The 41,908-nt window shown below is 27.3% G+C and carries 41 protein-coding genes and 1 riboswitch (1 of these 42 running past the window's edge); of the genes, 2 read left to right on the forward strand and 39 right to left on the reverse strand.

Annotated features, from left to right (window positions below):
* From CLTHE_RS00325 to CLTHE_RS00395, 15 genes are all read right to left on the reverse strand, one after another.
* Window positions 1-186: the 5' end (the start) of a thiamine diphosphokinase gene (locus CLTHE_RS00325; protein ID WP_080021497.1), read on the reverse strand. 456 nt of this gene lie to the left of the window's left edge; only the first 186 of its 642 coding nucleotides appear in the window; it begins with the start codon at window positions 184-186; the stop codon falls past the left edge of the window.
* Window positions 186-836 (reverse strand): ribulose-phosphate 3-epimerase, encoded by a 651-nt coding sequence (gene rpe / locus CLTHE_RS00330; protein ID WP_080021498.1) that lies wholly within the window; start codon window positions 834-836, stop codon window positions 186-188. Before rpe ends, CLTHE_RS00325 begins: the two co-directional genes overlap by 1 nt.
* A complete protein-coding gene (rsgA, locus tag CLTHE_RS00335) occupies window positions 836-1,702 on the reverse strand; it encodes a ribosome small subunit-dependent GTPase A (protein ID WP_080021499.1) in 867 nt (288 codons plus the stop codon). Before rsgA ends, rpe begins: the two co-directional genes overlap by 1 nt.
* A 135-nt stretch (window positions 1,703-1,837) precedes the next feature.
* Window positions 1,838-3,925 carry a Stk1 family PASTA domain-containing Ser/Thr kinase gene (gene pknB / locus CLTHE_RS00340; RefSeq protein ID WP_080021500.1) on the reverse strand — a complete coding sequence of 696 codons (2,088 nt, stop codon included), beginning with the start codon at window positions 3,923-3,925 and terminating at the stop codon, window positions 1,838-1,840.
* 1 nt (window position 3,926) lies between these two features.
* Complete coding sequence (locus CLTHE_RS00345) at window positions 3,927-4,637, reverse strand: Stp1/IreP family PP2C-type Ser/Thr phosphatase (protein ID WP_080021501.1); 711 nt, start codon at window positions 4,635-4,637, stop codon at window positions 3,927-3,929.
* Between the two features lie 11 nt (window positions 4,638-4,648).
* Complete coding sequence (gene rlmN / locus CLTHE_RS00350; RefSeq protein ID WP_080021502.1) at window positions 4,649-5,680, reverse strand: dual-specificity RNA methyltransferase RlmN; 1,032 nt, start codon at window positions 5,678-5,680, stop codon at window positions 4,649-4,651.
* A gap of 10 nt (window positions 5,681-5,690) precedes the next feature.
* Window positions 5,691-7,010, reverse strand: a complete 1,320-nt coding sequence (gene rsmB / locus CLTHE_RS00355) for a 16S rRNA (cytosine(967)-C(5))-methyltransferase RsmB (protein ID WP_080021503.1) — start codon at window positions 7,008-7,010, stop codon at window positions 5,691-5,693.
* A gap of 21 nt (window positions 7,011-7,031) precedes the next feature.
* A complete protein-coding gene (gene fmt / locus CLTHE_RS00360; RefSeq protein WP_080021504.1) occupies window positions 7,032-7,961 on the reverse strand; it encodes a methionyl-tRNA formyltransferase in 930 nt (309 codons plus the stop codon).
* Window positions 7,962-7,973: 12 nt separating this feature from the next.
* On the reverse strand, window positions 7,974-8,417 hold the full coding sequence (gene def / locus CLTHE_RS00365; protein ID WP_080021505.1) for a peptide deformylase: 444 nt from the start codon (window positions 8,415-8,417) through the stop codon (window positions 7,974-7,976).
* Window positions 8,418-8,428: 11 nt separating this feature from the next.
* Entirely contained in the window at window positions 8,429-10,618 is a 2,190-nt protein-coding gene (gene priA, locus CLTHE_RS00370; RefSeq protein WP_080021506.1) for a primosomal protein N', read from the reverse strand.
* 71 nt (window positions 10,619-10,689) lie between these two features.
* Window positions 10,690-11,874 (reverse strand): bifunctional phosphopantothenoylcysteine decarboxylase/phosphopantothenate--cysteine ligase CoaBC, encoded by a 1,185-nt coding sequence (coaBC, locus tag CLTHE_RS00375; protein ID WP_080021507.1) that lies wholly within the window; start codon window positions 11,872-11,874, stop codon window positions 10,690-10,692.
* 6 nt (window positions 11,875-11,880) lie between these two features.
* Window positions 11,881-12,093, reverse strand: coding sequence for a DNA-directed RNA polymerase subunit omega (rpoZ, locus tag CLTHE_RS00380; RefSeq protein WP_002597469.1), 213 nt, complete (start codon window positions 12,091-12,093; stop codon window positions 11,881-11,883).
* Window positions 12,074-12,703, reverse strand: a complete 630-nt coding sequence (gene gmk, locus CLTHE_RS00385; RefSeq protein WP_002597468.1) for a guanylate kinase — start codon at window positions 12,701-12,703, stop codon at window positions 12,074-12,076. The genes rpoZ and gmk overlap by 20 nt, the downstream gene beginning before the upstream one ends.
* Entirely contained in the window at window positions 12,703-12,972 is a 270-nt protein-coding gene (gene remA / locus CLTHE_RS00390; protein WP_002597467.1) for an extracellular matrix/biofilm regulator RemA, read from the reverse strand. Before remA ends, gmk begins: the two co-directional genes overlap by 1 nt.
* 13 nt (window positions 12,973-12,985) lie before the next feature.
* Window positions 12,986-13,867: a YicC/YloC family endoribonuclease gene (locus CLTHE_RS00395; RefSeq protein ID WP_080021508.1), complete on the reverse strand. Its 882-nt coding sequence runs from the start codon at window positions 13,865-13,867 to the stop codon at window positions 12,986-12,988.
* Between the two features lie 284 nt (window positions 13,868-14,151).
* Between CLTHE_RS00395 and CLTHE_RS00400 the strand changes: the two genes are divergently transcribed.
* Window positions 14,152-14,658 carry a 2'-5' RNA ligase family protein gene (locus CLTHE_RS00400; protein WP_207651181.1) on the forward strand — a complete coding sequence of 169 codons (507 nt, stop codon included), beginning with the start codon at window positions 14,152-14,154 and terminating at the stop codon, window positions 14,656-14,658.
* Between the two features lie 70 nt (window positions 14,659-14,728).
* Here the strand turns inward: CLTHE_RS00400 and CLTHE_RS00405 are convergent, their stop codons facing one another.
* From CLTHE_RS00405 to CLTHE_RS00505, 21 genes are all read right to left on the reverse strand, one after another.
* Window positions 14,729-16,090: an NCS2 family permease gene (locus CLTHE_RS00405; protein WP_080021510.1), complete on the reverse strand. Its 1,362-nt coding sequence runs from the start codon at window positions 16,088-16,090 to the stop codon at window positions 14,729-14,731.
* 68 nt (window positions 16,091-16,158) lie between these two features.
* Window positions 16,159-16,256: riboswitch (purine riboswitch) on the reverse strand.
* Window positions 16,257-16,350: 94 nt separating this feature from the next.
* Window positions 16,351-17,346, reverse strand: coding sequence for an asparaginase (locus CLTHE_RS00410; protein WP_002597463.1), 996 nt, complete (start codon window positions 17,344-17,346; stop codon window positions 16,351-16,353).
* A 115-nt stretch (window positions 17,347-17,461) separates the two neighbouring features.
* Complete coding sequence (locus CLTHE_RS00415) at window positions 17,462-17,857, reverse strand: PBECR3 domain-containing polyvalent protein (protein ID WP_080021511.1); 396 nt, start codon at window positions 17,855-17,857, stop codon at window positions 17,462-17,464.
* Between the two features lie 159 nt (window positions 17,858-18,016).
* Window positions 18,017-19,495 carry a stage IV sporulation protein A gene (gene spoIVA, locus CLTHE_RS00420; protein WP_002597461.1) on the reverse strand — a complete coding sequence of 493 codons (1,479 nt, stop codon included), beginning with the start codon at window positions 19,493-19,495 and terminating at the stop codon, window positions 18,017-18,019.
* A gap of 294 nt (window positions 19,496-19,789) precedes the next feature.
* On the reverse strand, window positions 19,790-20,782 hold the full coding sequence (locus tag CLTHE_RS00425; RefSeq protein ID WP_080021512.1) for an NAD(P)H-dependent glycerol-3-phosphate dehydrogenase: 993 nt from the start codon (window positions 20,780-20,782) through the stop codon (window positions 19,790-19,792).
* Window positions 20,783-20,784: 2 nt separating this feature from the next.
* Window positions 20,785-22,101, reverse strand: a complete 1,317-nt coding sequence (der, locus tag CLTHE_RS00430; protein ID WP_002597459.1) for a ribosome biogenesis GTPase Der — start codon at window positions 22,099-22,101, stop codon at window positions 20,785-20,787.
* A 3-nt stretch (window positions 22,102-22,104) separates the two neighbouring features.
* Entirely contained in the window at window positions 22,105-23,439 is a 1,335-nt protein-coding gene (locus CLTHE_RS00435; RefSeq protein ID WP_080021513.1) for a DUF512 domain-containing protein, read from the reverse strand.
* A gap of 133 nt (window positions 23,440-23,572) precedes the next feature.
* Window positions 23,573-24,229, reverse strand: coding sequence for a phosphate signaling complex protein PhoU (gene phoU, locus CLTHE_RS00440; protein ID WP_080021514.1), 657 nt, complete (start codon window positions 24,227-24,229; stop codon window positions 23,573-23,575).
* A gap of 11 nt (window positions 24,230-24,240) precedes the next feature.
* A complete protein-coding gene (pstB, locus tag CLTHE_RS00445) occupies window positions 24,241-24,990 on the reverse strand; it encodes a phosphate ABC transporter ATP-binding protein PstB (RefSeq protein ID WP_080021530.1) in 750 nt (249 codons plus the stop codon).
* A gap of 4 nt (window positions 24,991-24,994) precedes the next feature.
* Window positions 24,995-25,879: a phosphate ABC transporter permease PstA gene (gene pstA, locus CLTHE_RS00450; protein WP_080021515.1), complete on the reverse strand. Its 885-nt coding sequence runs from the start codon at window positions 25,877-25,879 to the stop codon at window positions 24,995-24,997.
* Complete coding sequence (gene pstC, locus CLTHE_RS00455) at window positions 25,880-26,770, reverse strand: phosphate ABC transporter permease subunit PstC (protein ID WP_080021516.1); 891 nt, start codon at window positions 26,768-26,770, stop codon at window positions 25,880-25,882. It abuts the gene before it with no gap.
* Window positions 26,771-26,782: 12 nt separating this feature from the next.
* Window positions 26,783-27,667 (reverse strand): phosphate ABC transporter substrate-binding protein, encoded by an 885-nt coding sequence (locus tag CLTHE_RS00460; protein ID WP_080021517.1) that lies wholly within the window; start codon window positions 27,665-27,667, stop codon window positions 26,783-26,785.
* 181 nt (window positions 27,668-27,848) lie between these two features.
* A complete protein-coding gene (locus CLTHE_RS00465) occupies window positions 27,849-29,525 on the reverse strand; it encodes a HAMP domain-containing sensor histidine kinase (RefSeq protein WP_080021518.1) in 1,677 nt (558 codons plus the stop codon).
* A 1-nt stretch (window position 29,526) separates the two neighbouring features.
* Window positions 29,527-30,222, reverse strand: coding sequence for a response regulator transcription factor (locus tag CLTHE_RS00470; protein ID WP_002597451.1), 696 nt, complete (start codon window positions 30,220-30,222; stop codon window positions 29,527-29,529).
* Window positions 30,223-30,236: 14 nt separating this feature from the next.
* Window positions 30,237-30,971, reverse strand: a complete 735-nt coding sequence (gene pgeF / locus CLTHE_RS00475; protein WP_080021519.1) for a peptidoglycan editing factor PgeF — start codon at window positions 30,969-30,971, stop codon at window positions 30,237-30,239.
* A gap of 101 nt (window positions 30,972-31,072) precedes the next feature.
* A complete protein-coding gene (gene nrdR, locus CLTHE_RS00480) occupies window positions 31,073-31,525 on the reverse strand; it encodes a transcriptional regulator NrdR (RefSeq protein ID WP_080021520.1) in 453 nt (150 codons plus the stop codon).
* A gap of 85 nt (window positions 31,526-31,610) precedes the next feature.
* Window positions 31,611-31,889, reverse strand: a complete 279-nt coding sequence (locus CLTHE_RS00485; protein ID WP_080021521.1) for a YlmC/YmxH family sporulation protein — start codon at window positions 31,887-31,889, stop codon at window positions 31,611-31,613.
* Between the two features lie 87 nt (window positions 31,890-31,976).
* Window positions 31,977-32,750 (reverse strand): RNA polymerase sporulation sigma factor SigG, encoded by a 774-nt coding sequence (sigG, locus tag CLTHE_RS00490; protein ID WP_002597447.1) that lies wholly within the window; start codon window positions 32,748-32,750, stop codon window positions 31,977-31,979.
* 81 nt (window positions 32,751-32,831) lie between these two features.
* On the reverse strand, window positions 32,832-33,632 hold the full coding sequence (gene sigE / locus CLTHE_RS00495) for an RNA polymerase sporulation sigma factor SigE (protein WP_207748058.1): 801 nt from the start codon (window positions 33,630-33,632) through the stop codon (window positions 32,832-32,834).
* A gap of 10 nt (window positions 33,633-33,642) precedes the next feature.
* Window positions 33,643-34,446, reverse strand: a complete 804-nt coding sequence (locus CLTHE_RS00500; RefSeq protein ID WP_080021522.1) for a sigma-E processing peptidase SpoIIGA — start codon at window positions 34,444-34,446, stop codon at window positions 33,643-33,645.
* A gap of 318 nt (window positions 34,447-34,764) precedes the next feature.
* Complete coding sequence (locus CLTHE_RS00505) at window positions 34,765-36,897, reverse strand: SH3 domain-containing protein (protein ID WP_080021523.1); 2,133 nt, start codon at window positions 36,895-36,897, stop codon at window positions 34,765-34,767.
* A 176-nt stretch (window positions 36,898-37,073) separates the two neighbouring features.
* Here CLTHE_RS00505 and CLTHE_RS00510 point away from each other — a divergent pair, with 176 nt between their 5' ends.
* Window positions 37,074-37,775 carry a pseudouridine synthase gene (locus tag CLTHE_RS00510; protein ID WP_080021524.1) on the forward strand — a complete coding sequence of 234 codons (702 nt, stop codon included), beginning with the start codon at window positions 37,074-37,076 and terminating at the stop codon, window positions 37,773-37,775.
* Window positions 37,776-37,898: 123 nt separating this feature from the next.
* Here the strand turns inward: CLTHE_RS00510 and ftsZ are convergent, their stop codons facing one another.
* The 3 genes from ftsZ to CLTHE_RS00525 all read right to left on the reverse strand — a co-directional run bounded on the left by ftsZ (window position 37,899) and on the right by CLTHE_RS00525 (window position 41,523).
* On the reverse strand, window positions 37,899-39,035 hold the full coding sequence (ftsZ, locus tag CLTHE_RS00515; RefSeq protein ID WP_080021525.1) for a cell division protein FtsZ: 1,137 nt from the start codon (window positions 39,033-39,035) through the stop codon (window positions 37,899-37,901).
* 13 nt (window positions 39,036-39,048) lie between these two features.
* Window positions 39,049-40,323 carry a cell division FtsA domain-containing protein gene (locus CLTHE_RS00520; RefSeq protein ID WP_080021526.1) on the reverse strand — a complete coding sequence of 425 codons (1,275 nt, stop codon included), beginning with the start codon at window positions 40,321-40,323 and terminating at the stop codon, window positions 39,049-39,051.
* A 147-nt stretch (window positions 40,324-40,470) separates the two neighbouring features.
* Window positions 40,471-41,523 carry a type IV pilus twitching motility protein PilT gene (locus CLTHE_RS00525; protein ID WP_080021527.1) on the reverse strand — a complete coding sequence of 351 codons (1,053 nt, stop codon included), beginning with the start codon at window positions 41,521-41,523 and terminating at the stop codon, window positions 40,471-40,473.
* Window positions 41,524-41,908 lie beyond the last annotated feature (385 nt).

Here is a 41,908-nt window from a genome sequence, read left to right on the forward strand (position 1 = left end):
AAAATATTCAACAACCTTTAAATCTCCTGAATCAAAATCTCCAACTATTAAATTAGGAGTTATATTATATTTATAAAGCACATTACATCCTTTATCAACTCCTATTATAAATGAAACTTTATTTTTATATTCAAGTAAAAGTTCTTTAGATGGTTCTGTTCCCCCTGAAACTATTAATACATCCATTATTTTGTCCTTTCAATTAATCCTTCAATATTTTTTAATATATCTCCGTTATAAACTGCTGAGCCAGCTACTGCTATATCAACTCCAGCTTCATATACATCCTTTATATTTTCTTTATTTATTCCACCATCTATTTCTATTAAAAGATTTGGATTAAATTTATCTTTAAGTTCTTTAACTTCTTTTATTTTATCTATTGAATAATCTATAAAGCTTTGTCCTCCAAAGCCTGGATTAACACTCATTATAAGAACCATATCTAATTTTTTTATAATATTTTTTAATACACTTACAGGAGTTCCAGGATTTAAAACTATTCCTGCTTTAACACCTTTTGACTTTATATATCCTATAGTTCTATCTATATGTCTATCTGCTTCATAATGAACTGTTATTAAATCTGCTCCTGCATTTATGAAATCATCTATAAAATTTCCTGGATTATCTATCATTAAATGTACATCAAACGTTTTATCTGTATATTTTCTTATAGCTTTAATTACTGATGCTCCAAATGTTATATTAGGTACAAAAGACCCATCCATAACATCTATATGAATATACTCTGCTTTTGATTTATCTAAAATACTTATTTCCTCTCCTAATTTTGAAAAATCTGATGATAATATTGATGGTGCTATACTAATCATTATTTATACTTCCTTCCATTTAATATTTCTTCTAATGTCCTTATATAAAATTCATATCTAAATTTATTTATTTTTCCTTCTCCTACAGCTTCTTTAACTGAACATCCAGGCTCTTTATGATGCATACATCCTCTAAATTTACATGAATTATTATATTCCTCAAAGTCTGGAAAATAATTTTTCAAATCTTCTTTTTCTATAAAAGTTATATCTAAAGTTGAGAATCCAGGAGTATCTACTATATATCCATTTTCAACTTCTATAAGCTCACTATGTCTAGTTGTATGTTTTCCACGCCCTAATTTTTCACTAACAGAACCGGTTTCCATATGATCCTTATTTGTAAGTTTATTTATAAGAGTAGATTTTCCAGCTCCAGAAGGGCCACATAAAACCGTTACATTTCCCTTTATTCTTTCTTTTAAGCTTTCTATTCCAATACCAGCTTTTGCATTAATAAATAATACATCATAACCTATTTCATTTATTTTTTCCTTTAATAAATTTCTTTCTTCTTCATCTACAAGGTCAACTTTATTTAAGCAAACTATTGCTTTTATATTATTACTTTCGCAAAGAACTAAAAATCTATTTAAAAGATCAAAATTCAAATCAGGATTTTTTATGGCAAAAACGACGAAAGCTAATGTTACGTTTGCTACTGTAGGTCTTATAAGCTCTGAATGTCTTTCCTCTATTTTTTCTATTCTTCCTTTTCCATTTTCAATATTTATTTCTACATTGTCACCAACCATTGGCTTTAATCCTTTATATCTGAAATTTCCTCTAGCTTTACATTCTATTATTTTATCTTCTGTGCTTATGTAATAAAAGCCTCCAATTCCTTTAAGTATTTTTCCTTTCATAGTACCTCCAAAATATAGTATTCAATTATAATATAACTCTTTTATTTAAATTTTGCTACTTTATATAGTATAAAATAAATTTAAATTATTATAAAACAAAAGTGATTAGCTAAAATTAGCTAATCACTTTCTTATTTATTTTGAAGTTTTATTATCTTTTTTATTTGATGCTACAGCTTTTGCTTGATCTTGTGAATTAGATGATTTATTTGAATCTCCTTTATCAGAGTGATCATCTTTTGATCCTCCTTGATCTGAGTTATTACCTTGATTTGGTTTATTTTGATCTGTATTATTTTGATCTTGGTTACCTTGACTTGGTTTATTTTGATCTGTATTACCTTGACTTGGTTTATTTTGATCTGTATTACCTTGACCTGGTTTATTTTGATCTGTATTACCTTGATTTTGGTCTTGGTTACCTTGGTTTGTTCCAGAGTTATCAGAATTTTGTGGTGGTGTTACTTGTTGTAATTGACCTATTTGAATAGTAACTGATGTGCCTTGATTTACAGTAGCTCCTACACCTGGTGATACGCTTATTACTTTACCAGCTAAACTTGGATCAGTTGTACTTACTGTTTCCACATTAACAGCTAAATTAACATTTGAAAGTGCTGCCTTAGCTTCTGACTCACTCATTCCTGAAACATTAGGAACTGTAGTTTGTTGTATTTGTGGCCCTTTACTAATAACAAGAGTTATTTCTGAAGTTTTTAAAGCTTGAGTTCCTGATTGAGGAGTTACTGCTATAACTTGGCCTGATGATACACTACTACTAAATTGACTAGTATATAATATAGTATTAAATCCTAAACTTTTAAGTTCTTGTGTAGCTTGATCTTTAGTATATCCATTTAAGTCTGGTATAGTTACTTCTTCTTCACCTTTACTTATATCTATAGTAACTGTACTTCCTTCTTTAACTGAAGTACCTGGGCTTGGATTTGAATTTAAAACAGTTCCTTTTGGTTCTGAATTCTTAACTTCTTTTACATCAGGAACTAATTTAGCAGCTTTTAATGCTAATACTGCTTGATCTTGATTCATTCCTATTATATTTGGAACTTGAACTTCTCCAGCATTTGTTGTAGGTTTAGAGTTAACAAACATAAAGAATGAACCTACACCTAATACAATAATTACTACAGCAATTGCTATTCCAATTAAAAGATTTCTATTTGTCTTCTTCTTTTTAATTTTTTTATCATATTCATCATCTTCATATTCATCATCTTCGTCATCATAATAATCTTCAAATCCTTCTTCATCTCCATCAAACTCATCTATATCTGAATCTTCTGGTTCTACAACAGCAGGATTAAGATCTTCATCTTTAATTGGAGTCATTATAATTGTTTCTCCCCCAACTGAAGATTCACTTTTTTCTACTAATCCCATTTCAGAATTTGATTTAATCTTCTTTAAATCTTCTATTAATTCTTTTACATTTGAATATCTGTCATTAACATCCTTTTCCATACATTTTAATATAATTTCACTATATCTATCTGGAATTTTAGGATTAATTATTCTAGGATTAATAGGATTTTCTTGTATGTGTTTAAGTGCTATTGTTACAGGAGATTCCCCATCAAATGGGACATCACCAGTAACCATTTCATACATTACAATTCCAAGAGAATATATGTCACTTCTAAAATCTACCATAGCACCTTTTGCTTGCTCTGGTGAAAAATAATGTGCTGAACCTAATATTGTACTTGTATTTGTTAAAGTTCCTGAATCTGTTGATTTCGCAATTCCAAAATCTGTTACTTTAGCAATTCCTTCTTCTGTTACAAGTATATTTTGTGGTTTTATATCTCTATGAACTATGCCATTTTTATGAGCACATTCTAATGCATTTGCTATTTGTAATGATATAGTTACCGCTCTATCATAATTCAATTTACCATATTCTTCTACAAGTTCTTTTAAAGTTTTTCCATTTACATATTCCATAACAATGTAGTTTTCATTATCATCAGTTCCTACATCTAATACATTTACTATATTACTATCTGATAACTTTGCAACTGCCATTGCTTCATTTTTGAATTTATCTACAATTTCTTTATTATCTGCATATTCTTTTTTAAGAATTTTAACTGCAACAAAGCGATTTAACTTATTACATCTAGCCTTATATACAATTGCCATTCCGCCTTCTCCGACTTTTTCTAGCAATTCATATCTATTGCCTAGTACTTCCCCATTCATATTATATATCTCCTCCAAACAACATCACAGTTATATTATCCTTGCCTCCATGTTCTTTTGCTAAAGAAACTAATTTCTCACAAGGATTTTCTTTTTCTTCCATGAGTATACTGCTTATCTCTTCATTACTAACTTCATTTGTAAGTCCATCAGTACAAAGAAGGTATTTTTGATATTCTTCTTTAGAAAATTTAAAAATATCAACTTCTACATTTAAACCTGTTCCTAGTGCCCTAGTTATTATATTTTTATTAGGATGATTTTTTGCTTGCTCATAAGATATACTTCCTATATCTATTAATTGTTGAACTAATGAATGATCTTTTGTTAATTTAATTATTTCATTATCTTTAACTCCAAAACATGAACTATCTCCAACATTTGCTATTATAATTTGATTTCCTAATCTTAATAATGCTGTTATTGTAGTTCCCATGCCTTCTAGTTCGCTTACTTCTCTAGAATAATTATAGATTTCTTCGTTAGCTTTTTCAATTGCAAATTTCAAACTTTCTTCTAAATGTATGTCTATGGTTTCTCTTATTATTTCTATGACCCTATTTACAGCCATTTTACTGGCAATTTCACCAGCATTATGACCTCCCATTCCATCTGCAACAATATATATACCATAATTTTCAACTTCATAATAACCACAATAGTCTTCGTTTAAACTTCTCTTACAACCCACATCACTCTTATACTCTATCATATTTTTACTCCTTAAGCTTTATTTTTCATATAGCTTCTTCTAAGTTGACCACAAGCTGCATTTATATCGCTTCCCATTTCTCTTCTAACAGTCGCTTCAATTCCTGCAGACTTTAATATTTGGGCAAACTCTTCTATTGTCTTTTCAGAAGATCTTTTAAAAGAATTCTCTTTTATTTCATTTACTGGAATAAGATTAACGTGACAAAGAATTCCTTTTAAAAGCTTTGATAAAGCTTTTGCATCTTCCTTACTGTCATTAATATCTTTAACTAATGAATACTCAAAAGTTACTCTTCTATTGGTTTTTTCTATGTAGTTTCTACATTCCTCTAATATTTCACTTATTGAATATTTATTTGCTATAGGCATTATTTCTCTTCTCTTTTCATCACTAAAAGCGTGTAGTGATATTGCTAGAGTAACATTTAATCCCTCATTTGACAAATCTCTTATTTTAGGAACTAGCCCACATGTAGATAAAGTTATATGTCTTTGCCCAATATTTAATCCATATTCAGCATTAACTTCTCTTAGGAATTTTACTACATTATCGTAATTATCTAGTGGTTCTCCACTTCCCATAAGCACTATATTTGAAATTCTTTCTCCTTCTACTTCTCCAGCTCTTAATACTTGCCCTAATATTTCTCCAGAAGTTAAATTCCTAACTCTTCCCTCAATTGTTGATGCACAGAATTTACATCCCATTCTACATCCAACTTGAGTTGAAACACATATTGTATTTCCATGCTTATATTTCATAATTACTGACTCAATAAGATTTCCATCTTCTAATTTTAAAAGCATTTTCTTAGTACCATCTAGATTAGATGAATATACATCTACAACTTCAGGAATATATACTTTAAAATTAGAATTTAATTTTTCTTTTAGATTTTTAGGTAAATTTTTCATTTCATCAAATGAAAATATACCTTTATAAACCCAAGAGAATATTTGTTTTGCTCTAAAAGAACTTTCTGAATTTTCTTTAAGCCAAACCATTAATTCTTCCATATTATAATCTAATAAATTTTTCATTTTTCCACCTTTATATTTTCTTTAGCTTTGCTATGAAAAATCCATCCATATTTTTGTTTGGTAATATAGTCACCATTCCATCCTCAGTATACTCTATATTTTCCCCTTTTCCAATAAATACAGTATCCAACTTAGCATCTTCATAAGATTTTAAGAACCATCTTATATTTTCTTCATTTTCCTCTCTATTTAATGTACAAGTAGAATATACCATAACTCCACCGCTTTTCAAGTATTGCCATGAATTTTTCATAATTTCTCTTTGAATTTTAATTAAACTTTTCAAATCATCTTTATTTTTATTCCATTTAATTTCAGGTTTTCTTCTTATTATTCCTAAACCTGAACATGGAACATCAATTAAAACTTTATCACCTATATTTATTAATTTTTCATTTAATATAGTTCCATCCATTTGAGAAAGTTCTACATTCTTAACACCAAGTCTATCACAATTTTCTTTTATTAAACTTAGTTTATTTTCATGTAAATCAAAAGCTAATACTTTCCCTGTATTTTCTAATATTTCACCTATATGAGTTGTTTTTCCTCCTGGTGCACTACATATATCAAGTACAGTATCCTCTTTTTCTAAATCTAAAACTGGAGCTACAAGCATTGCACTTTCATCTTGAACTGTACATTTTCCTTCATTAAATAATTCATTAGCTTCTATAGCACTTCCACCTTTTATAACTATTGCATCAGGAGATATAGAACCTTCTTCAACATTATATCCTAATCTTTCTAACTCTTCTAATACAGAATCATAATCACCTTTTAAAGAATTAACTCTAAGAGTTATACTTGGAGTACTATTTAACCCCTTCATTATTTTTATAGCTTTATTTTCTCCATATTGTGAAATAAATAATCTTACAAGCCATGGTTCAAATGAATAATCATAAGCTAATTTATATAGTTTATTAGAAAATTTTATATTTACTTTTCCTTCTTTCTTAAGGTAATTTCTTAATATACCATTTACTAACTTAGAACTTTTTAAAGAAATTTTCTTAGCTTCTTCAACAGCTTCATTACAAGCAGCATAACTTGGAATTTTATCTAAAAATCTTAATTGATATATAGCCGCTCTAAGAATATTTAATATTCTTTTATCCATTATACTTATATCTCTAACAAAAGATCCTATTATAAGATCTAACGTTCTTTTTCGTCTTAATGTTCCATAGACAATTTCAGTAACTAACCCTTTATCTTTGCTATTTAGATTACTTGAATCTAATTCTTTAGATAAGGCTATATTAGAATATGCTCCTTCTAATAAAACTCTATTCAATACCTTTATAGCTATGCTTCTGCTATTCATAAAATACCTCGTCTTTCATCTTTATCCTAAAATTTCACCAATTTCTATGCTATGACCATTTATATACTGTTCAATTGTTAAAGGCTTACCATTTGGGAATTGTATTTTTTTAATTAAAATTTTCCCAATCTTTGCTTTTACAAGTATTCCTTCTTTTGATACTTTTTCTATTTTACCAAAATCCTCATTTTCACCTTCATTTGTAAAAACCTCTGTTTGATAAACTTTCATATTTTCTTCTTTATATTTTGTATGTGCAACAGGCCAAGGGTTTAATCCTCTTACTAAGTTATGAATTTCTAATGCACTTTTATTAAAATCTATTCTTCCAGTTTCTTTATTTAGCATTTTTGCATAGAAAGTTTCATCGCTTTGCTTTTCTGGCTTTATACTTCCATCTTTAAGACCTTCTATTGTCTTAACTAAAAGTTCTGCTCCTCTTTCTTTTAAAATATCATAAAGCTCACCAGCTGTCATGGATTCTGATATTTCTACTTCATCTTTTAAAAGCATATCTCCAGTATCTACCCCTACATCCATAAGCATTGTTGTATTTCCTGATTTCTTTTCTCCATTTATAATAGCCCAATTTATAGGCGCTGCTCCTCTATACATTGGTAAAATTGAACCATGTAAATTTATACAGCCATATTTAGGTATATCAAGAACTTCTTTAGTTAAAATTTGTCCAAAGGCTACAACTACTATAAAATCAGGATTCATTTCCTTAAGTTTTTCAATCATTTCTCTATCATCTTTAAGTTTTACTGGTTGAAAAACTTCTATATTATGTTTTACTGCAACTTCTTTTACTTCAGAAAATCCTAATTTTTTTCCTCTACCTTTTTTCTTATCTGGTTGTGTAAATACTGCACAAACACCATACTCATCTATTAATCTTTCAAGTGAAGGAACTGCAAAATCTGGAGTTCCCATAAAAACTATTTTCAATATTCTTTCCTCCTACTTAACTTTATCTAAGAATATAATTCCGTCTAAGTGGTCATATTCATGGAATATAGCTCTTGCTAATAATTCTTGTGCTTCTAAAACAAATTCTTCTCCATTTTCATTTAATGCCTTTACTTTTACATAATTCGGTCTTTCAACTTCTCCAAATTCACCAGGTGCGCTAAGACATCCTTCTTCTCCTATTTGACTTCCACTTGATTCTAGTATTTCTGGATTTATAAATACTCTTGCTCCCTCTCCATCATATACATCAATAACGAATATTCTTTTAAGTATTCCAACTTGTGGTGCTGCAAGACCAACTCCATCAGCTTCATACATTGTATCAATCATATCTTCTATTAAAGTTATAGTTCTATTATCTATATTTTCAACTATTTTACTTTTTTTTCTTAATACCTCTTCACCTTTTTTTCTTATATTTCTTATTGCCATTTCTATTCCTCCTACAATAAATTGTTTGGATTGATATCTATACTAATTCTTATATCATTATAAACACTCTTATTTAATTTATAAAGATTTTCTTTTAAATTTAGAATTTCTTTGTATCCTATCTTTCCTTTTATTATTATTTGATATCTAAAAAAATCTCTTACTTTCCCAATAATACATTTACTTGGTCCTAGTATATCTATATTTTCTAAATTTTCTTTTTTTATTTCTAAATAAAGTTTTTTCATAAAAACATTTAATTTTTCTTCATCTTTAGATATGCCTTTAATATATACTATTCTACCAAATGGAGGGTAATTCATCAATTTTCTTATAGTGAGTTCTTCCTTAAACATTTTTTTATAATTTCCGTCCTTTGCATATTGTATATATGAATTTTCAGGATTATATGTTTGAACTACTACAACTCCTCTTTCCTCTCCTCTACCTGCTCTTCCAGCAACTTGCGTTATAAGCTGAAAAGTTCTTTCTCCAGCTCTATAATCTGGTATATTTGCTGACATATCTGCAGCCATAATCCCAACTAAATGTACATTTTTAAAATCATGCCCTTTAGTTATCATTTGTGTTCCTATTAATATATCTGCTTCACCTTTTTTAAATGAATTGTATATTTCTTCATAAGAACCTTTATTTTTAGTAGTATCTCTATCCATTCTTAATATTCTTGCCTCTTTAAAATATCTTTTAACCTCGGACTCTACTTTTTCTGTACCAGCTCCAAAGAACTTAACATATTTACTACTACATTTAGGACAAGTTTTTACTTCTTTTTTTACCATTCCACAATAATTACATGTCAAATAGCCTTCTTTATGATATACCATTGATATATCACATTTAGGACATTTAAAAACATATCCACAGCTTCTACATGATATAAATGTTGAATATCCTTTTCTATTTAGAAATAATATTATTTGTTTTTTATTTTCTAATGCAAGTTTAATTTCTTTATATAATTTTCTACTAAACATAGAAAGATTTTTCACTTTTAGTTCTTCTCTCATATCCACTATATTCATTTGAGGAAGTTTTTTTTCATGTACTCTATTTTTTAATTCAACTAATTGCAATTTATCTACTAATGCATCTGCATAAGATTCAATAGAAGGCGTTGCGGATCCTAATATATATTTACAATCATACATATAACTTAAATATTCACAAACTTCTCTTGTCTGATATTTAGGATTTGTTTCTGATTTATATGAACTTTCATGTTCCTCATCTACTATTATTAATCCTAAATTGTTCATTGGAAGAAATAAAGCACTTCTAGCTCCTATTATAAGCTTACACTTTCCATCTCTTACTCTATTCCATTCATCAAATCTTTCACCTTCTGAAAGTCTACTATGATAAAGACCTACTTCTTTACCAAACCTACTTTTAAATCTTTCTATCATTTGCGGAGTTAGAGAAATTTCAGGGACTAGGATTATTGCTTCTTTTCCACTATCTAAAGTTTTTCTAACAAGATTCATATATATTTCTGTTTTTCCTGAACCTGTTACTCCATGAAGTAATATTCCTTTTTTATTTGTATTCTCTATAATATCTAATGCATTTTTTTGTTCTTCTGTTAAAACTTTTTCTTCATCTTTTTCATAAATTCTATCATTATATCTGTAAACTGTTTCTTCTTCTGTTTTTAAAAATCCATTTTTTATAGAATTATTTAATATATAAGTAGAAAATCCTTTATTTTTTATTTCACTTTTAGTTAGTCCTTCATTGTTTTTTATAAATGAATATAATTCTTTATATGATTCTTTTTCTTTAAAAGTACTATCTAATTCTCTTCCTAGTGTTATAACAGTTTTTTTCTTCTCTTTTACTCCTCTTGTTATTCCAGTAGGAACTAAAAGTCTTATTGCATCAATATATTTACAAAGAGTTCTTTCCCTTAAAAAGTCTATAGTTAAAATATCTTCTCTTCTTAAAATTGGCTCTTCATCTAAAATTTTATTTATTGATTTTAATTTATAATTCCCATTAAACTCTGTACTAAGTCCTATTACATAGCCTTGAAGATAGCCTTTTATACTTCCAAAAGATACTCTAACCCTATGTCCAATTTGAATTTTATCAGCCATATCCTCTTTAACTTTATATGTAAATGGTCTATCTATTTCTATTGCTTCACTATTTATTATTATCTCTGCATAAAGCTCCATTGTTCTAAATAAACCACCCTTCTAAAAAATATAATAAGAAAGCGCTAATGAGCGCTTTCTTAAAAATAATATTATTCTAATATATTATCAAATATACTTCTTGCTACATCTCTTTTACTCATAGTATCTAATTCATCTACTTTTCCATTTTTTGAAATAATAAATACTTTATTATTATCTGAACCAAAACCTGTTTCTTTAGATGTTATATCATTAGCTACTATAAAATCAAGATTCTTATTTTTAAGTTTCTTATTAGCGTTTTCTAATAATGAATTACTTTCAGCAGCAAATCCAACTAAGATTTGATTTTTCTTTAATTTTCCTAGCTCTAATAAGATATCATTATCTCTTTCTAGCTCTAGTTTTAAATCATCTCCAGTTTTTTTAATTTTTTCTTTGCTATAGTTTTTAGGCTTATAATCAGCAACTGCTGCTGACTTTATAACTATATCTGAATTTTTATAATGTTTTAAAACTTCTTCTCTCATTTCTGAGTTAGTTTGAACATTTATTAATTCTATTCCCTTAGGACATTCAAGAAAGTCTGCTCCTGATACAAGAGTTACTTCTGCTCCTCTATCCCTAGCTTCAGTTGCAATTGCATATCCCATTTTACCAGTAGATCTATTTGTAATATATCTAACTGGATCTATAGGTGCTTTAGTTGGTCCAGCTGTAACTAAGACTTTCTTACCTAAAAGGTCTTTCTTTGGATATAAATTTTTAAGAACTTCATCAACTATAACTTCTGGCTTAGGTAATTTTCCTTTACCTATATCTCCACAAGCAAGTCTTCCACTATCAGGCTCTATAAATTCATAACCAAGTCTTTTTAATTTTTCTATATTTTCTTGAACTATTGGATTTTCATACATATTAGTATTCATAGCTGGAGAAAATATAACTTTTGCTTTAGTTGCCATTATTGTTGTTGTTAACATATCATCTGCTATTCCATTTGCTACTTTTCCTATTACATTTGCTGTAGCAGGTGCAATTAACATTATATCAGCTTCTTGTGCTAAACTAATATGTTGTATTTCCCAAGCTTTTGGCTCAGCAAACATATCAGTTATAACCATATTTTGACTTATAGATTGAAATGTTAAAGGTGTTACAAATTTAGTTGCAGATTCTGTCATTATAACTTTTGTTTTAATGCCTTTTTTTCTTAAAGCACTTATTACATCTAGTGCTTTATATACTGCAATTCCCCCAGTAACCCCAATTACAACACACTTATCTTCATACATAATATCTTACTTTTCCTCTGGAAGTTCGAAATCAAATTTTCCTTCATTAACTTCATTTATTGCTATAGTTAAAGGCTTAACTGATTTTACATCACTTAATGGCTTACTTCCACCTATTATTTGTCTTGCTCTCTTTGAAGTTACTGTTACTAATGTGTATCTGTCATCTACCTTTTCTAAAAGTTCAACGATTGATGGATTAATCATAGAGTTGCTCATGTATAAAACCCTCCTTAGAATCTAATATTTTATCTTTTATTCTATCTACTCTACATTTTTCAGTTGTTATTATAGCTTCTATTTTTTCAACAGCTAAATCAACTTCGTCATTTACAACTGCATAATTATATTTTGAAATATAATTTATTTCTTTGTAAGCTGACTTAAATCTTGTCATTAATGATTCTGGTGTTTCACTTCCTCTATTAATGATTCTTTGTTTTAATTCTTCCATTGAAGGAGGAAGAATAAATATAAATATACCGTCTTCACAATTTTCTTTAACTTTTAAAGCACCTTGTATATCTATTTCTAATATAACATTTTTTCCATTGTTTAATAATTTTTGTACGTCTGTTTTAGGTGTTCCATAATAGTTACCATAAACTTCTGCATATTCAAGAAATTCATTATTCTTTATTTTTTCTTCAAAAGTCTCTTTAGTTAAGAAATGATAGTTTACACCATCTATTTCTCCGGCTCTTGGACTTCTTGTAGTTGCAGAAACTGAAATATGTAAATCATTACGTTTTTTAAGTAACGCTTTGCATATAGTTCCTTTACCTGCTCCTGAAGGACCAGATATAACTAGTAAAACGCCTTTTTTCATTATTCATCTACCTCATCATCATGATCATCTTTGCTTGATAGTCTATGTGCTACAGTTTCTGGTTGAACTGCAGATAATATTACATGATCACTATCTGTTATTATAACTGCTCTAGTTCTTCTTCCATAAGTTGCATCAATTAGCATTCCTCTATCTCTAGCCTCTTGAATTATTCTTTTTATAGGCGCTGATTCAGGACTTACTATTGCTACTAATCTATTGGCAGAAACTATGTTTCCAAAACCAATATTTATTAATTTTATACCCATTATATTCCTCCTATTATTCAATATTTTGAATTTGTTCTCTTATTTTTTCAATTATATTTTTTATTTCAATAACAATATTTGTTATTTCTATACTACTTGATTTTGAAGCAATTGTATTTGCTTCTCTATTCATTTCTTGAACAATAAAATCTAACTTTCTACCAATAGATTCATTAAGACTTAACGTACTTCTCATTTGTATAAGATGGCTTTTAAGTCTTATTATTTCTTCATCTATAGTTGCTTTATCAGCAAACATAGCAACTTCCATAGCTAATCTAGTTTGATCAACTTCACTTCCATCAGTTAATACTTTTATTCTTTCTTCTAACTTTTGTTTATAAACTTCTGGAATTGTATCAGCTATTTTTTCTATGTCTAATACTGAGTGTTCTATTATATTAAGCTTAGCTAGTATATCTTCTCTTAATTTATTTCCTTCTCTTTCTCTCATTTCTAACATTAAATTTAGAGATTTATCAATGAGAATTTCTATTTCTTTATATGTTTCTTCTAAATCTTCTTCTTTTTCAACTACACTTATTACATCTGGAAATCTACTTAGCTTTGCTACTGTTATATCATTTTCTATCCCTAACATATCAGCCATCTCTTCTAAGCAATTATAATAATTTCTAGCAAGTTCTTTATCTAATTGAACAGCATTATTAGATTTAGAATAACTTTTAAGATTAATGAAAATATCTACTTTTCCCCTATTTAGCTTACTGCTTATCTGATTTCTTATCTTTTCTTCTAAAGGTAACATCCATTTAGGCATTCTTATACTTATATCTAAGTATCTATGATTTACACTTTTCATTTCAACAGAAAATACTTTTTCATTACCTTCTTCACTTCTCGCTCTTCCAAAGCTAGTCATGCTTCTAGTCACTCATACCCCTCCTTTGCTATGAAGTATAAATAAATATTATTTTAGTCTAACAGTAAAGTCAATGGTTTGTTAACAAAAAGTTTACATTTGTTTTTATTTTTTATTTCCTATATAAAATTCATATTTAAATTTATATTTATTTATCAATTTATATTATTACTTTTTTAATTTTTATATTTCAAATATCATATTTGAATTTATTTACATTTTATGTATTATATTGTATAATTATCTCTAACTAAATTTATATAAGGATGTGATTTTATTTGAAAAAACGTTGTATCATGATTTTTCCCAAATTTAATAATTTGGATATAATAAACAAAATAAGAGAAAAATATGACCCACTATCTAATCATGTAGCACCCCATATAACATTAGTTTTTCCCTTTGAAAGTAATATAGAAAAAATTGATTTAGAAAGTCATATTTCTTCTGTTATAAAAGATATCTCTCCTTTTGAAATTATTTTAAAAGGTATTACTCCAGTTAATTGTTTTGGATTATATTTATTTCTTAATATTGAAAAAGGAATAGAAAATATTATAGATTTGCATAAAAGACTTTATACTGGAATATTGAAAGATTATTATCCATCTTGGTTAAGTGAAGGAAATTTTTCGCCTCATATAACTGTAGGTTCTTTTAAAAATAAAGAAGATTATGAGATAGCAATTAATAACACAAAAAATATTAATGATACTTTCAAAACTATAGTTACTGAAATTACTGTTGAAATAATAGATCAAAATGAAGATTCAATTATAGAATCAAATATTTTATTAAAATAACAATAATAATAAAATGGAAAAAAATAAAAATAACTTAAAGAATTATAAATCCTTTAAGTTATTTTATTATTTATAAGAAAAATAATTTAATTATAAATATTATAGCTAGTACAATCATTACTCCTGATATTTTTTTCTTTTCTTCCTTTTTAGCAAAGAAAATATTATAGAATATGTTTATAAATACATATGCTAAAACTCCAATTGTTAAACCATCACCAATACTATACATTAAAGGCATTCCTGCTATTGTTAAGAATGCTGGGAATCCTTCTGTTATTTCATCAAAATCTATATTTTTAGCTGCTCCAAGCATTAAGAATCCAACATATATTAGAGCTGGTGCTGTTGCACACGCTGGAATTGCTACAAATATTGGAGAGAAAAACATTGCTGCTAAGAATAATAATCCTGTTGTAATAGATGTCCAACCTGTTCTTCCACCTGCTGCAACTCCTGTTGAACTTTCAACAAAAGTAGTTACTGTAGAAACTCCCATTAAAGCTCCTGCTGTAGTTCCTATTGCATCAACCATAAGTGCTTTTCCTGCATTTGGTACATTTCCTTCTTCATCTAACATTCCTGCTCTTGATGAAACTCCTACTAATGTTCCTATAGTGTCAAAGAAATCAACAAATAAGAAAGTGAAAACTATTGTTATTATTGGCCATATAGCTTGTGGATTTAAAAGATAATCTAATCTTAATTGTCCTGCTATTGGTGCTATACTTTCGAATTTAATTATTCCTTCTGGTAAATATATTCCAAGACTTGCTGCATATTCTGGATTAAACATTGCATATATCCAAGCTGCAACAGTTGAAGCAACTATTCCTATAAGAATTGCTCCCTTTACATTTCTTTTATCTAAAACTGCTATTATTAATATTCCAAGTAATGCTACTAATACTGTTGGACTTGTAAAATCTCCTATTGATACAAGAGTTGAATCATTTTTTACAACTAATCCACCACCAGTAAGTCCTATAAATGCTATAAATAACCCAATTCCAGCTGTAACTGCAAATTTCATATTCATTGGTATAGCTTTCACTACTGCTTCTCTCATTTTAAAAGCTGACATTAAAATAAATATAATTCCTTCTAAAAATACTGCTGTTAAAGCTACTTGCCATGGTATTTGATCTTTTAATACCACTGTATATGCAAAAAATGCATTTAACCCCATTCCAGATGCTAAAGCAAATGGCAAATTTGCAAATGCTCCCATAAGTATTGTAGCAAATCCAGCTGCAAGACAAGTAGCTGTAACTAATGCACCTTTGTCCATTCCTGTATCACCAAGAATATTCGGATTTACTGCTATAATATACGCCATAGTTAAAAAAGTAGTTATCCCTGCAATAATTTCTTTTCTGAAATCAACATTCTTATTGTCTAAAATTTCAAAAAATGATTTCTTATTATTCATCCCATATTCCTCCCTGAAATAAAATAAGGTTGTTATGACTTTAGAAAACTCATAACAACCTTAGATATATTCTCTAAGCTTAATCTCATAGTTAGATATTATTGGTATCTAGTAGAAACGGCAAACCATATTATTGCCTTATATGAGTTATCCATTTGTTAATATAATATTAACTCAATTTACGAATGATGTCAATCTTTTTAATTAAATTTTACACCTTTATTTCGAATATTAATTTTGAATAACTCATTTTTATTCGTTTATATATTATGTTCATATAACCCATGTTCAAATATATCCATTAATTCATCATTTTTAATTCCTGAATTAATAGCTATTAAAAGTTTTATTCTTGCTTTTTGTCCTGGCATATTATCTCCAAAAATAACCCCCATATTTCTTAAATGTTTTCCTCCACCTTCATATCCGTATGAATCAAACACTCTTCCTTCAAAACATCTTGAAACTATTACAACAGGAATATTTTTATCTAAAGCATTTTTAACTCCACTTACCATTTCAGGAGGTATATTTCCTCTTCCCATAGCTTCTATTACTATTCCTCCTATTCCTTTTTCTAAAGAATAGTCTATATATGAAGAGTCCATTCCTGAAACACATTTTATAAGTGCTACATCTTTTTCTATGCTCTTAGGACAACTTTTAAATCCTTTTTTCCCTTTTCTATAAAAGATAACATTATTGTTATCTACTATTCCTACTGGTCCAAAATTAGGAGTTCTAAAGGCATTTAACGCCATTGAGTTAGCTTTTGTAACTTCTCTTGCATCATTTAATTCCCCATTAAAACAAACTATAACTCCTCTATTTTTAGCTTCATCTGAAATTGCTGTACATATAGAAGTAGCAAGATTAAATGGTCCATCATATCCTAATTCTGAGCAACTTCTCATAGCTCCTGTTACAACAATAGGTTTTTTAGTTTTAACTGCTATATCTAAAAAATATGCTGTTTCTTCTAAAGTATCTGTACCATGAGTTATTACTACTCCATCAATATCTTCTCTATCTACTATATTTTGTGTATATTTTGCTAACTCTAACATTATACTTGGAGTTACATGTGGTGATGGTAAACTTGAAAAACTATAATTTTCAATTTCTGCATGTCCTTCAATACCTGTTACCATTGCCATTATTTCTTCTCCACTAAGACTTGGAACTGCTGCTTTTATTCTTTCATCTACCTTCATAGATATAGTTCCACCATTAAATATAACTGCTACTTTTTTCATTATTATTCCTCCTTATTATCCTTAGTTTCCAATTTTATAAGTTTAGGATTTAAGAAGCATTCTCTCATCTCAAAAATAAACTTTTCTTCGTATATTATATAATTTTTCTTTTTTTTTATCCACTAATTGTTTTTAATACTCCAGTTAATATTTTTGTGTTGAGTTTCTCTTTTATTAATGGATACATAGTTGCCACATACATATATTCATTTTCATAATCAAAATCTAAGATTACCATAACTTGTGCATCTATTTTTTTAACTAACTTTAGGGAAATATTATTTTTATATCTATTTATGCCTATATAGTCAGGATTTTTAATAATTCTTTCTATTATTATCTTTATATTTTCTTTTACATGTTTTGTTAATTGTTTTCCGTGCCTCTTTTTTATATGCCTTACAACACTTTCATCAATATAAACATCACCATTAAAATCCAAATTTAAATCTTTTAATAAATCTTTATTAATTCTTCCAATCTTTTTATATGCATTATACTTCTTTTCCATAAACTTCACCAAGCCTTAGATTTATATTCACATAAAAATAATTTCCCCTAATTTATTATATTAATAAACTTTATAATTGATTATATTATTAAATAATTGACTATATTATTAAAAAAGGTATAAACCTAATTATGGTTTATACCTTTTAAATTTATACTTTTATAGGATTATACAAATTAATCCGCCATTTCCTTCATTAATAATTTTTTGAAGGGTTTTTTGGATCTTAACTTGAACATCTTCTGGCATTTTATAAAGTTTCTTTTGAAGTCCCTCTTTAACTAAAACTTCTAAAGACTTACCTAGCATATTACTTTGCCAAAGTGTTGCTGGATCATTTTCAAATTGTTCTAAAAGAGATTTTACTAAATCTTCTGATTCTTTTTCTGATCCCATTATAGGACTTATTTCAGTTTGAATATTAGCTTTTATAAAGTGTAATGAAGGAGCACTAGCTTTTAATTTTACTCCATATTGTCCACCATGTTTAACTATTTCTGGCTCTTCAAATTTCATTTCTTTAAGTTGTGGAGCAACTAATCCATAGCCTGTCTCATTAACATCCCTTAAAGCATCTTTAACTTTATCATATTCTTTTTTAGCATGATTTAACTCTTTAACCATACTTAAAAGATTTGTTTCAGAATCTATTTCTAATTCACACATTTCACTTAATACTCTATAGAATATTCCTTCTTTAGGCTTCATAACTACATTTGCAGTTCCAACTCCTAAATCTATTTCCTTAATTTTAGCTTCACCTAAATTTTCTTCATTTGATAAAAGATCTAATGAAATTTTTATATCTCTTATTTTTGATATGTTTTTGCTCATTCCCTTTATTATGTTAAAGAAATCTGTTTTTAACCAGTGATCTGATTCTAAATTTTCAAGCCATTCTGGTATATTAATATTTACTTCCTTTACAGGGAATTCTTTAAGTACTTGTTTGAATAATTCTTCTACATCTTCTTCTTTCATATTAGAAATGTCCATAGGTTTTACAGAAACATTATATTTCTTCTCCATTTCTTTTTGCATATCTAGTGTTTCTTGGGAACTTGCTCTAGAGCTATTTAATATTACTACAAAAGGTTTATTTATAGCTTGAAGCTCTGCTATAACTCTTTCTTCTGCTTCTATATAGTCTTCTCTTTCAAGTCCTGTTATACTTCCATCAGTAGTAACTACTAATCCTATAGTTGAATGATCTGTTATGACTTTTCTTGTTCCAATTTCTGCTGCATCTTCAAATGGAATTTCATAATCATACCATGGAGTATTAACCATTTTGGCTTCCTCTCCATCTAAGTATCCTAAAGCTTCTTTTACAATATATCCTACACAGTCAACCATTCTTACTTTGAATTTTACATCATCATCTATACCTATTTCTATTGCTTCATTTGGTACAAACTTTGGCTCTGTTGTGTGTATCATCTTTCCTGATCCACTTTGTGGTAGTTCATCTTTTGCTCTTTCCTTTTTAAATGTGTTGTCTATCTTTGGTATTACCATAAGATCCATAAATTTTTTAATAAAAGTTGATTTTCCAGTTCTAACAGGCCCCACAACTCCTACATATATGTCTCCTTGGGTTCTTTCAGCTATATCTTTATAAATTTTAAAGCTATCCAAGTCCTTACCCTCCTAAGTAATTTTTGACAATATATATATATTCTAAAAGTTTCATTTATATACTAATTTTTATATGTTTAAACGATTATTTTTTAAAATATATATGTTTATACTCTATTAATATGTTCATATATAGAATAAATTCCTATTTTTATATTTTAAATATTAATTTTTTTAATTATGTATTCTTTTCATAAAATAAATAAATGTAATGTTTAAATTAACAAACTAAAAAAATCTTTTTTTATTTAAAAAAAACTATGTAAATTTTACTTTACATAGTTTCCTCTATATTTAATGAACTTCACTTTTCTTTTCTCTTCCCATAAGTTCACAAACTACTTGTTCTGGATTTTTATTTTCAAATAAGATACTATATAATCCTTCTGTTATAGGCATGCTAACATTTATTCTTCTATTTAGTTCATGAAATGCCTTACATGCTTTAACTCCTTCTACTACCATTCCTACTTCTTTTAAAGCTTCATCTAATGATTTACCTTTTCCTATAAGTATTCCTGCTCTTCTGTTTCTTGAATGAAGAGATGTACAAGTAACTATTAAGTCTCCCATACCTGTTAGTCCATAAAAAGTTTCTTCTTTTCCTCCAAGAGCTACTCCAACTCTTGAGATTTCTTTCATTCCTCTTGTCATTAGAGCAGCTTTAGAATTATCTCCGTAACCTACTCCATCTCCAATTCCTGCTGCAAGAGCAATTATATTTTTAACTGCTCCACCTATTTCAACACCTATAATATCATCATTAGTATATATTCTTAAAGAGGATGTCATAAATAATTCTTGAACTTCTTCTGCATATTTCATGTCATTTGAAGTTGATACAAGAGTTGTAGGAAGTTCTATTGCAACTTCCTCTGCATGACTTGGTCCTGATAATATTACTACTGGATTATTTAATTCTTCTTCTATAACTTCTGATAGTCTTTTATTTGTTTCAGGTTCAATACCTTTAGCAATAGATATAACTATTACATTTTTATCAATTTTTCCACTTATGCTTTTTGCTATACTTCTTATAACGTGTGAAGGAACAGCTAATACAAGATATTTTACATCTTTAATTGCTTCTTCAATATTTAAAGTCGCTTTAATATTTTCTGGAATAGAAAGACCTTTTATATATTTATCATTCTTTCTATTTTTATTTATATCCTCACAAACCTCTGAATTTCTGTCATATATTACTACTTCGTTTCCTTTTTTGGCTAGTTGCATTGCAAGGGCAGTACCAAAACTTCCTCCACCTATAAATCCAACTTTACTCATAGTTATAACTTCCTTTCTCTATACTCTATCTGTATACCAGTTCCTTCAAAGTCAAAACTTTCTCTTAATTGATTTTCTAAATATCTTTGATATGAGAAGTGTGATGCACTTGGATCATTAACAAAGAATATAAATTTTGGTGGTTTAGTTGCAACTTGAGTTGCATAGTAAATTTTCATTCTCTTAATTCCAACCACTGGTGGCTCTTTCATTAAGACAGCTCTACTTACTACATCATTTAAAATACCTGTTGATATTCTCTTTGAATAATTATCATAACATTTCTTAGCTACTTCTAAAACTTTGTGACTTCTTTGTCCTGTTAAAGCTGAAATAAATAAATATTCAGCATAGCTTAAGAATTTTAATTTACTTTGAAGATCCTTTTTGTATTTATCAAGAGTTTTATCATCTTTTTCTATAAGATCCCACTTATTAACTACAACCATAATAGCTTTTCTCATTTCATGAGCATAACCTATTATTTTTTCATCTTGTTCTGTTACTCCTTCTTCTGCATCTATCATAAGAATACAAACATCTGCTCTTTCTATAGCTGCATAAGTTCTAACAACACTATATCTTTCTATTTCTTCTTTTACTTTACTTTTTCTTCTTAATCCGGCTGTATCTATTAAAATAAATTTACCGTCTTCTGTTTCTAAATAACTATCTATAGCATCTCTTGTTGTTCCTGGAACATTTGATACTATAACTCTTTCTTCTCCTAGAAGTCTATTTATAAGTGATGATTTACCTACATTTGGTTTACCAATCATAGCTATTCTTATGTAATCATCCTCTTCTTCTTCCATTGCTTCTTTATCAAAGCCCTCTACTACTCTATCAAGCATATCTCCAAGTCCTAATCCTTGAGATGCTGATATAGTTATTGGTTCTCCAATTCCTAAGTTGTAGAACTCCCATGCATTTTCTTCTTCTTTTAATGAATCAACTTTATTTACAACAAGTACTACTGGCTTTTTACTTTTTCTAAGCATTGTAGCAACTTCTTCATCTGCTGCTGTTATTCCTTCTTTACCATCAACAATAAATACTATAACATCTGCAGTTTCTATAGCTATATTTGCTTGTCTTCTCATTTGCTTTACAATAATATCATCTCTTTCAGGCTCTATTCCTCCTGTATCTATCATTGTAAAATTATAATTTAGCCATTCAGCTTGTGCGTAAACTCTATCTCTTGTAACTCCTGGTGTATCTTCAACTATAGAAATTCTTTTTCCAGCTAATCTATTAAATAAAGTAGATTTACCTACATTTGGTCTCCCTACTATAGCAACTATTTGCTTACCCATTTACTATTCCTCCTCATTATGTTTATTTAATAGTGATATTAAATCATCACCACTATAATCACATACTATTACTTTAACATTTAATGCTTCTTCTATATCAGCTATTACTGTATCATCAAGCATAACTGGTACTTCTGAAGTACCTAATTCATATCCTCTTCTAAACATATTGTCTGGCATAATAAGATATTTTGTATCTATATTACCTTTTAACTGTTCTATTATGTCTTTTCCAGTTATAAGCCCAGTAACTGTTATTGTTTCTCCAAAGAAATTATTAATTATTTTTCTTACATCTATTTTTATCTTATTGTTTTTCTCTGTTATTTTATTCATGACAGATTTAACTTCTTCATAAGCTAAAGCTCCTGTTACACTTGTATAACTTCCACCTTTATTTAAATCTAAATCTTTTAGATCTGATGTAATTCTATCTCTAAAATATCTTATAGACCCTACTCCATCTTCGATTTGTGAGTATCCATTATAAAATTCTGCGTCTGGAACATCAACCCCACCTACAACATAAAACTCATCAGAAAGTCTTACAAAAGGCTCTCCAACTTCTTTATAGAATCTTTTTTGCATTTCACCTATAAATTCTATAGTTTTTCTTGATTCTTCTTCTGTAAATGTTCTAACTTTTTTTAAATTTTGTCTAAATTTTGTTATTCCTATAGGAACTATCGCTACATTATTTACATAAGGATATAATTTATATAAGTCTTCAATAGTTCTCTTTAGCTCTTCCCCATCATTAATATCAGGAATACATACAATTTGCGCATGCATTTGTATGCCTTCTTTAGCTAATCTCTCCATCCTTTCATAGACAGCTCCTGCAAATCTATTATTAAGCATTTCACGTCTAAGTTCTGGATTAGTTGTATGTACTGATATATTTATAGGACTTATGTGATATCTTATTATTCTATCAATATCTTCATCTTTCATATTAGTTAAAGTAACAAAGTTACCTTGTAAAAATGAAAGTCTTGAATCATCATCTTTAAAATAAATTGTATCTCTCATTCCTTTTGGATTTTGATCTATAAAACAGAAAATGCATTTATTAGTACAACTTTTAGCTTTATCCATTATTCCACCGCCGAATTCAAGACCAAGCTCTTCACCATAATCCTTTTCTATTTCTACATCCCAAATTTCTCCATCTGGTTTTTCAATTTGAAGTGTTAATTCATCATCAACAGCTAAAAATCTATAATCAATAATATCATCAATTTCTTTGTCATTTATTGAAAGCAAAATATCATTAGGTTCTATTCCAACTTCTTCTGCTATGCTACCAGGAAGTACTTCTTTAATTAAATTTTTCATTTATATCCACTCCCTTATAAACTTAGTGTATCTTTTGTTATATTACATTAATATAAGTATATAGTCAAACAAAAACAATAAAAATAAGACAGGATTACACTTTTATTTTAAATATATCCTGTCTTCATCTTTATTAATCATTTAAATCTACATATTCGCCATTTTTTATAAATATTATACCCTCGCAAATATTTGTAATATGATCCCCTATTCTTTCTAAATATTTTGATACAAACATAAGCTTTGTTCCTAAAGATATTTTACTGTCATCTTTCTTTATAAGTGCTAATACTTTATCAAAAACTTCATTATACATTAAATCTATTTCGTCATCTAATCTACAAATTTTATAAGCAAATTCAAAATCTTTATCAATATAAGCTTTAATTGAAAGTCTTAACATATTTATTATTTTCTCTTCCATAGCCCAAAGCTTTTTAGATTCTTCAATATAACTTTCTCTTTTATTTGAAAGAGCTATTTTACAAATATCTACTGTATGATCTGACATTCTTTCTATGTCAGTAACTATTTTTGTTGCAGTAAAAACTCTTCGCAAATCTTTTGCTAAAGGTTGCTCTGTTGCCATAAACTTAATACATTCTTCTTCTATTTCTTTTTGAAGATTATCTATTTCATCATCATATTCTATTGCTTTTTTAGCAAGATCAAAGTCATTATTTTTTAAAGCCTCCATACTCATTTCAAATTGATTTATAAAATTATTTGACATCTTATAAATTTTTTCATTTATATATTTAATTTTTAAATTTTGCGTCTCTCTTGTCATAATATTACTCCTTAACCAAATCTACCTGTTATATAATCTTCTGTCCTTCTATCTTTTGGCTTATAAAAAATTTCTTCTGTTTTACCAAATTCTATTATTTCACCATTTAAGAAAAAGGCTGTTTTATCTGCTATTCTTCCAGCTTGTTGCATATTATGAGTTACAATTATAACTGTATAATCTTTTTTTAAACGCTCTATTAATTCTTCTACTTTATTTGTAGAAATTGGATCAAGAGCTGATGTAGGCTCATCCATTAAAATTATTTCTGGAGAAACTGCTAAGGTTCTAGCTATGCAAAGCCTTTGTTGTTGCCCTCCTGAAAGTCCCATTGCACTTTTTTTAAGTCTATCTTTTGTCTCATCCCAAAGTGCTGCTCCTTTTAAACTTCTCTCAACTATTTTATCTAATTCTTTTTTATCTTTTATTCCATGAATTCTTGGCCCATAAGCTACATTTTCATAAATTGACATTGGAAATGGATTTGGTTTTTGAAACACCATTCCAATTCTTTTTCTAAGGGCTATTTCATCATATTCATTAAAAATATTTTCTCCTTCAAATAATACTTCACCATTTATTTTTACTCCATCTATTAAATCATTCATTCTATTTATTGTTCTTAAAAAAGTTGATTTTCCACATCCAGATGGCCCAATTAATGCTGTAACTTCATTTTTATTTATTTTAATATTTATATTCCTAAGTGCTTTATTTGTTCCATAATATAAGTCTAAATTTTTCGTTTCTATTATACACATATTTTTATTCTCCATTATATTTTTTCTCTAATCTATTTCCAATTAATTTTGCAATTATATTAAATAAAAGAACTATTATTATAAGAACTGCTGCTGTTCCATTTGCTATCTCTGAAGCATCAGGTACTATCCCTTCTGAGTTTAATTTCCATATATGAACTGCTAAAGTTTCTGCAGGTCTTAAAAGTGAAAAAGCAGAAGTATTATTAGTTAAACTTATTGTATTAAAGTTTAAAGCTCCTGAACTTAATCCTGCAGTATATAAAAATGCTGCTGCTTCTCCAAATATTCTTCCTGCTGAAAGGATTATTCCTGTTAAAATTTCTTTCATTGCTGTTGGAAGTATAACTCTTCTTATTGTTTGCCATCTACTGGCACCAAGTCCTAAAGAAGCTTCTTTTACTTTTTTTGAAGCTGTTCTTATTGCATTTTCAGCTATTCTTGTCATACTTGGTATATTTAATATACTAACGGAAAGTGCTCCAGCTATTATGGAATATCCAAAACCAGCCATATTAACAAAAACTAATAGTCCAAACATACCAATAACTATTGAAGGAAGAGAGGACATTGTTTCTAAAGATAATCTTATAAATCTTAATACTATACCTTCTTTTGCATATTCTGCTAAATAAATTCCTGCTCCTATTCCTATTGGTATTGTTATGATAAGAGATATTAAAAGCATATATAATGAATTAAATATTTGTGGTCCTATTCCACCACCAGCTCTTGTCATACTTGGTTTTCCTGTTAAAAATTTAAAGGAAATCATATGAATACCTTCTTTTAGTATATAAAAAAGAAATAAAGCTAATATTGCTACTACAAATATGCTTATACTATAAAAAAATATAGTAGCTAACTTGTCTACTTTTTTGGCTTTCAATTAAATTCCCCCTTTCTTTTCAACTTTTCTTATTATTAATATAAATATAAATGATACTATTAAAAGTATTAATGCCATTGACCATAAAGCATTATTCCATGCTGTTCCACTAACTGTATTAGCCATATCCATAGTTAATATACTAGTTAATGTTGTTGCTGAATTTGTTAATTTATCTGGTATTCTTATAGCATTTCCTATAACCATTTGAACTGCAAGTGCTTCTCCAAATGCTCTTGCAATTCCAAGAACTACTCCTGTTAAAATTCCGCTTTTAGCTTCTCTAACTATTACATTTTTTATAGTTTGCCATCTAGTCGCTCCTAAACCATATGATCCTTCTATATGTTCTTGTGGAACTGCTTTTATTGCATCTATTGAAAGCGTTGCAATAGTTGGAAGTATCATAATGGAAAGAACTATTATTCCTGCTAAAAGTGAAAAACCTGTCCCTCCAAAGATTTCTTTTATTTTAGGAACTATAACTGATACTCCTACCCATCCATAAACTACTGATGGAATTCCAACTAAAATTTCTAATGAAGGTTTTATTGTCTTTTCTCCTAATTTTTTTGATATTACATTTGAAAAAATCCCTAAAGATATTGCAATAGGTGCGCTGATTATAACTGCACCTATCGAAACAAGAATTGAGCCTAATATGAAAGCTAAAGCTCCAAAACTAGCTTCCCCACCTCCTGGATTCCAATTATTTGTAAACAAAAAATCTAAAACTGAAACTGAATTTTCAGTAAATAATTTTATTCCTTTCATACCAATAAAAAATATTATTGATAAAGTAATTAAAACTATTCCTATTGCACATATTGAAGAAAAACTTTTGCCTATATAATCATTAATAAGCTTTTCTTTGAAGCTTCTTTTTTTCATATTCCTCACCTTTTATTCTTTTATTTCACTACCCTTTATTAAACCTAACTCTTCTATAACTTCTGAATTTTTATCACTTCCAACAAAATCAATAAAATCCTTTGTAAGTCCTGTTGCTTCTCCTTTTGTATACATATGTCCCCATGACCAAAAATCATATTTTCCTTCTTCTATATTTTTAGAAGTTGCTTCTACACCATCTATTGAAACAAGATTTAATATATCCTTAGCTTCATCAGTTCTCATATAAGTTAATGCTACATAACTTATTCCACCTTTATGTTTCTTCATAGTATTTAAAACAGCTCCATTACTATCTTGAGTTGCTCCTAATGAATCATTTTCTAAATCTTTATCTCCATCTAATATTTTTTCTGTAAAAGTTGCTCTAGTTCCTGATGATTCCGGTCTATGAATTAATAATATCTCTTCATCATTTCCTCCAACTTCTTTCCAATTTTTTATTTCTCCTTTAAAAATTTTCTTTATTTGGTCTTTTGTTAAATTTGAAACTCCAGCATCTTTATTTACTACTACTCCAAATCCTTGAGCTATAACTTTATGATCAACTAATTCTTTCGCTTTTTCTTCACCTAATTTATCTTTTGCAAAAACATCTGAATTTCCAATGTTAACTGCTCCTTCTAAAACTTGTGAAAGTCCTGTTCCTGATCCTCCTGCTTGAGCATTTATAACTGCATCTTTATTAACCTCTTTATATTTCTCTATTGAACTCTCCATTAATGGTAACATTGCTGATGAACCACTTATTGTTATTGTTCCTTTTATATCTTCACTATTACTTTCTTCTTCTGTAGCTCCACATCCTGCAAATATTCCACCTGATATACATAATATTCCTGCTAAACAAATTAATTTTAAATTTTTCTTTCTCATTATTCTCTCCCTTTAACTTCGAATATTTTTTATTTATCTTATAGTTATATAATATTTTATAGAGTTTAAATTCTTATTAGAGGTATATTAAATACTTATTATAACTTTGTTAACATTTTTTAACATTAAAATAATGTAAAAATAAAAGCTATAAGAAAATTTTTCTTATAGCTTTTCAATATTATAAATGTTTAACTTTAAATGTAAATTCTGAACCTTTTCCAAATTCAGATTCAACTTTTATATCTCCACCAAAACTTTTAGATATATGCTTTGCAATAGCAAGTCCAAGTCCAGTTCCTCCACCTTTTCTTGACTTATCTACTCGATAAAATCTTTCAAAAATTCTTGGTAAATCTTCTTTTGGAATACCATATCCATTATCTTTTACTCTAAATGTATAATATTCATCATCTGATGAACTTTCTATAAGTACTTCTTTATCATTCTCAGAATACTTTATAGCATTTTCAACTAAATTGATAACTAATTGAAGAAATTTATCGTTGTGTCCTAAAATTTTATCATTATTATTGCTATGATATATTAATTTTATATTTTTTCTTTTAGCATGGTCTTCTAAAATATTTAAAGCATCTTCTATTACTTCCTCTGGATAAAATTCTATTAAATCCTCACTACTTCTACTTTCTAGATTTGAAAGTACAAGAATATCATCAATAAGTCTTCTTAGCCTTTCAGATTCTTTATCTATAATATCTAAGAACTTATCTCTAGTTTCAGTATCTTCTACAAACCTTAAAGTTTCTGCAAATCCTTTTATTGAGGTTAAAGGTGTTTTTAATTCATGAGATACATTTGCAACAAATTGAGTTCTCATATTTTCAAGCCTTTTCATTTCTGTTACATCTTGAATTGATATAACTATACCAATTTTCTCATATCCATTGATAATCCAAGTCTTTTTTACTCTTAATATTCTTCTTACTGGACTTTTTACTTTTATCTCTTTTGCTGTATCATATTCTTCTAAAAGAATCTCATTGTAAAGTTTTTTATACATTACATCTTTTAATTTTAATCCTACAACTTCTTTATTTATTCCTAAAATTTTCTTTGCATATGGATTTAAAAGAATTATAGAATCTTCTTTATCTACAGCTATTACACCACTTTGCATACTTTTAAGTATAGATTCTAATTTATTTTGTTTATCCATTACTTCATTTATCTTACTTTGAAGTTGATCTGCCATATTATTAAAAGACATTCCTAAATATCCTAATTCATCATTAGATGTTATTTCTATTCTCGTTTGCAAATCACCATTTGCTATTTTTGAAGAAACATACTCTAGATTTTTAACAGGATCTATTATTATTCTAACTAATTTTAAAGCAAGAGCTATGGAAAGTATAAATACTACTGCTAAAACTCCTAAATAATAACTTATATTTTTTGAATAAAGAACATCTAAAGTTCCAACAGGAACTCCACTTCGTATAATTGTTCCATCTCCTAATCTTAAAGTTGAAAATATCATATCTTTTTTATAATAAAGACTATATCCTTCAAAATATCCAATATTATCTTTACCTATACTTGTGTATTCTTTACAATTTAAATCTACAGTTTTACCTTCTTGAGTATTATCAAATATAACTTTTCCATCTTTATTTGTTACTGTAACATCTATAATATTTCCATTTATCCTTAGTAAATCTACCGACTCTTTAGACATTTCTTTCCAATTAGCCATTATAGAATTATAATTAATTAAAATGTTTCTTGTATTATCTACTTCTTGCATACTTACAAGAGCAAAAAAAGAAGAGGTTATTATTACAAGTGCAAAAAGCACTGTTATTATTACAGAAGTTAAAATCTTTTTTTTCATTTTAACCGTTAAACCTATATCCTAATCCTCTAATTGTCTCTATAAGTTTTGGGCTTTTATCATCCTCTTCAATTTTCTTTCTTATATATCTTATATGAACATCTATAGTTCTAGTATCTCCTATATATTCATATCCCCATATTTTATCTAAAATTATCTCTCTATTTAATATTCTTCCTTTGTTTTTAGCTAAGAACTCTAAAACTTCAAATTCTTTTAAAGTAAACTCTACTTTTTGATTATTTATAAGAACCTCTCTTCTAAAATAATCTATTTTTACTCTTCCATTATCATAACTTTCCTCAAATTCATCTTCTTTAGCTATTGTTCTTCTTAAAACAGCCTTTACTCTAGCTAAAAGTTCTCTTATGGAAAATGGTTTAGTTATATAATCATCTGCTCCAAGTTCTAATCCTAGTATCTTATCTAATTCTTCTCCTTTGGCTGTTACCATTATTATTGAAGTTTCTTTTAAATCTTTATCTCTTTTTATTTCTTTACAGACATCTAATCCATCAATTCCTGGTATCATTAAGTCTAAAAGAACTAAATTTGGTTTATTTTCCTTTGCAAGTTTTAAAGCTTTTTCTCCATTATTTGCAGTATAAACTTCATATCCTGCATTTTTTAGATTAAAGTTTAGTAGCTCTAAGATATTTTCCTCATCATCTACTATTAATATCTTTTCCTTAGCCAAACAAAACAACTCCTTTATTTCATAATTACAAAAGTAAACAGCCTTCCATATGAGCCATCTGACTTTCTATATGAATGTAATTTTATATCTTCTGTACAGTATGTACATAAGTTTAAACTAAATATATTATCTTCTTTTACTCCAAAATCTAAACAATCTTTTTCTATAACTTTTTCCATTGAAAGATTTCTTCCTGCAAAAAGTTCCTTTTCTTCTATTCCTGTTTCTTTTAAAAATCTCTCTTTTAATTCTTCTGAGATTTCATAACAACATTTTCTTATATGTGGCCCTATATAAATTTTTATATTTTCAGCTTTACAATTAAATTTTTCTTTCATTCCTTCTAAAGCTTTTTTTACAATTCCTGATATAGTTCCTTTCCATCCACTATGAACTGCTCCAACTACTCCTAAAGTTTTATCAATGAGTATTATTGGAACACAATCTGCTGTAAATACTCCAATACAAGTATCTAATTTATTTGTTATTATTCCATCACCTTCGTTATCATTAAATGATTCTTGTCCATCAAACACATATACAGTATCTGAATGAATTTGCTTTAAATAAGCAAGGTCTTTAACATTAAATTCATTTTTTATTCCATCTAATTCTTTTATACCCTCTTCAGTATTTCTATTAAAGCTTCTATCTTCTTCTGCAGTTGAAAATCCTACAATAATATTCCCTTCATTTAAAATTAAATAATCTCTCTTTTTTTCTAAATTCTTTATGTCTAAATTAATCATAAACTCCTCCAACTCTATTTATTTCTAATTTTATCATTTTATTTTAATTTTATCTATTAAAAATTATATAAAGAAAGCACTCCATAACTGAAGTGCTTTCTTTACTCTTTAATTAAACTGTTTATTTCTTCCATAAAAGTATTTATATCTTTAAACTGTCTGTATACTGACGCAAATCTAACATAAGATATTTCATCTATTTTTTTTAACATTTCCATAACCATTTCACCAATTTTTTGTGATTGTATTTCTGTTATCATTTTATTAGATATTCTCTTTTCAATCTCTTCTGCTATTTCTTCTATTTGCTTTCTTGATACAGGACGCTTTTGACATGCTATTATTAAACCATTTATTATCTTTTCTTTATTAAAATTCTCTCTTGTAGAATCTTTCTTTATAACTAACATAGGAATGTCTTCAATTTTTTCATATGTAGTATATCTTTTTCCACAATTTGAACATTCTCTTCTTCTTCTAATTGTTGTGTTATCATCCGTTGATCTTGAATCAACAACTTTGCTTTCATTATAAGAACAAAAAGGACATTTCATATTTAATCACAACCTTTCTGTAGATATTTTATCCTATAAGCTTATTATACATAGTTTTACCTGTTCTGACTAGTTTTATAGTGTATTAATTATATTTATTATTATCTATATTTATTAAATTAAGATTTTCAAGAGATACCAATATAACATCCATACCAATCTTGACTACATTGTCCCAAGGTATTTCTATTTCATCTTCTTTTTGAAACCACCCTTTATTTTCACCTGGAAGTATAAGTCCATCTACTTTGTCATTTTCGCAATCAATTTTTATATCATAAATAAATCCTAATTTTTTTCCTGTATTAACTTCTATAACTTCCATATTTCTCATTGAGTTAATTGAATGTAAATTTTCTTCCATTTTATCTTCCCCCTTATTAAAATAAAAATTTCTCCCTATTATTTTTATTCTATTTAGATAAAAAAAAGAACCTTAATGGTTCTTTTTTTATATATGTTTTTTCATATGCTTTAATGCTGTTTTTTCTAATCTTGATACTTGAGCTTGAGATATGCCAATTTCGTCTGCCACTTCCATTTGAGTTCTTCCTCTAAAAAACCTTAAATTTAATATTAGTTTTTCTCTATCTGTTAATTTTTTCATAGCTTCATTTATTGATATATTTTCAAGCCAATTTTCATCTGTATTTTTAGAGTCACTTATTTGATCCATAACATATATAGCATCTCCTCCATCATGATATATAGGTTCAAATAATGATACTGGATCTTGTATTGCATCTAAAGCAAATACCACATCTTCTCTTGGTATTTCAAGTTCTTTTGCAATTTGTGAAATATTTGGCTCTTTATTATTTTCTTTTATAAGTCTATCTCTAACTAACAAAGCTTTATATGCTATATCTCTTAATGATCTACTAACTCTTATAGAATTATTATCTCTTAAATAACGTCTTATCTCTCCTATAATCATTGGCACTGCATAAGTTGAAAATTTAACATTTTGTGATAAATCAAAATTATCAATTGCCTTCATAAGTCCAATACATCCTACTTGGAATAAATCATCCACATTTTCTCCTCTATTATTAAACCTTTGAATAACGCTTAAAACTAATCTTAAATTACCTTTTATAAATGTTTCTCTAGCATTCGGGTCTCCATTTTGCATATTTTGTAAAAGCTCTCTTTTTTCTTTTTCCTTTAATACAGGTAATTTTGCTGTATTAACTCCACATATCTCAACTTTATTTACTATCAATTTTGTCAACTCCTTTAGAAGTAATATCGCCATAATAAACATTATTTCCGCTAGAGTTAACTTTTATACTAAAGACAAACCTTAAACCATCTTACTTATTTCTTTTTTTAATCTACTTATTATTTTTTTCTCTAATCTTGATATATAAGATTGTGATATTCCAAGCATGTCAGCAACCTCTTTTTGAGTTTTTTCAGTTGTTCCATTTAACCCAAATCTTAATTGTACAATTTCTTTTTCTCTTTCATTTAAATTTTTCAATGCTATAAATAATAATTGCTTATCTACTTCATCTTCAATCAAATTATAAACTATATCATTTTCAGTTCCTAATATATCTGATAATAACAATTCATTTCCATCCCAGTCTATATTTAAAGGTTCATAAAATGATATTTCAGCTTTTATTTTAGTATTTCTTCTAAGATACATTAGTATTTCATTTTCTATACACCTAGATGCATATGTAGCTAATTTTATTTTTTTTTCTGTATTAAATGTATTTACTGCTTTTATAAGTCCTATTGTTCCAACTGATATTAAATCTTCTACATAAACTCCTGTATTTTCAAATTTTCTTGCTATATAAACAACTAATCTTAAATTTCTTTCTATTAATGTACTTCTTACACTTTCTTGTCCATCTCCTAACTTGTCCAAAAGTTCTTCTTCCTCATCTTTTGATAAAGGTGGTGGCAAAGCATCACTTCCCCCAACATAATGTAAATTACTTTCTCCTATACCAAATACATTTAACAATTTATTTAATATAACACTTAATTTAATATTTTTTGAGGAGCTTTCTTCTATTTTTTCTTCCTCAAATAACTCAATTGCTTTTTTTCTATATTTATCTAACTCAATAATATTTATATCTCCCATAATTCCTCCTTTATATAACCCCTCTTGATATTAAACCTACAAACTCATTTTCCTTGCTTAATCTATCATCACAAGGACATATTATTCCTTCTATCTCTCTCCAAAGTTTTCCGTCCTTAAGTATTCTTATGTTTTCTACTTTAAATCCATACAAACCACCTGAATATCCAATAGCTTTATATGGAATTCTATACATCTCATCCTTTTTAAATTTTATATTTTCAAGCTCTCTTCTTTCTATTAATATACAAGGCAAATTTGTAACTGGTTCTCTTAATTCATTTCCTGAATCTAAGAAACCTTTTATATTTATCTCTTTATTTTTTATATTTAACTTTACATCATATATAAAATTAGAAACTATGTTTCTATCTCTAATACAAGTAGTTATTCTCTCTAAAATTATAAATACGATAAATACACCTAAAAGCAAATATTTTATGCTAAAATTCTTTATTACAACTCCATCTATTATTGTATATTTTTGAGAACTTATTATAAATTTAAAACATATTCCACTTAAAAAAAATGAAGAGCTCATAAACGTAAAAAAACTTTTTACTAATTTTATTTTTTCTCGTTTTTCTAATGGAATATAAATCATTAAGAAAGCAATTAATATTTGTATATAGAATGCTTTAAAAAAACTAATTTCTTTTATTACCATACATAAGCTATATAATCCTCCAATAATTGCTGCTAATATTGCTTTTTTAAATGAATATTTATATTTTAGGATTTTAAAGCTTACCATTATCAAAAATAAATTTACAATAAAATTTTCTAATATTAAAACATCTAAATATATCTCCATAACTTGCCTCCTCTTTAAAAATTATATAACTTAATCTATTAAAATTTTGTCACAAATTATCTCCAAGACCTCTTTTTCCTTCTAATTTTTTTTACATAATACTTCATTTAATTTCAGTATAATTTTATTAATCTTTTTTTACTTCTTTTCTTCCTATTGCTTTTATTAAAATCCTATGTTTTTTTGTAAAAATAATAAATTAACTGCTTTTAATTTTAAGCATAAAAAATACACCTCTTTTATAGAGATGTATTTTAATTTTATTCTATTTTCTTTTAATTTAAATAAAATTTTTTATTTTTATGTTTTTATTATTAGCTATTGAATTTGACCATCATCTATAGGTGAATTAATTTCACTTTGCTTTAAAGTATTTTTATTTACTTTAGGGACAATATTAATTGTATTAGCTCTTCCTTGTATAAACTTAGGTTTATCATACAATAAATCATTTTTATTGCTATACATATATGCCATATTAGAAATTTGCTCACCTATACTTTGGGCATACCAAGGAGATGTTGCATATTGATGCCATATATATTGGTTATTATGCATATATCTCATTTTATATAATGTATTTTGTTCATATTTAGAACTATTAATATAGTTTGTTGAAACAAACTCTGCTGCACCTGATATAGCTTTAGATACACTTGTCCATCCTTTATTATATGCATAAGTTGTTCCTGCAATTAAAGCTCTATTAGGGAAAACATTACTATTATCATAAGCACCTATTCCATATAAATTATACACAGTAGTAGGTTTACTTAATTTTATCATTTCATAGCCTATTAATTGACCTTTATCATTATATTTCTCTTTACTCATATCTGCTATTTCAGTTATAGTTACACCTTTTGCTAAAATACTTTTACCGTACCCTGTTTCATGTATTGATTGAGCAACAAAATATAAAGGATCTATAGAATAATTTTTAGCTGCTGATATAAATGCATTAGATTGTCCTTTTAAAACTCCTGCATCACTTTTTTCTAAATAAGAATCTAACGCACTAGCATTTATATTTCTAAATTTGTCAATTCTCAAAAATTGATATTGATTTTGTGCTTTATCTGGATTTATATATCCTTCAAAATAATCAGTACTATATTTTGGAACTCTTTCATGCTGAATTCTAACATATTCATTTAAAGACATATTATAATTAGTGTAAACTACTTTGCCATTTGATTGATTTATTTGTGAATTATCTGTATTTGGTTTATTTGTATCATTAGGTTTACTTTCAGTTCCAGAATTATTAGAGCTATTATTTCCATATTCTAAAATTTGAACATAATCCCCTGAAATATATCCTTCAAGACTTCCTTTTGATATCTTATACCATGAACCTGATTTTTCTATTATATTAAATTGATCGTTATTATTTAACGAACCTTTTACACTATAACTAGTTCCTGGGCCTGATCTTACTCTTAAATTACTTGTAACATTAACCACCTTTCCTTTAGTTGGTACTTTATTACTTTCATTTGGTTTCTGTGTATTTTGATTATTATCTTCATTAGGTTTGTTTTCTGGTTTACTACTATCATTAGGCTTACTCTCAGTTCCAGAATTATTAGAGCTATTATTTCCATATTCTAAAATTTGAACATAATCCCCTGAAATATATCCTTCAAGGCTTCCTTTTGATATCTTATACCATGAACCTGATTTTTCTATTATATTAAATTGATCATTATTATTTAGTGAACCTTTTACACTATAACTAGTTCCCGGACCTGACCTTACTCTTAAATTACTTGTAACTTTAACTACTTTTCCTTTAATGGGTACTTTATTGCTTTCATTTGGCTTTTCTGTATTTGGCTTATTATTTTCAGTTGGTTTTTGAGTTGAATTTTGTCCATTATTTGAACTTCCTTCTATTACAGCTACATAATCACTATGTACATATCCAACTTTTCCGTTTACATTTATTTTATACCATGAACCTGTCTTTTCTAATATATTAAACTCTTGGTTATTAGTTAAATATCCAATTACCTTCCCAGAAGTAGAAGCCTTATCTCTAAGCCTTAAATTAGTTTGTACATTTTTAACTTTTCCTTTTTTATTTGTAGTTGATGAACTATTCCCTTGAGATGTACTTCCATTTTCCTTTACATAATCTCCATGTATATATCCTGTTAAATTTCCAGATTTTATTTTATACCATACTCCACTTTTTCCTAATATATCAAAACTTTGTCCATTTCTTAATGAACCTACTACAGAACTGTTTGTACTTGGTGAAGTTCTTATTCTTAAGCTTGTCTGAACATTTACAACAATCCCTTTTTGAGCTAACCTAGCATTATTATTTAATGAATAATTATCTGAATTTAAATTATCTGCATATGAAATTTTATCATTTTTAGCCTGAACTCCTACAGCTGTAGAAGTAGCTAAAAGCATAGCCATTACTTTCTTCTTATCCATAAATTTTCCCCCATAAATTCTATTATTCTATTTAATTTTAACATATTATGTAATATAAGGTCAATTTAAGTAATAAATACTTTTTTTATAAATTTTTATATTATTTTGATAAAATTTATTTTCGTATCTTTATGATATAATTTTAAATGCAATAATTAAGAAAGGATTTTTCTAATATGAGAATAAATAAACTCTTTAGCAATTATGGTATTTGCTCAAGAAAACAAACTAATATTTTAATAAAAGAAAAAAGAGTTTTAATAAATGGAATTTTAGCAAAAGAAGGTCAGTGGGTTGAGGAAAGTGATGAAATATTATTAGATGGGAAAAAAATTAAAAAAGCTGATAATATCTATTTAGCTTTTAATAAACCTAGAGGTATTATTTGTAGTTCTTCAGAAGATTTAAATAATAACATAATTAAATTTTTAAATTTTAATGGTTATATATTCCCAATAGGACGTTTAGACAAAGAGTCAGAAGGATTAATTTTATTAACTAATGATGGTGACTTTGCTAATTCACTAATTAACTCAGAAAATTATCATCCTAAAGAATATGTAGTTAAGGTAAATAGAAATATTACAGATGAATTTTTAAACTCTATGTCTAAAGGAGTTAAAATTTTAAATACTATAACACGCCCTTGTATATTAAAAAGAATTTCTAATGATACATTTTCAATTATTTTAACTCAAGGATTAAATAGACAAATTAGAAGAATGTGCTTAAATTTCGGATATAGAGTTATATCTCTTAAGCGAATAAGAATAGTAAATATTCTTTTAGATAACTTACAAGAAGGTAAATTTAGAAATTTAACTGATGATGAAATATTAACTTTAAAAAATTTTTTATTTGAGAATAAAAACATATAAAAATAATTTTTCTCTAATTAAAATGCTTTTACATATTTTCTAAAAACACTTTAAAGATTAAAGCCCTTTTATTTTAAAATACAAAAATAAAAGCTAGCAATTTTTGCTAGCTTTTTATATTAACTATCTTTTTGTTTTTCTTAAGAAAGTTGGTATTGAAAGATCTACTTCATTTCCATAGCTTTCATCTGAAATACTGCTATTTTCTTCTTTATCAGCAGCAACTTCTTCTTCAACTTTAGTTTCTTTTACTACTGGCTTTTCAATAGCTTTTTTTATTTCAACTTTTGGTTCTACAGATTCTACTTCTTCTTCAAATCCTGTAGCTATTACTGTTATTCTTATTTCATCATTTAATGATTCATCTATAACAGCTCCAAAAATTATATTTGCATCTTGGTCAACAGATTCTCTTATAACATCAGCTGCTTCATAAACTTCTAATGCTCCTAAGTCTGCTCCACCAGTAAAGTTTAATATTACTCCACTAGCACCTTCTATTGAAGTTTCAAGAAGTGGTGATCCAATAGCTTCTCTAACTGCATCTGCAGCTCTATTATCTCCACTACCATGTCCAACTCCCATGTGAGCTAGTCCTTTATTTAACATAACTGCTTTTATGTCAGCAAAATCGGCATTAATAACCCCAGTTATAGTTATAAGGTCTGATATAGCTTGAACACCTTGTCTTAAAACATCATCAGCTAATTTAAAAGAATCTAATAGAGTAGTCTTTTTATCAGCCATTAATAAAAGTCTTTCATTAGGAATAATAACTAATGTATCTACTTTTTCTTTTAATTTAGCTATTCCCATTTCAGCATGTCTCATTCTTCTTTTACCTTCAAATGGGAAAGGTTTAGTTACAACCCCAACTGTTAATATGTCTAGTGATTTTGCAAGTTCAGCTACAACTGGTGCTGCACCTGTTCCTGTTCCACCACCCATACCAGCAGTTATAAATACCATATTAGCACCTTTTATTGCTGCTTTTATTTCTTCTAAACTTTCTTCTGCTGCTTTTTGTCCAATTTCTGGATTAGCACCAGCTCCTAGTCCTTTAGTAAGCTTTTCTCCAATTTGAATTTTTTGGTTAGCATGTGATAGCATTAAAGCTTGTTTATCAGTATTTATAGCTATAAATTCAACATTTTTAAGCCCTTCAACAATCATTCTATTAACGGCGTTACTTCCTCCGCCTCCACATCCAATAACTTTTATATTAGTTAATTCTTGCATATCCACTTCAAAATCTAACAAAATAATTCCTCCCTTAGAACATATCCCCTAGAAAATTTTTAAATTTTCTTATGATACTTTTATTTTCACTTTCACGTTTTTGTAACTCTTCTTTATCTTTTTTATATGCATTTTCATCTGTCTTTTTAATTTTAAATTCTTGTGTAAAATTTAAAGCCTCTTCATATATTAATTCTAACCTATCATGCACCTCTTTAACAATAGCTAATGAGGTAATATTTGAAATATTTTGCATTCCAAAGTCATTTTTTGTTACTATCTTTATTTTCTTATCTTTAAACTTCTGATGCACAACCTCATTTATACCTTCAAAATTAGTTATAGCATCACCAAGTAAAATTATACTACAAATGTCATCATAATGACCAGTTTTTTTTAATTGATTTTTTACATAATTAAGTATTTCTTCAATTCGCGCTTCACACACTTTATAAAATAGTTCTTTATCTACTTGCTTATTTCTAACTTGTACTTCTTTATTTCCTTTATCATTTATTGAACTTCTGTAAATAGAACTAAATTCTCTTTTTATTCCCTCTGCTTCAAATAAAGGTAATGCCATACATATTGAAAGATCACTAGTTATATTTCTTCCTCCAAGAGGTATGCTCATTAATTCTTTTAAGCCTTTATCTTCTACAACTGAAATTTCAGTTAATGCATCACCAATCTCTACCAGAGTAGTATTTTCTCTTAAAATAGATTCTGATAAAAATATTTTTCTTAATGATATTTGATTTACTAAAAATCCTTTTATTGAATATTTAGTACCTTTACATAATCTTCTATATGTATCTAAAACTTCTGTTTTTCCTTGTATAACAGAAAGATTTAGTTCTAATATAACTCCCTCTTGTCCAACTACTGTATTTAAATTTATCTTTCCATCTAATTTATAATAATTGATTACTATATCACATATTTCATAGCCTTCTTCAACTTTAATCTTATTTCTAACTTCATCAATTATTCTTTTTACATCTTTAGCCTTAACAGTATCTTCTAGCATTATTTGAGCTGGCACTTCGAAACATTTTATATTATTACTAGGTAACCCTATATAAATATCATTTATCTTTTTTCCTGTTTCTTCTTCTAATTTACTTAAAGCTTCTTCAAAGTATATTCTACATTTGTCTTCATTAGATATTACTCCATTTTCAACTCCTCGTACATTAACACAAGAACTTCCTAATATTTCAACATCTTCATTTTTTCTACTAACTCCAATAGATGCTGAAATTTTATGTGTTCCTATATCTACTGCTGTAATGAAAAATTCTTGCATTTAAAGTCTTCCCTCCTAATGTTTATAAGTATGTATATTCAACATACTTTCAAAAAATCCTCTTTTTATTATACCTCTTCTTATATGTTTTATAATAGATAAAATAATTAATACTTTATTAATTATTTTATCTATATCAAAATTTTTTTAATACATCATTAATCTATCAAACATTTCTCCATCAACTGAATAATCTTTTGCTACATTAATATCAACTTTCCCATTTTTTACAAGTTTAGTTAATGACATATCCATAGTTTGCATTCCAAATTTACTACCTGTTTGAATAGCTGAATCAATTTGATGAGTTTTTCCTTCTCTAATTTGGTTTTGAATTGCTGGTGTAATTATCATAGTTTCAAGTGCAGCTACTCTTTTACCATCACGACTAGGTATAAGCTGTTGAGATATTATTCCTTGTAATACTGCTGCTAATTGTACTTTTATTTGCTGCTGTTGATGAACTGGAAAAACATCAATAATTCTATCTATAGTTTTTGCTGAACCAATTGTATGCAAAGTAGATAAGACTAAATGCCCTGTTTCAGCTGCTGTAATAGCTATACTTATAGTTTCTAAATCTCTCATCTCTCCAATTAGAATAATATCAGGATCTTCTCTTAAAAGAGATTTTAAAGATTCACTATAACTTATACTATCTTTTCCTATTTCTCTTTGGTTAACTATACATTTTTTATGTGAATGTAAATACTCTATAGGATCCTCTAATGTTATTATATGCTCATTTCTTTTTTCATTTATTTCATTTATCATAGCAGCTAAAGTTGTGCTTTTACCACTTCCTGTTGGCCCTGTAACAAGTACAAGCCCTCTCCTCTTTTTACATAACTCTTTTAATATTGGAGGATGATTTAAAGCTTCTAAAGTTGGCGTTTTAGAATTCACAACTCTCATCGCTATTGCATCTGATCCTCTTTGCTTAAATATATTCACCCTAAACCTTCCTACATTTGCTAATGAATATGCTAAGTCCTTTTCTCCATGACTATCATATTCTTCAAATCTTTCTTTCAAAATTTCTTTTGCAAATCTTTTCACATCTTCTTGATGCAGAATTTCTTCTCCTAATTTTCGTAAATATCCACTCATTCTAATCATTGGAGGAACTCCAACTGTCAAATGAATATCTGATCCTCCCTGTAGTACTGTATCTGTTAAAAGTTCATTTAATGAATACATTTAAATAGCCTCCATATAAGTATTCTCATTTTATTCCCCTATTTATTATATCATGATATAGATTTCTCAGGAAATTTTAACCATGATAATTACTACTTATTTTAAATTTATAATTTATTATCGTTATAATTTAAAATAAAATTTAGCTTAATTCTCTTAATATAAATTTATTTTATATAATCTGTATTATATTCTTCTTTATGTAAAATATATAGTATAAAATTTCACTCAAAAAAAATAAAGTGTTTTTATAAGTATCTACTATTTTAATAGATATATCTAGAATTATATATTTAATGAATATTTCTGAAAATCAAATTATTTTTAAATAAAAAGATAGAAATCAGTACAATTTCTACCTTTTTTTATTTAACTAGTCTAATTA

Origin of the sequence: Clostridium thermobutyricum DSM 4928, assembly GCF_002050515.1 — a bacterium.
GTDB lineage: Bacteria > Bacillota > Clostridia > Clostridiales > Clostridiaceae > Clostridium > Clostridium thermobutyricum.

Bases quoted from the DNA above. Each gene is read 5' to 3' on its own strand.
- CLTHE_RS00415 (WP_080021511.1), bottom strand. From the start codon at position 17,857: ATGGAAAAGAAGTATAATGCATATAAAAAGATTGGAAGAATTAATAAA.
- rsmB (WP_080021503.1), bottom strand. From the start codon at position 7,010: ATGAATAGCAGAAGCATAGCTATAAAGGTATTGAATAGAGTTTTATTA.
- CLTHE_RS00405 (WP_080021510.1), bottom strand. From the start codon at position 16,090: ATGAATAATAAGAAATCATTTTTTGAAATTTTAGACAATAAGAATGTT.
- CLTHE_RS00520 (WP_080021526.1), bottom strand. From the start codon at position 40,323: ATGCAAGAATTTTTCATTACAGCAGTAGATATAGGAACACATAAAATT.
- pgeF (WP_080021519.1), bottom strand. From the start codon at position 30,971: ATGATTAATTTAGACATAAAGAATTTAGAAAAAAAGAGAGATTATTTA.
- CLTHE_RS00345 (WP_080021501.1), bottom strand. From the start codon at position 4,637: ATGATAGAGTATAAGAGTGATGTGGGTTGTAAGAGAAGTTTAAACGAA.
- rpoZ (WP_002597469.1), bottom strand. From the start codon at position 12,093: ATGAGCAACTCTATGATTAATCCATCAATCGTTGAACTTTTAGAAAAG.
- pstC (WP_080021516.1), bottom strand. From the start codon at position 26,770: ATGAAAAAAAGAAGCTTCAAAGAAAAGCTTATTAATGATTATATAGGC.
- nrdR (WP_080021520.1), bottom strand. From the start codon at position 31,525: ATGAAATGTCCTTTTTGTTCTTATAATGAAAGCAAAGTTGTTGATTCA.
- pstB (WP_080021530.1), bottom strand. From the start codon at position 24,990: ATGTGTATAATAGAAACGAAAAATTTAGACTTATATTATGGAACAAAT.
- CLTHE_RS00400 (WP_207651181.1), top strand. From the start codon at position 14,152: ATGATTTTTCCCAAATTTAATAATTTGGATATAATAAACAAAATAAGA.
- CLTHE_RS00510 (WP_080021524.1), top strand. From the start codon at position 37,074: ATGAGAATAAATAAACTCTTTAGCAATTATGGTATTTGCTCAAGAAAA.
- CLTHE_RS00410 (WP_002597463.1), bottom strand. From the start codon at position 17,346: ATGAAAAAAGTAGCAGTTATATTTAATGGTGGAACTATATCTATGAAG.
- CLTHE_RS00460 (WP_080021517.1), bottom strand. From the start codon at position 27,667: ATGAGAAAGAAAAATTTAAAATTAATTTGTTTAGCAGGAATATTATGT.
- coaBC (WP_080021507.1), bottom strand. From the start codon at position 11,874: ATGTATGAAGATAAGTGTGTTGTAATTGGGGTTACTGGGGGAATTGCA.
- CLTHE_RS00465 (WP_080021518.1), bottom strand. From the start codon at position 29,525: ATGAAAAAAAAGATTTTAACTTCTGTAATAATAACAGTGCTTTTTGCA.
- rlmN (WP_080021502.1), bottom strand. From the start codon at position 5,680: ATGAAAAATTTATTAGATTATAATATGGAAGAATTAATGGTTTGGCTT.
- phoU (WP_080021514.1), bottom strand. From the start codon at position 24,229: ATGACAAGAGAGACGCAAAATTTAAAAATTAAATATATAAATGAAAAA.
- gmk (WP_002597468.1), bottom strand. From the start codon at position 12,703: ATGAAAAAAGGCGTTTTACTAGTTATATCTGGTCCTTCAGGAGCAGGT.
- rsgA (WP_080021499.1), bottom strand. From the start codon at position 1,702: ATGAAAGGAAAAATACTTAAAGGAATTGGAGGCTTTTATTACATAAGC.
- pknB (WP_080021500.1), bottom strand. From the start codon at position 3,925: ATGAATGGGGAAGTACTAGGCAATAGATATGAATTGCTAGAAAAAGTC.
- CLTHE_RS00500 (WP_080021522.1), bottom strand. From the start codon at position 34,446: ATGGAGATATATTTAGATGTTTTAATATTAGAAAATTTTATTGTAAAT.
- sigE (WP_207748058.1), bottom strand. From the start codon at position 33,632: ATGGGAGATATAAATATTATTGAGTTAGATAAATATAGAAAAAAAGCA.
- der (WP_002597459.1), bottom strand. From the start codon at position 22,101: ATGGGTAAGCAAATAGTTGCTATAGTAGGGAGACCAAATGTAGGTAAA.
- rpe (WP_080021498.1), bottom strand. From the start codon at position 836: ATGATTAGTATAGCACCATCAATATTATCATCAGATTTTTCAAAATTA.
- def (WP_080021505.1), bottom strand. From the start codon at position 8,417: ATGGCAATAAGAAATATAAGAAAAAAAGGTGAAGAGGTATTAAGAAAA.
- CLTHE_RS00425 (WP_080021512.1), bottom strand. From the start codon at position 20,782: ATGAGTAAAGTTGGATTTATAGGTGGAGGAAGTTTTGGTACTGCCCTT.
- CLTHE_RS00505 (WP_080021523.1), bottom strand. From the start codon at position 36,897: ATGGATAAGAAGAAAGTAATGGCTATGCTTTTAGCTACTTCTACAGCT.
- remA (WP_002597467.1), bottom strand. From the start codon at position 12,972: ATGGGTATAAAATTAATAAATATTGGTTTTGGAAACATAGTTTCTGCC.
- CLTHE_RS00435 (WP_080021513.1), bottom strand. From the start codon at position 23,439: ATGAAAAATTTAATTAAAGAAGTACTTCCTGGTAGCATAGCAGAAGAA.
- CLTHE_RS00485 (WP_080021521.1), bottom strand. From the start codon at position 31,889: ATGGAAGAAAATTTACATTCAATTAACTCAATGAGAAATATGGAAGTT.
- CLTHE_RS00525 (WP_080021527.1), bottom strand. From the start codon at position 41,523: ATGTATTCATTAAATGAACTTTTAACAGATACAGTACTACAGGGAGGA.
- priA (WP_080021506.1), bottom strand. From the start codon at position 10,618: ATGGAGCTTTATGCAGAGATAATAATAAATAGTGAAGCAATAGAAATA.